The organism is Alteribacter salitolerans, assembly GCF_016901055.1.
Lineage (GTDB): Bacteria > Bacillota > Bacilli > Bacillales > Salisediminibacteriaceae > Alteribacter > Alteribacter keqinensis.
In genome coordinates this window covers 288,357-346,027 of the sequence record NZ_JAFEUX010000005.1, presented here as the reverse complement: position 1 = coordinate 346,027, position 57,671 = coordinate 288,357, and the positions used below count along the sequence as shown (strand labels likewise).

At 45.4% G+C, this 57,671-nt stretch carries 45 protein-coding genes, 2 tRNA genes and 1 riboswitch (2 of these 48 cut by a window edge); of the genes, 4 read left to right on the top strand and 43 right to left on the bottom strand.

The window, feature by feature from the left end; genetic code table 11:
- From JSY36_RS12435 to JSY36_RS12400, 8 genes are all read right to left on the bottom strand, one after another.
- Positions 1 to 2,332 carry the 5' portion of an MMPL family transporter gene (locus JSY36_RS12435; RefSeq protein WP_205166645.1) on the bottom strand. It extends 491 nt beyond the left edge of the window, so 2,332 of the gene's 2,823 nt are visible here — the first part of the coding sequence; the start codon lies at positions 2,330 to 2,332; its stop codon lies beyond the left edge, outside the window.
- Entirely contained in the window at positions 2,329 to 2,793 is a 465-nt protein-coding gene (locus JSY36_RS12430; RefSeq protein ID WP_205166644.1) for a MarR family winged helix-turn-helix transcriptional regulator, read from the bottom strand. The genes JSY36_RS12435 and JSY36_RS12430 overlap by 4 nt, the downstream gene beginning before the upstream one ends.
- Before the next feature lie 984 nt (positions 2,794 to 3,777).
- Complete coding sequence (yihA, locus tag JSY36_RS12425) at positions 3,778 to 4,365, bottom strand: ribosome biogenesis GTP-binding protein YihA/YsxC (protein WP_205166643.1); 588 nt, start codon at positions 4,363 to 4,365, stop codon at positions 3,778 to 3,780.
- Entirely contained in the window at positions 4,362 to 6,686 is a 2,325-nt protein-coding gene (gene lon, locus JSY36_RS12420; RefSeq protein WP_122897839.1) for an endopeptidase La, read from the bottom strand. The genes yihA and lon overlap by 4 nt, the downstream gene beginning before the upstream one ends.
- 207 nt (positions 6,687 to 6,893) lie before the next feature.
- Positions 6,894 to 8,567: an ATP-dependent protease LonB gene (gene lonB, locus JSY36_RS12415; RefSeq protein WP_205166642.1), complete on the bottom strand. Its 1,674-nt coding sequence runs from the start codon at positions 8,565 to 8,567 to the stop codon at positions 6,894 to 6,896.
- Positions 8,568 to 9,052: 485 nt separating this feature from the next.
- Positions 9,053 to 10,324, bottom strand: a complete 1,272-nt coding sequence (clpX, locus tag JSY36_RS12410) for an ATP-dependent protease ATP-binding subunit ClpX (protein WP_122897843.1) — start codon at positions 10,322 to 10,324, stop codon at positions 9,053 to 9,055.
- A 482-nt stretch (positions 10,325 to 10,806) separates the two neighbouring features.
- On the bottom strand, positions 10,807 to 12,105 hold the full coding sequence (gene tig / locus JSY36_RS12405; RefSeq protein ID WP_205166641.1) for a trigger factor: 1,299 nt from the start codon (positions 12,103 to 12,105) through the stop codon (positions 10,807 to 10,809).
- A 119-nt stretch (positions 12,106 to 12,224) separates the two neighbouring features.
- Positions 12,225 to 13,289, bottom strand: a complete 1,065-nt coding sequence (locus tag JSY36_RS12400) for a tetratricopeptide repeat protein (RefSeq protein ID WP_205166640.1) — start codon at positions 13,287 to 13,289, stop codon at positions 12,225 to 12,227.
- A 218-nt stretch (positions 13,290 to 13,507) separates the two neighbouring features.
- Between JSY36_RS12400 and JSY36_RS12395 the strand changes: the two genes are divergently transcribed.
- The gene (locus JSY36_RS12395; RefSeq protein ID WP_205166639.1) at positions 13,508 to 13,921 is read left to right on the top strand and encodes a hypothetical protein; all 414 of its coding nucleotides are present in this window, start codon (positions 13,508 to 13,510) and stop codon (positions 13,919 to 13,921) included.
- 104 nt (positions 13,922 to 14,025) lie between these two features.
- A complete protein-coding gene (locus JSY36_RS12390; RefSeq protein WP_183163804.1) occupies positions 14,026 to 14,172 on the top strand; it encodes a hypothetical protein in 147 nt (48 codons plus the stop codon).
- Between the two features lie 61 nt (positions 14,173 to 14,233).
- Here JSY36_RS12390 and JSY36_RS12385 read toward each other — a convergent pair.
- The 18 genes from JSY36_RS12385 to JSY36_RS12300 form a co-directional block, all read right to left on the bottom strand.
- Positions 14,234 to 14,310 (bottom strand) — tRNA-Arg (locus JSY36_RS12385).
- A gap of 2 nt (positions 14,311 to 14,312) precedes the next feature.
- Positions 14,313 to 14,386, bottom strand: a tRNA-Gly gene (locus tag JSY36_RS12380).
- Positions 14,387 to 14,477: 91 nt separating this feature from the next.
- The gene (locus JSY36_RS12375; protein ID WP_205166638.1) at positions 14,478 to 14,993 is read right to left on the bottom strand and encodes a metallophosphoesterase family protein; all 516 of its coding nucleotides are present in this window, start codon (positions 14,991 to 14,993) and stop codon (positions 14,478 to 14,480) included.
- Between the two features lie 212 nt (positions 14,994 to 15,205).
- Entirely contained in the window at positions 15,206 to 15,802 is a 597-nt protein-coding gene (locus JSY36_RS12370) for an XTP/dITP diphosphatase (protein WP_122898677.1), read from the bottom strand.
- 2 nt (positions 15,803 to 15,804) lie between these two features.
- Positions 15,805 to 16,572 (bottom strand): ribonuclease PH, encoded by a 768-nt coding sequence (gene rph, locus JSY36_RS12365; protein ID WP_205166637.1) that lies wholly within the window; start codon positions 16,570 to 16,572, stop codon positions 15,805 to 15,807.
- A 124-nt stretch (positions 16,573 to 16,696) separates the two neighbouring features.
- Positions 16,697 to 17,902 (bottom strand): GerMN domain-containing protein, encoded by a 1,206-nt coding sequence (locus JSY36_RS12360; protein WP_205166636.1) that lies wholly within the window; start codon positions 17,900 to 17,902, stop codon positions 16,697 to 16,699.
- Between the two features lie 534 nt (positions 17,903 to 18,436).
- Positions 18,437 to 19,249 (bottom strand): glutamate racemase, encoded by an 813-nt coding sequence (gene racE, locus JSY36_RS12355; RefSeq protein WP_122898679.1) that lies wholly within the window; start codon positions 19,247 to 19,249, stop codon positions 18,437 to 18,439.
- 515 nt (positions 19,250 to 19,764) lie between these two features.
- Positions 19,765 to 20,232, bottom strand: a complete 468-nt coding sequence (locus tag JSY36_RS12350; RefSeq protein WP_205166634.1) for a MarR family winged helix-turn-helix transcriptional regulator — start codon at positions 20,230 to 20,232, stop codon at positions 19,765 to 19,767.
- A gap of 225 nt (positions 20,233 to 20,457) precedes the next feature.
- Positions 20,458 to 22,188, bottom strand: coding sequence for a phosphoenolpyruvate--protein phosphotransferase (ptsP, locus tag JSY36_RS12345; protein ID WP_205166633.1), 1,731 nt, complete (start codon positions 22,186 to 22,188; stop codon positions 20,458 to 20,460).
- The gene (locus JSY36_RS12340; protein WP_026690576.1) at positions 22,188 to 22,451 is read right to left on the bottom strand and encodes a phosphocarrier protein HPr; all 264 of its coding nucleotides are present in this window, start codon (positions 22,449 to 22,451) and stop codon (positions 22,188 to 22,190) included. The genes ptsP and JSY36_RS12340 overlap by 1 nt, the downstream gene beginning before the upstream one ends.
- A gap of 29 nt (positions 22,452 to 22,480) precedes the next feature.
- The gene (gene ptsG, locus JSY36_RS12335; protein ID WP_205166632.1) at positions 22,481 to 24,451 is read right to left on the bottom strand and encodes a glucose-specific PTS transporter subunit IIBC; all 1,971 of its coding nucleotides are present in this window, start codon (positions 24,449 to 24,451) and stop codon (positions 22,481 to 22,483) included.
- Between the two features lie 234 nt (positions 24,452 to 24,685).
- Positions 24,686 to 25,525 carry a glucose PTS transporter transcription antiterminator GlcT gene (glcT, locus tag JSY36_RS12330; protein ID WP_205166631.1) on the bottom strand — a complete coding sequence of 280 codons (840 nt, stop codon included), beginning with the start codon at positions 25,523 to 25,525 and terminating at the stop codon, positions 24,686 to 24,688.
- A 497-nt stretch (positions 25,526 to 26,022) separates the two neighbouring features.
- Entirely contained in the window at positions 26,023 to 26,247 is a 225-nt protein-coding gene (locus JSY36_RS12325; RefSeq protein WP_110519602.1) for a helix-turn-helix domain-containing protein, read from the bottom strand.
- Positions 26,248 to 26,554: 307 nt separating this feature from the next.
- A complete protein-coding gene (locus JSY36_RS12320) occupies positions 26,555 to 27,013 on the bottom strand; it encodes an acyl-CoA thioesterase (RefSeq protein ID WP_336511483.1) in 459 nt (152 codons plus the stop codon).
- A 124-nt stretch (positions 27,014 to 27,137) separates the two neighbouring features.
- Positions 27,138 to 27,902, bottom strand: a complete 765-nt coding sequence (sdhB, locus tag JSY36_RS12315; protein WP_205166630.1) for a succinate dehydrogenase iron-sulfur subunit — start codon at positions 27,900 to 27,902, stop codon at positions 27,138 to 27,140.
- Complete coding sequence (gene sdhA / locus JSY36_RS12310) at positions 27,899 to 29,671, bottom strand: succinate dehydrogenase flavoprotein subunit (protein ID WP_205166629.1); 1,773 nt, start codon at positions 29,669 to 29,671, stop codon at positions 27,899 to 27,901. The genes sdhB and sdhA overlap by 4 nt, the downstream gene beginning before the upstream one ends.
- A 113-nt stretch (positions 29,672 to 29,784) precedes the next feature.
- Positions 29,785 to 30,393, bottom strand: coding sequence for a succinate dehydrogenase cytochrome b558 subunit (locus tag JSY36_RS12305; RefSeq protein ID WP_122897872.1), 609 nt, complete (start codon positions 30,391 to 30,393; stop codon positions 29,785 to 29,787).
- A gap of 379 nt (positions 30,394 to 30,772) precedes the next feature.
- A complete protein-coding gene (locus JSY36_RS12300; RefSeq protein ID WP_205166628.1) occupies positions 30,773 to 32,122 on the bottom strand; it encodes a TrkH family potassium uptake protein in 1,350 nt (449 codons plus the stop codon).
- Positions 32,123 to 32,322: 200 nt separating this feature from the next.
- On the opposite strand from JSY36_RS12300, the gene JSY36_RS12295 reads away from it, so the two are divergent.
- Entirely contained in the window at positions 32,323 to 32,787 is a 465-nt protein-coding gene (locus tag JSY36_RS12295) for a YslB family protein (RefSeq protein ID WP_205166627.1), read from the top strand.
- A gap of 440 nt (positions 32,788 to 33,227) precedes the next feature.
- Here JSY36_RS12295 and JSY36_RS12290 read toward each other — a convergent pair whose 3' ends face one another.
- From JSY36_RS12290 to zapA, 15 genes are all read right to left on the bottom strand, one after another.
- Positions 33,228 to 34,460, bottom strand: coding sequence for an aspartate kinase (locus JSY36_RS12290; protein WP_205166626.1), 1,233 nt, complete (start codon positions 34,458 to 34,460; stop codon positions 33,228 to 33,230).
- Between the two features lie 121 nt (positions 34,461 to 34,581).
- Positions 34,582 to 34,765, bottom strand: a riboswitch (Lysine riboswitch).
- A 65-nt stretch (positions 34,766 to 34,830) separates the two neighbouring features.
- The gene (gene uvrC, locus JSY36_RS12285; RefSeq protein WP_205166625.1) at positions 34,831 to 36,612 is read right to left on the bottom strand and encodes an excinuclease ABC subunit UvrC; all 1,782 of its coding nucleotides are present in this window, start codon (positions 36,610 to 36,612) and stop codon (positions 34,831 to 34,833) included.
- Positions 36,613 to 37,026: 414 nt separating this feature from the next.
- Positions 37,027 to 37,341, bottom strand: a complete 315-nt coding sequence (gene trxA, locus JSY36_RS12280; protein WP_122897882.1) for a thioredoxin — start codon at positions 37,339 to 37,341, stop codon at positions 37,027 to 37,029.
- Between the two features lie 173 nt (positions 37,342 to 37,514).
- Complete coding sequence (locus JSY36_RS12275; RefSeq protein WP_205166624.1) at positions 37,515 to 38,333, bottom strand: bacteriorhodopsin; 819 nt, start codon at positions 38,331 to 38,333, stop codon at positions 37,515 to 37,517.
- 296 nt (positions 38,334 to 38,629) lie between these two features.
- A complete protein-coding gene (locus JSY36_RS12270) occupies positions 38,630 to 39,607 on the bottom strand; it encodes an electron transfer flavoprotein subunit alpha/FixB family protein (protein ID WP_205166623.1) in 978 nt (325 codons plus the stop codon).
- A gap of 18 nt (positions 39,608 to 39,625) precedes the next feature.
- Positions 39,626 to 40,396: an electron transfer flavoprotein subunit beta/FixA family protein gene (locus JSY36_RS12265; protein ID WP_122897889.1), complete on the bottom strand. Its 771-nt coding sequence runs from the start codon at positions 40,394 to 40,396 to the stop codon at positions 39,626 to 39,628.
- A gap of 95 nt (positions 40,397 to 40,491) precedes the next feature.
- On the bottom strand, positions 40,492 to 41,271 hold the full coding sequence (locus JSY36_RS12260) for an enoyl-CoA hydratase (protein ID WP_122897891.1): 780 nt from the start codon (positions 41,269 to 41,271) through the stop codon (positions 40,492 to 40,494).
- A 119-nt stretch (positions 41,272 to 41,390) separates the two neighbouring features.
- Complete coding sequence (locus tag JSY36_RS12255) at positions 41,391 to 41,978, bottom strand: TetR/AcrR family transcriptional regulator (protein WP_205166622.1); 588 nt, start codon at positions 41,976 to 41,978, stop codon at positions 41,391 to 41,393.
- 249 nt (positions 41,979 to 42,227) lie between these two features.
- Positions 42,228 to 43,943: an AMP-binding protein gene (locus JSY36_RS12250; protein WP_205166621.1), complete on the bottom strand. Its 1,716-nt coding sequence runs from the start codon at positions 43,941 to 43,943 to the stop codon at positions 42,228 to 42,230.
- A 374-nt stretch (positions 43,944 to 44,317) separates the two neighbouring features.
- The gene (locus JSY36_RS12245; protein WP_205166620.1) at positions 44,318 to 46,015 is read right to left on the bottom strand and encodes a long-chain-fatty-acid--CoA ligase; all 1,698 of its coding nucleotides are present in this window, start codon (positions 46,013 to 46,015) and stop codon (positions 44,318 to 44,320) included.
- Between the two features lie 1,235 nt (positions 46,016 to 47,250).
- The gene (locus tag JSY36_RS12240) at positions 47,251 to 47,661 is read right to left on the bottom strand and encodes a DUF350 domain-containing protein (RefSeq protein WP_122897899.1); all 411 of its coding nucleotides are present in this window, start codon (positions 47,659 to 47,661) and stop codon (positions 47,251 to 47,253) included.
- Positions 47,662 to 47,674: 13 nt separating this feature from the next.
- Entirely contained in the window at positions 47,675 to 50,038 is a 2,364-nt protein-coding gene (locus JSY36_RS12235) for an endonuclease MutS2 (RefSeq protein WP_205166619.1), read from the bottom strand.
- Between the two features lie 23 nt (positions 50,039 to 50,061).
- Entirely contained in the window at positions 50,062 to 51,780 is a 1,719-nt protein-coding gene (gene polX / locus JSY36_RS12230; RefSeq protein ID WP_205166673.1) for a DNA polymerase/3'-5' exonuclease PolX, read from the bottom strand.
- Between the two features lie 444 nt (positions 51,781 to 52,224).
- On the bottom strand, positions 52,225 to 52,785 hold the full coding sequence (locus tag JSY36_RS12225; protein WP_205166618.1) for a CvpA family protein: 561 nt from the start codon (positions 52,783 to 52,785) through the stop codon (positions 52,225 to 52,227).
- A gap of 5 nt (positions 52,786 to 52,790) precedes the next feature.
- Positions 52,791 to 53,063 (bottom strand): cell division protein ZapA, encoded by a 273-nt coding sequence (gene zapA / locus JSY36_RS12220; protein ID WP_236784832.1) that lies wholly within the window; start codon positions 53,061 to 53,063, stop codon positions 52,791 to 52,793.
- 122 nt (positions 53,064 to 53,185) lie between these two features.
- On the opposite strand from zapA, the gene rnhC reads away from it, so the two are divergent.
- Entirely contained in the window at positions 53,186 to 54,142 is a 957-nt protein-coding gene (gene rnhC, locus JSY36_RS12215) for a ribonuclease HIII (protein WP_122897907.1), read from the top strand.
- Positions 54,143 to 54,344: 202 nt separating this feature from the next.
- On the opposite strand, the gene pheT is transcribed toward rnhC, so the two are convergent.
- Together pheT and pheS are read right to left on the bottom strand one after the other, a co-directional pair.
- On the bottom strand, positions 54,345 to 56,768 hold the full coding sequence (pheT, locus tag JSY36_RS12210) for a phenylalanine--tRNA ligase subunit beta (protein ID WP_205166617.1): 2,424 nt from the start codon (positions 56,766 to 56,768) through the stop codon (positions 54,345 to 54,347).
- A 15-nt stretch (positions 56,769 to 56,783) separates the two neighbouring features.
- A protein-coding gene (pheS, locus tag JSY36_RS12205) for a phenylalanine--tRNA ligase subunit alpha (RefSeq protein ID WP_205166616.1) crosses the window boundary here: on the bottom strand, positions 56,784 to 57,671 show its 3' portion. It continues 141 nt past the right edge of the window; the window shows 888 of its 1,029 coding nt (coding positions 142-1,029); the start codon falls outside the window, past its right edge; it ends in the stop codon at positions 56,784 to 56,786.

Sequence of the window (57,671 nt, the reverse complement as noted above, 5' to 3'; positions counted from 1 at the left end):
CGATAAAAATACCTATCAGCATAATCGTGGCCGTCCTGAAGAAATCATCATTGGAGATTGTCTGCAAGTCACGGTTAACGCTCGAGAGACCGGCTACAGCAACCGGGGTCCCTTCCAATTGCGTTCCTTTGAGTGCCATCCGGGTTCGCTCCTCAATCACATCAATCGTATCCATAGCTTCGTTACTATACGGATTCAATTCAAACACCACATCGATGGTGGTGACTAAACGATTCGGCGTCGTATAGTTATCCCACACATTGTTAAAGTCGTCACTTGCGAGTGCCTCTTCCGGAACAAAAAAGCCTTCCAAAGGGTTTTGAGGCTGGGATGCTATCTCAGAGAGTACATCTTCCATTTCTCTTAATCCCTCTTGAATTTCTCCAAGACCATCGTTAATTTCCTCCAAGGCGTCAGCAATTTCCCGAAACCCGTCTTCCACGTCTGAAAAAGCTTCTGCCACTTCTCTTTGTCCCGTTGCAATTTCATCAGCACCACCTGCCAGTTCACCGGCACCGGTGCTCAGTTCATTCTGGGCTGAGGCAAGTTCTGCGACCCCCGACGATAACTGTGAAAGGTTTTCTTCAATTTCTAAAAGTCCTCCTATGAGCGTCTCAAGCTCTGCTGCTATTTCGGGAGGAAGTGCGTTTGCCGCATCAGCGAGCCCGTTCTGGATATTCTGTACACCATCACCCAGTTCCCGGGCACCGTCTGCAGACGACCTTGTTGCACCTTCCATTTCATTAAGACCTGACTCCAGGTCCCGGGCACCTTCTGCCAGTCCCTCTGATCCTGTCTGCAATTCCTCCAGCCCTTCAGTGGAGCCTTCTTCTGACTCTCTTAATTCCCCGGCTAATTGTTCGAGCCCTTCCTGGATGTCTTCTATTCCATTATTCGTTTCATTTAATCCATCGGCTATTTCCTCTGCGATCACCGGAATTCGAAAAGCGTCTACAATCTCCCCATTCGGCTGTGTGGCGCTTCTTACTTCTTTTACACCGTCGATTTTTTCAAGTTCCCTTGTCAACGCTTCAATATATGGAAGCCAGGTCTGAGTATCCCACGGTTCATCATTAGCAAGTGTTACGGTCGCAGGGAACATATCCCCTTCCCCAAACTTTTCCTCCACAACCTGAAATGCTTCCACAGAATCGAACTCACTGCCAATTTCATCAAGTGAGTTAAACGAAGTGGCGTTGTCAAAGGAGAGAATGGCCGGAATAATGAGTAAACCTAACAGTACAAGTGTCCAGCCCGGACGGAAAACGGCAAACCGCCCCAGCGCGCCCCACGTCCGGCTCGGTTTCGGCTTCAAGCCTGCCCTGGATGGCCAGTAGAGCTTTTCACCGAGTAAAAGCATGGCTAACGGTACCCACACCCATATCGCCGCTACAAGGACAATAATTCCAATACTTACACCCATGGCGGAGCGGTATAGGTCAAAGCCTGCAAAGCCGATGGCAAAAAAGCCGATAAAGCCGGTTAAAGCACTGGAAAAAACGGTGGGCCCTACTGCTTTAAAGGTTCGTTTCATTGCTGAAAACCGGTTTCCCTTTTCTTCAATCAGCTCTGCTTTAAACCGGTTCAACAGCAGGATACAGTAGTCCGTCCCGATCCCAAACAGCACCGCTACAATAAAGATTTGTGTAAAGTTTGATACAGGAAAATTGAAACTGTCTATTAAATACGACACAATCCCTACACTGACCACGTAGGAGGCTCCCACAGTCACCAGCGGGACAAGAGGTGCTGCCAATGACCGGAACACCAGAAGCAGAATGATCAGTACAAAAATAACGGTAATCACTTCTGTTGTAGCGAGTCCTTCCTCAGAGCTTATAATCACATCATCTTCGATCACAGATGAACCCGAGATCAGCGTATCTACTCCGGGAGATTCCAGTTCAGCTGCCAAGTCATCACGTATCGCCGCCACATCACTAAAGTCCATATCCATCTGCACGAAAGCCAGTATTGTTGTTCCATCTTCGCTTAGTAAAAAATCTTCAGATTCCTCGGAATCAAACGGTGTGACAACCTCATGAACCTGGAAACCGCCAATGTCCGGTCCAACTTCAGTAAGGGTTTCTTCGATCCTTTCAAGCTCCCCTTCTGTCAGGGAAGTTTCACTCCGGTAAACCACCAGGACCGTTTCCCCGGTTGTCCCTTCATTTTCTTTCATGATCTGATCAGCTGTTTGTGAAGGGTACTCTTCAGGAATGGAAGCCTGCCCCCGCTCCCGGACAAGCTCATCCATATTCGGTGCCTGCAGAAATAAAAAAACTGCAGCCGCAATCCACATAAGCGGCAGGATATAGATCAGCTTTTTCATGGGGCTGGAGGCTCCTCTCTGTCCTGCATCATCCGATTGATTTTTTTATACACATTTAAAAACACTTCCACTTCTTCAGGATCGAGGTTTTCTAAATAGGATGAAATAAACTCTGTCATAGCTTCTTCAGACCGGGCATAGACTGACTCTCCTTCTTCAGTGAGTGATAAATACCATACCCTGCGATCTTCTTCATCCTGTTTTCGATGAACAAGTCCTTTACTGACAAGGCGGTCAGCTTTTAGAGTGACGGCACTTTTATGTACCCCCGTAATGGTTGCAACTTCCTTTGGCTGAAGAGGGCCCTTAACAGCCAGTTGCCGTAAAATACCGAATTGCTCTATGGACATTGGAACCATGATTTTTTCAGCCATCAGGGATTCGATGCGTTTGGTGGAAAACAAATAAACTTCTTCATACTGCTGCACAAGTGTTCTAAGCTTTTCTTTATCGATCTGCATGGATGGTATCCCTTCTTCTTTATGTATTCATACCTATATTGTTTATACCCTAAACTGTTGAGAATATAAACAGTTAGTTCTATACCACCGTGTGTTGTATAAATTGTATTTGTACGTAAATTGAAGTACCGTTGATTGTGCTTTTAAAGCTGAAGAAGTTAGGATGCATCCGGAATATCCTTCGCTTTCCGCGGGGGCGCCGGTGAGCCTCCTCGTGCTCCGCACTCCGGGGTCTCACCCTGCCACCCGCTCCCGCAGGAGTCTGCGGACATTCCGGCTTCATCCACTCTCATCCTCCTCTCTAAGCTTTAAAAAAACAGTGGCTTAGTGGTGCCAACAGAAACACTGTTGATTGAAGTAAAGGAAGGTATCGAGAGTGACGCGGCCGGAAGGAAGAGAAGGAATAAAGCGTCTACAGATTCAGAGCTGAAGAACTGAAAAAGTCAAAGTCCGGAACTTACATCACTCCTTAGGGCTCTGATTGCAGCATGAAAGGGGTTTTGATTTTTTGATGTCCTAAAGATCATTTTAATTATAAAAAAAGGGGTGATTGGAGCGAATGCATGACACTCCTGCAGGAAAAACGAGTTCCGGGGAGACCCGGTCAAGCACGAGCGTTGCTTCATGAATAAGCTTCGAGTTGCTTCGACGTATATCGTTCGGAGCCTGGCTGGCAGAGGAAGAAGCAGCATGCTGAGGAGGCTCCCGAACCGCCCGTGGAAAATGCAATGAGCGATATCAACACTAACTTTTCCTGTAAAGAAAATGGACTTTTTCAGTGGCCTCGGCAAAGCCCCGAGGAGGCTCGGCGCGAGTCCGCGGAAAGGGGAGCGTATTTCGTTCAACGAAGCTACTGTAATGAAAGGAAATGGTTTAGCAACTGTCCAAATCTTTTTAAGGTTAGCATTCAAAAGGATACAACTCGAGCTTAATGTCTGGCGAACATACAGAAAAAGCCCTCCGGTTAAGGAGAGCTTCTAATAACTACTTAAATAAAACTTCACTGATTTCGCGCCATGCTTTGTCTTTACCAAGACCTGTTTCTGCTGAAAACAGTACGAGAGGGTCTTCTGAATCCATATCCAGCTCCCGCTTGATCACGGCGAGCTGTTTTTGCTGTTTTCCTTTTGGAATTTTATCCGCTTTGGTTGCAACAACAATCACTTTTTTACCGAAATGCTTGAGAAAGTCATACATCATCTTGTCGTCTTCGGTAGGTTTGTGCCGGACATCTACAAGCTGAACGACACCCTTCAGCTGGTCGCGTTCTTCAAAATAACGTTCCATCAGGCGGCCCCATGCATCACGTTCTTTTTTCGAAACTTTTGCATAGCCGTAACCGGGTACGTCCACAAAGTGAAAACGTTCATTGATCCGGTAAAAGTTCAGCGTCTGGGTTTTCCCCGGACGCTGTGACGTCCGGGCCAGTGCCTTACGTCCGATAATTTTGTTTACAAAGGAAGACTTTCCTACGTTCGAGCGGCCTGAAAGGGCCACTTCCGGGAAAGGACCGGGTGGAAACTGGTCCGCTCTTCCTGCACTGATAATTAATTCTGCTTCTGTTACTTTCATTTCTTTTCCCCTGCCAATGCATGTTTCAACACTTCATCCAAGTGCGAAACAGGTATGAATGTTAAATCTTTTTTCACGCTCTCCGGAATATCTTCCAGATCCTTTTCGTTATCTTTCGGCATGATGACCACCGTTAATCCGGCACGGTGGGCACTCATGGATTTCTCTTTTAAGCCGCCGATCGGCAGCACACGGCCACGCAGCGTAATCTCACCGGTCATCCCTACTTCTTTACGGACAGGACGCTCTGTGAGAGCAGAGATTAAAGCTGTAGCCATCGTTATCCCTGCTGAAGGGCCGTCCTTTGGAATCGCTCCTTCAGGCACGTGAATATGAATGTCGTTTTTTTCGTGAAAGCCGGGATCGATGTTCAGTTCTTTGGACTTGGAACGGATGTAGCTGAACGCGGCCTGGGCCGATTCCTTCATTACATCGCCCAATTTGCCTGTAAGGGTGAGCTTTCCTTTTCCCGGTGACAAGCTTACTTCAATCGTAAGCGTATCTCCTCCGGCAGTCGTATAGGCAAGTCCTGTAGCAGCACCGATCTGGTCTTCAGCTTCAGCTTTTCCGTAACGGAACTTCGGCTTCCCAAGCATCTGCTCTACTGTATTTTCTGTTAATACCACACGCTTCTTTTCGCCTGAAACGATCATTTTCGCCGCTTTACGACAAAGAGTTGCCATCTGGCGCTCCAGGTTCCTGACACCAGCTTCCCTTGTATAGTAACGGATTGTTTTGAGAATCGCTTCTTCTTTTACCTGAAGGAGGCTCTTCGTAAGACCGTGGTCCCTCATTTGCTTTGGAAGAAGATACCCTTTTGCAATTTCCAGCTTCTCAACCTCAGTATAGCCTGGAATATGAATGACTTCCATCCGGTCCATAAGGGGACCCGGTATCTGGGAAATGTTGTTCGCTGTTGTAACAAACATGACCTTGGACAAATCATACGGCTCTTCAATGAAGTGATCACTAAAGGAGTTATTCTGCTCCGGATCGAGCACTTCAAGAAGGGCTGAAGATGGGTCTCCTCTGAAGTCATTGGCCATTTTGTCAATCTCATCAAGGAGAAAGACCGGATTCATAGAACCGGCTTTTTTCATACCCTGGATGATCCGTCCCGGCATCGCTCCAACATAGGTTCTGCGGTGACCGCGGATCTCCGCTTCATCACGGACACCGCCGAGGGACATGCGGACAAAATTCCGGTCCAGAGAACGTGCAATCGAACGGGCAAGGGAAGTCTTACCCACACCCGGAGGTCCTGCAAGACAAAGGATGGGCCCTTTTAGCTCATTGGTTAATTCCTGTACGGCAAGGTATTCCAGGACACGTTCTTTCACCTTTTCCAGACCGTAATGGTCTTCGTCAAGAATCTCTTCTGATCGGTGGATATCAAGGAGATCCTTTGTTTCTTTATGCCACGGAATGAGCGTGAGCCATTCCACATAGTTTCGAATAACGGAACTTTCTGCAGAGCTTGCCGGCATTTTTTCATAACGGGCAAGTTCTTTGTACGCTTTTTCCTCTACAGATTCAGGCATCTGAGCTTTTTCGATCTTCTCTTTAAGCTCAGCGATTTCCCCTTCTCTTCCTTCTTTGTCTCCAAGCTCTTTTTGAATAGCTTTCATCTGTTCCCGAAGGTAATATTCCTTCTGGGTTTTTTCCATTGACTTCTTCACACGCTGACCGATCTTTTTCTCAAGTCCGAGCACTTCTTTTTCGTTGCTCAAAATACGGAGAACTTTAGTCAGCCTTTCCCCAACCGAATAGGTTTCAAGCATGTCCTGCTTCTGCACAATTTTAAGAGGCAGGTGTGATGAAATAATATCTGCAAGCCGTCCCGGTTCAATGATATCAGCCACGGACGCAAATGTTTCCTGGGAGATTTTTTTTGAAAGCTTGATATACTGTTCAAACTGCTCAAGAACATTTCGCATAAGGGCCTGTTCTTCAACAGTAGCTTCAAGTCGTTCTTCTTTCAGCTCAATATCAGCTTCATAATACTCTTCCTGTTCATGAAATTCTTTTATTTCACCACGGCTGATTCCTTCAACAAGAACACGAATCGTACCGTTAGGCAACTTAAGCATCTGCTTAACCTTAGCAAGGGTCCCTACCTGATAAATATCATCCAGACCCGGTTCGTCGACTGATATTTCTTTTTGAGTGGCAAGGAAGATCTTTTCTTCTTCCACCATGGCACGCTCTAAAGCCTGCACTGATTTATTTCGCCCTACATCCAAGTGAAGTACCATCGTCGGGTAGACGAGTAATCCTCTTAAAGGTAGCAAAGGCAATGTCTTACGTTCGTTGTTACCCATATGTAGTCCACCTCCGCGCCAATCTCATCCTACTTTTATTACTACTCTCTTTTGTATAGGAATAAACGTTACAATATTGTTCAATTTTACTCTATTGCCAGATTAATGTCTAACAATCATTATTTCCTTGTCACCATAGTCAGATGAACACATTGGAACAGGGATGGCTTAAAAGGCTCTTTCTGTCTTTTAAGCCACCCCTTTTGTTTAAATTTGTGCCTGTCCCATGGTTACTGCGGCCGCCGGCAGTACGTTTTCATCTTCTTTCTTATTCTCTTCAAGAAGGGCGATTTCAAGTACTTCCGAGAAAGAATCCACTGCATGAATGGTAATTCCCTTTATTTCCATCAGAATGGCCTGCAGGTTTTCTTTAGGGATAATTACATCAGTAGCTCCCGCCTGTTTCGCTGCTTCGACTTTTGCAACAACCCCGCCAATCGGCTTCACATTGCCGTGAATACTCAACTCCCCGGTCATGGCCACCTTATGGGAAATCGGTATCTCATGGATAGCCGAGTAAATAGCCGTAGCGATCGAGATTCCTGCTGACGGGCCGTCTACCGGAGCTCCTCCCGGAAAATTCACATGAATAACATAGTCATAAGTGGCAATCCCCATGTGACGCAGCACGGTTACAACGTTTTCAACTGATCCTTTTGCCATACTTTTACGCTTAATGGTCCGTGTATGATCTCCCGTGCTTTCTTCTTCTGCAATACCTGTAATGTTAATCGACCCTTTTCCGGTGTTTTTCATCACCGTAACTTCAATTTCCAGAAGGGCACCGAGGTTGGGACCAAAAACGGCAAGCCCATTTACAAAACCAACCTTGTCCTGGCGGTGAATTTTTCTCTCGGGCCTTGGGGCACGCTGGCTTGAGTGAATAACCCATTCAATATCACTTTCACTGATTGTTGTACGGTTCTCGCTTGTAGCCATCCCCGCCGCAATCTGCATAATATTAACCGCTTCACGGCCATTGGTAGCGTATTTTGAAATGATTTCATAAACACCGCTGTCCACATCACATTGAATCCGAAGCGCTGCTTTTTTTGCAATCGTTTCGATCTCAGGCGGTGTAAGGGCTCTGAAGTACACTTCCATACACCTTGAGCGGATCGCAGGAGGAATATCCTGCGGGTTTCTCGTTGTCGCTCCGACTAAACGGAAGTCTGCAGGCAGCCCGTTTTGAAAAATATCATGGATGTGCTCCGGGATCTGCTGATTTTCCTCGCTGTAATACGCACTTTCCAGAAACACTCTTCTGTCTTCAAGTACTTTAAGGAGTTTGTTAATTTGAATCGAGTGAAGCTCGCCGATTTCATCGATAAACAAAACACCACCGTGAGCCTTGGTCACGGCTCCGTGCTTAGGCTGCGGAATACCAGCCTGTCCCATTGCACCAGCTCCCTGATAAATCGGATCGTGAACAGAACCAATAAGGGGATCGGCAATTCCCCGCTCATCAAAGCGGGCCGTTGCTCCATCAAGTTCAATAAAGACTGATTTTGGCCGGAACGGGGTGAGAGCACTCTTTTTAGCTTCTTCAAGTACAAGACGGGCTGCTGCTGTTTTCCCGACTCCCGGCGGCCCGTAGATAATCACGTGCTGGGGATTCGGACCGCACAGGGCAGCTCTCAGAGAGCGTATGCCGTCCTGTTGACCGACAATATCATCAAAGGACTGAGGTCTCACTTTTTCAGCAAGGGGTTCACTGAGAGTAACCATTCGCATTTTTCTAAGCTGATCAAGCTCTTTCCTTGATTCCTTGTCCACACTCACACGCTGGGACCGTTGGTTTTTAAGCAGGTTCCAAAAGTAAAGGCCAATAACGACTCCAAAAAACAACTGTATTACAAACGCTAATCCGGTAAAAGACATATCTGGTTCCTCCTACTGCATTATTCTGTAATGCTTAGTATTGCCTTTCGAGGTCGGTATAACCTGACTTCCGGCACTAGGCAATAATTAGCATAGAACCCAAAATTGTCGTTGGTGTATTTGAGCAGGGAGGATGGGCGTTGAGTACCGGTTGAAGCAGGGGGCATGTGTTGTTGATTGAGTTTGGCTGATTGTTCATCGACTTCACGAATTGTTCTAAGGTAGTGCTGTTCCATCACCTTAGACTGTTTATTCATCGACTTTCCCTGTTGTTCATGGACTTCATTTTTTCTTTCATCGACTTTACCCCAATCAAGTCACAAAAGCTGACTCTGAAAAGATTACCAACATAGCTCGTTTAACCATCGACTCCGGAGCCTTCAGGTTTTCTCAATAAATCGTCTTGTCCCTAACTTACGCCTCAAAGCGTTCATACACAACTAAGCCCCCTCCGGATTCACCGGAGGGGGCTTAAAGTCAATTATTTATGCACTTTCTCTTGGCTTTTCCTGTTCTTCAACGACCTTACCGTCTTTTGTTTCAAGACGGGGACGGGCATGATCTCGAACAGTTTCAGCTGTAACAACACATTTGGCAATGTCGTCACGGGAAGGCAGTTCGTACATCACATCAAGCATCATGCCTTCAATAATGGAACGTAGTCCACGGGCACCTGTTTTACGCTCGATTGCCTGTTTCGCCACTTCCACGAGAGCATCGTCTTCAAACTCAAGCTCAACATCGTCGAGTTCCAAAAGCTTCTGGTACTGTTTGACGAGAGCATTTTTAGGCTTGGTCAGGATTTCAATCAAGGCATCCTCATCTAATGGACGAAGGCTTGAGATAACCGGCAGACGACCGATGAACTCCGGAATTAATCCGTAGCGCAGTAAGTCTTCCGGAAGGATTTTAGCCAGGTATTGACCTTCTTTCAAGTCTTCCTGTGAAGCATCGGAACCAAATCCGATGACTTTTTTACCAAGACGGCGCTTGATGATCTGTTCGATACCGTCGAAGGCACCGCCACAGATGAACAGCACGTTGGTTGTATCGATTTGGATAAATTCCTGATGAGGGTGCTTACGCCCGCCTTGTGGTGGCACGCTTGCTGTTGTTCCTTCAAGAATTTTCAGTAATGCCTGCTGAACACCCTCACCTGATACGTCACGGGTGATGGATGGGTTCTCGGATTTACGGGCTACTTTATCGATCTCATCAATATAGATAATGCCGCGTTCCGCTTTTTCAACATCGTAATCGGCAGACTGGATCAGCTTGAGAAGGATGTTCTCAACGTCTTCACCAACGTAACCTGCTTCTGTTAACGATGTAGCATCGGCAATGGCGAATGGTACGTTAAGAATACGGGCCAGTGTCTGTGCAAGAAGGGTTTTACCGCTTCCTGTCGGTCCGATTAAACAGATGTTACTTTTTGCCAGCTCTACTTCATCATTTTTCTGCGTGGAGTTAACACGCTTGTAGTGATTGTAAACGGCTACAGAAAGTGATTTCTTTGCCTGGTCCTGTCCGATTACATAATCATTAAGGATTTCACGAATTTCCTGTGGTTTTGGAATATCTTCCATTTCCACTTCTTCCTCGCTGCCCAGTTCCTCTTCAACAATCTCGGTACATAATTCGATACATTCATCACATATATACACACCAGGACCGGCTACGAGTTTGCGGACTTGGTCTTGTGTTTTACCACAGAAAGAGCACTTAAGCTGACCTTTTTCTTCATTAAATTTAAACATTCCGCTTCACCCCTTGTCTTTTTTTCGAGGACGTACATGTTTTATTGAGACGGAGAAAATCCGGTTTAGACGTTACTAACAATTTTGTATGTTCTCATTGTACGTACACACACCTGTTTTTAATCACAGGAAAGCAAATCAATATAAAAATGGTTCGTAATACCAGCTGAATTTGTGCTCCTATTGTAACACATTCACTGTATATTTCAGAAACAGAACGCATTTTTGAGAGAATTCATTGCTTTATTGTGAATGTTTTTCAAGCATAAATCAGTGGATTTTTCCTGTCAAATATAATGAACCCTATGTACACTGCACTCATATGTATCCTTTTCCACATTCGGGCGGATTTAACCTCTTAATTGATATAAAAGAAATTCTACAAATCCCCACTATTCTCGCATGGGCTAACTGTTTTATGTATGTATAGAGCAAGGTACGAATCCTTTCGTACCTTGCTCTTTATGGTCAGGCTATATAATTTACGCCTCTTTTGTTTTGCTTTCTTCTACCAGAAGATCGATCGCTTTACGGATTTTAAGGTCGGCTTTAAGTGTGTCAAGACCGCCTTGCATCTGAAGGATCTGCTTAAGCTCATCTTTTGAGCGCTGGTATGTTTCAGCCATTTTATCAAGCTCAGCTTCTACGTCTTCATCAGAAGCTTCAACGTTTTCTGCTTCAGCAATAGCTTCCAGCGTCAGGTTCATGCGTACGCGCTTTTCAGCGTCGTCCATAAACTGAGCTTTCATGCCTTCTTCGTCTGTACCAGAGAACTGGTAGTACATGTCAAGAGTCATACCCTGACCCTGCAGACGCTGTCCGAATTCTTGAAGCATACGGTCTGTTTCAGTTTCGACCATCGCTTTAGGAACATCGATCTCAGCATTTTCAGTTGCCCGCTCTACAAGGGAGTCTTTTTTCTTCAGGTCCGCTTCCTGTTCACGGCTCTTCTGAAGGTTTTCCTTCAGCTTGCCTTTTAGATCGTCAAGAGAGTCAACCTCTTCATCAACATCTTTAGCGAACTCATCGTCCAGCTCTGGAAGCTCTTTACGCTTGATATCGTGAAGTGTCACTTTGAATACAGCAGGTTTACCTGCAAGCTCTTCAGAGTGGTAGTCTTCAGGGAATTCTACGTTAACTTCTTTTTCTTCGCCTGTTTTTGTACCTGTAAGCTGGTCTTCGAATCCTGGGATAAACTGACCGGAACCAATTTCAAGTGAATAGTTCTCAGCTTTTCCGCCTTCGAAAGCTTCACCGTCAACGAATCCTTCGAAGTCCATGACAACTGTGTCGCCTTCTTGAACTTCACCGTCTTCGATGGCAACAAGATCAGCATTTTTCTCTTGAAGCTGCTTAATTTCGCTGTCAACATCTTCGTCAGTAACTTCAGCAGACTCTTCTTCTACTTCAAGTCCTTTGTAGTCGCCAAGTTTAACTTCTGGCTTCACTGTAACAGTTGCTTTGAAAACAAGGTTTTCGCCTTTTTCCATGTTTTCGATGTCAATTTCAGGACGGTCAACCGGCTCGATTCCTGTTTCTTCCACAGCTTCACCGTAAGCTTGCGGTAGAAGGATATCAAGAGCATCCTGGTAAAGTGCTTCAACGCCGAAACGCTGTTCAAACATAGAACGAGGTACCTTTCCTTTACGGAATCCAGGTACGTTTACTTTCTTTACTACTTTTTTGAACGCTTCATCTAAGGCAGTGTTTACACGTTCTTTATCAACTTCAATTGTAAGAACGCCGGAATTGCCTTCTAATTTTTCGAATTTTGCAGTCATATATGTTCCCTCCAACATCTTTGAAAATACTAATTTCTACTGTTCTCGCGATTTGCAACCATTTTATTATAACACACGTGTTTCTCATTTCAATCATAATCACTCTTAAAAGTAAACCATTATGTAATCGGATCTGTTGACTGAAACAAGTGGGTTTCTATGGACCTGATATGCTTGATGGCGGCCTTTACCGGTCTTTCAGATGTTTTATAAAGAACGATGATGTCGTCAATTTCCATATTTTTATCATCGTCCTCCATCAGCAGAGAAAGGCCGAGGTAGTGAAGAGCGGCTGCCCAGACTTTTGTCTCATACGGATCGGGTGACTTTGGATAAATGGCAAACAGATAGTGCCACCACACCTGCATAACCATTTCGACGACAGTCGGGTTGTCCTGTCCGAGGTGATCTTCCAGCACCCTCACCACTTCATTTCCGAATCGCTCGTGAAACACATCTTCCAATTCATTCATTTGTACGGTGTATGTATCGCCAAACTTATGTACAACAAACTTACCTTCTATGTTCATATCCTTCATCATCTGCATGACATAGCTTTTTAAAACAGGGTCGTTTTCTTTATCTTCCAAAAACGCCCGGTACGCCTCAACTACTTTTGCCGTGTTGACCTGGCTCAGCTTTTTTAATGCCCCCCACTGCTGGTTCGGATCCCCTCTTTCAAGTGTCTTAATCCATTCATCCGGGGAACTGAACTGATCCACAGGTTCTTCATCTTCAAGAATGCCTGTTTGATGATGGTTCGTCATCTGCCTGGAGAATTCGAGCAACTGATAAAATGACTCTGCCATTTTCGGCGGCAGTTTGTCCTCAGCCATAACAGACTCAAGCATTGTGACGACTTCTTCGTATTTTCCCAGCTGAACAAGAAGGGATACGTATACCTGCAGCACTTCATAGTACTGTCCGATACCTTCTTTTAACATGGATTCACAATAGGTTTTCGCTTCGTCAAGCCGGTTGAGCTCGATATTTGTTATCACCAGACCGTATCGGGCCTGGCTGTGTGTAGGTTCAAGCTCAGCTGACTGCTGAAAGTAGCGGAGAGCATCGTAATGCTTCTTCTCTTTCAGTGCCTCCATCCCCTTATCCACAAGGCGCGCTACCAAGCCGGGGAACATTATGACATTATCTTCTTGTCCCTGCCCCTTTTTCTGTTTTCCCATTCTCCGTGCCACCTTTACCATCTGCAAAGTTATTACCTTTCAGTTTATCAATTTAAATTGTGAAAAACAAATATTAATAAGAAAACCTTTTCCTTCCTCATACAGAATAGAGAGTTACTTCATTTTTTTCAGTAATGAACGAAAATAAAGGTTTCCACTTCGAATTTTCTGTAAATACATATTTATAACAATCTCTTTTTGAAAGGGTGATCGCGTTGATGGAATTCTTTCTGTTGTTTTTGGTTGCTTTGATCACTTTATACGTAACGTCCCATAGTAAATCCGAACACCGTCCAAGGTTAACAACAGTCAAATCAGAGCGTTTCCGTCTGCAGTCCCCGTTGGAACAGCAGCTTTATGACGCTCTTACACTAAAAGGTTTTTATGTCAGTTGTCATATACAGTGTGGAAGCACGAAGGTTCCTCTGGCACTGGAGCCATACCGTATTGCCGTCCTCCCTCCCTGCCTCTCCCGGATCAAACAAGCGTTCCTGACCCAGTACATTAGAAGCTTCGGCTGGAAAGTGGTTGCCCTTCGCACAGAAAATATTGAGGAAGCCATTGAGCACGTCATTTCCGGTGTGAGCGGCAAAAAACAGGAATCAACTGCCGTGGAACAGAAGCCGTCTTAATCAGCCCATTACAAGTCTCGTTCAACCGGCTTTTAAGCCTGAGTATAAGGTCTCTACCTGTAGCAGAAGATAACCATGACATCTGCAGTAAAGGAGTGAACACCATGACCCAATCACAACACGAACCATTTGAAGAGTACAACCCGGCACCATTAACAGAAGAGATGCTTGAAGAGATCCGCAGCCTGGAAAGTAAACTCCGGGAGCAGGCTTCTGATGACGTTATCCTGATCGCCTATACGCACAAGTAACTCAAAAACCCACGGGAAAATCCCGTGGGTTTTTGTCTATGTATCATTTTGATTGCTCTAATGGCGTCCCAGGAGAGATTCGAACTCCCGACCGACGGCTTAGAAGGCCGTTGCTCTATCCAGCTGAGCTACTGGGACAATGGAGCGGGTGATGAGAATCGAACTCACATCATCAGCTTGGAAGGCTGAGGTTTTACCACTAAACTACACCCGCATCGCTACATTAAGTTTATCGCTTTTTTTCTTGCGACAAGTATTAATATAGCTGAAATGTGAAAGAAAGTCAACAAACTTTTTTCACTTCATTATGATCTTTTAAGAGTTCTGCTTAATTCTTCAACTTCCCGACCTTCAAAAGTGAAAAAGGTAACTTTCGCTTCCTTCTCATCGATTTCAAGAATTACATAGGTTCCTGCGTTTACTTCCCCCCGCGGAAGACGGATACTCCCAGGGTTAACAAACAGCATCCCGTCTTCAACAAAGGCTTCGGGGACGTGTGAGTGTCCGAAACAGACAACATCGGCTTCTGTTTCCTGCCCTTTGTATTTCAACTGAAGAGAAGACATCTTCACATTAAGGAGATGACCGTGTGCTGAAAACACACGAATACCCTTCGCCTCGTCTACTCGTTCTTCGGGGAATTTTCCTGTAAAGTCACAATTCCCCCTGACTGTATGAACACCTTCAAGTTCCGGTGCTTCTGTTTCCAATTCCGAGTCTCCACAGTGAATGACCATATCCACCTCACTCCGGTGACGGTCAATAACCTCTTTAAGTTCGCTGCGCCAGCCGTGGCTGTCGCTGATAATCATCGCTTTCATCACTGGCCTCCTATTCTTTCTGTGAAGGCACTGAAAAAGTTCGGTCTTTAACTTTTCCCGGTGCCTTTTAAGCAATGAGCGTAACGGTTGCATTTTTTAAAAGCCTGTTATAAGTGGGTTTCTCGTGCGCGCAACCGAATGGAGCCATTGCAACTCAAATAAGAGGCACTGAAAAAGTTGTTATGTACTTTTTCAGTGGCCTCTTTCTGTCTCTAGTTGAACAGTGTGTCCCAGTCAGCTTCGAGCTTTTTCATGGCATTTGCTCTGTGGCTGATCTGATTCTTTTCTTCACGGCTGAGTTCGGCCATCATTTTCCCCAGTTCCGGTACATAAAACAAAGGGTCATAACCGAAGCCGTGTTCTCCTCTTTTTTCAAAAGCGATGCGCCCTTCACATGTTCCCCTTACAACGTGACACCGGTTTCCAGGCAGGTAAACAGCGAGAGCACACACGAAGCGTGCCGTCCTGTTTTCTTCTTGCACCCCTTCAAGCTCTCTCAAAAGCTTCTCGTTATTTGCTTCATCGCTCTTTTCACTTCCCGCATACCGGGCAGAGTAAACACCGGGAGCTCCGTTAAGAGCATCTACCTCAAGACCACTGTCATCAGCAATGACGGGAATTCCATTGGCTTTTCCGATCGCTTCTGCTTTTTTGACGGCATTGTCTTCAAATGTTTCGCCATCTTCAATCACATCATCAGGTTCTTCCATATCAAGAAGGGACTTAACTTGAATATTCTTTTCAGCAAAAAAGGCTTCAAACTCCCTGACCTTACCTTGATTTTTAGTGGCAATAAGAACTGTTTTCACGCTCATTCACTCTTTTCTTCCTGCAGCTCGGGAGTTTGGAGTTTTTCCGCTGTTTCACCTAACGTTTCTTTTTGAATCTGGAATAACTCTGTGATTCCTTTTTCTGCAAGGTCCAGCATTTCATTTAACTGACTGCGGGAAAATGTTGCTTCCTCCCCGGTGCCCTGAAGCTCAACAAACTCTCCGCTTCCGGTCATAATCACATTCATATCAACATCGGCTTTTGAATCTTCAGCATAGTTAAGATCGAGAATGGCTCCTTCTTCCGTATCAACACCAACAGAAATAGCCGCCAGGTAGTCCGTAACGGGGAATGTTTTAAACATTTTTTCGTCCATCCCTTTTTGAAAAGCAAGGCACATAGCCACAAAGGCACCTGTTACAGAAGCCGTTCTGGTACCACCATCAGCCTGAATCACATCACAATCGATCCATACTGTACGCTCCCCCATCGCTTCAAGGTCTACCGTGGATCTTAAAGCCCGTCCGATCAGACGCTGAATTTCCATCGTTCTTCCTGTCAGCTTTCCTTTTGCTGCCTCACGGATGTTTCTTGATTCGGTGGCACGTGGAAGCATGGAATACTCAGCTGTCACCCAGCCCTTCCCCTGATTTCTCATAAAAGGAGGCACACGGTCTTCTATCGTTGCTGAGCAAATGACTTTCGTATCACCAAATGAAATCAACACAGACCCTTCCGGATGCTTGATGTAACCTGCTTCTAGCTGTACATTACGTAACTGGTCATTTTCCCTGCCGTCTATACGCATACAATCACTCCTAAAATCTATATTGTCTTTATGTATTATTCTCTAATCAAGTAAAAGAGGTGGCTGCATTCAGCCACCCCCTTATGATAATCGTTTCTTATACCAAATTCAAATGACAGTCTATTTAATATTTACCTGTATTTACAGTCCCTGGACGTGTTACAGGCTCTGTCAGTGCAGCACCCGAGCTGACCATGAGTTCATCATTGTCATTAACTTCAATGGAGACCTGTTCCACTTCCTCCTGTTCAGTCAGGGAGAGTACCAGCATATTCACAACATGCTCTGAAACAGCCGTGCCTTCAAGCTGTGTGAGTACTCCTTCATTAAAGTTCAATGTTACCGTTCCATTTCTGAATTTTGGTTCCTCCACAAGGGCAACTTCATTTCTGAAATCAGTCAAAAGGGACGTAAGCATATCGGGTCCTTTTAACAGCTCGTCGACTACAGCAGTGTACGTATCTGCATTTGCCGGAACCCGTCGTGTGACCGGTACATAGTACGTCTGATCTTCATGCTGTGACAGGAAGTAAACCGTAACAGCCTTCGTGTTTGAAAGGTCACTTACAGCACCTGTTTCAAGGTTGATTCCGTGAATACGGCTGTAGCCTTCTGCAATCGGGGTGCCATTCTGAGGCATCACCTGCTGCTCTTCGCCGGCAATTTTAATTTGAACCCGGTCCACATTTTCAAATTGTGTAACGGTCCATGTGACTGCCTGTAAAATTCTTAATTCATCTTCGGGACGGTAATCCGTAAAGTCCGGTGAAAAATCAATGACAGCAGTTCCATCCCCCGTAACTTCAGCTTCCAGTACTTCTGTTCCTGCAGGGAGTACTGCCTGAAAACCGTTTGGCAGAAGTTCAGTGACCGGTCCGTCTTTTACCAGGTAGGAAAGGGATTGTTCAAGGTCTTGGTTTGAATCAGGGAGGGCAAACGTCTGCGGCGTTACCATACCATTTCTGTCCATTAAGTACAGCTCGCGCATTGCAGTTTCTTCCATCATACCGCCGCCTTTTTCCTCCATTTCCTCATCTTCTTCATGCATACCATCTTCATGCATATCATCATCTTCCATCATACCGCCTTTTTCATCGTACTCGTCTTCTTCCATTCCTTCTTCCATATCCATTTCTTCATTTACTTCTACGGTATTCTCTTCTAATGCTTCAAGCATTCCTTCTAATCCCAATTCATCTTCATCGTCCACATATTGTGGCGGATCCACTTCTTCAAACGTTTCTTGAGCCTCATCCTCAGCACCACATGCAGTTACAACGGCTGCAGCCAGTATCAGCATCCACCAAGGTTTCTTTATTAGACGAAGCATACTTTCCCCTCCTCAGGCAGTTTGTACTACCATATATACGAGCCTCGCACCTTTTTATACCAACTTGTTTAACCGTAAACCCCCGGGGTCTGTCCAATCAGTCATTAAGTTAAAAGATAGTGCTATTGCTGAAGGTGTAGGTGCAGCCTGAATGCCCTTCGCTTTCCGCGGAGGTGCCGGTAAGCCTCCTCGGGCTTCGCCCTGCGGGGTCTCACCCTGGCCCCCACTACCGCAGGAGTCTTCGGACATTCAGGCTGCATACACTCTCAAATCCAAAGTCATATTGTTATTAACAGGAAGTGACTTACAGGTAAAGGTAATTTCAGACGGTTTGCCTTTACAACAATTTAGTGTGATATTGCGGGGGGATGGAAGAATCTTCAAACGACACTATGAAAGAAATGAATTGATTTGTTGGTTCCATTCTCTTCAAATTTCCTGGAGGTGCCAGTGATTCCTCAAACATTTATAATTGAAATGAAAAAATCCCCGGCCCGTAAAATACGGTCCTGGGATTTTCTGTCTGACATTTTATTATATGCTTCTAGTCGGGCTCAGTGTAATGTGGTGAACGTCATCCACAGTGATACTCAGCCACTGGTTTGCAATAGCTTTAAATGTTTCTCCCGATCCTGTGGAATAAAACTGGTGAGCAGGCAGCCTGTCACCGGTATAGAGCAGATCTTTGTGATAAAGAAGTGCGCTTACTTCACGGGCGGTTTCATCGCCTGAACAGATAACCTGGATGTCCTCCCCAACCACCTTTGCAATAACCTCCTCCAAAAGAGGGTAGTGCGTGCACCCGAGAATCAGACTGTCAATGCCTGTCTCGATAATCGGTTCGAGAGTTTCAGTAACAACACGCTCCGCTTCCTCACCGCTGATCACACCCTTTTCCACGAGAGGGACAAAGCGGGGACATGGCAGGCTTTCCACCTTCACTTTATTGTTAATGCTCATCAGGGCTTTTTCATAAGCTCCGCTCAAGATGGTGCCAACGGTTCCCACGACACCAACGTGATCGTTTTCAGTTACCTTCAGAGCCGCAATAGCACCAGGGTGAATGACACCGATCACAGGAATGGAAAGCCTTTTCTTTGCTTCCTCCAATACAACAGCTGTAGCGGTGTTGCAGCCGATCACAAGAAGCTTCACATCGTTTTGAAGCAGGTAGTCAATCATTTCCCAAGTATACTGACGCACTTCTTCAACCGGACGCGGCCCATACGGACAGCGGGCGGTGTCTCCGATATATATAATCTCTTCCTTTGGAAGCTGACGGAGCATCTCTGACACCACCGTCAAACCGCCTACTCCGGAATCAATTACTCCAATTGGTTTATTCAACGTACTTTGTCCTTCTTTCTCTGTCCAAATTAATTCGAAGGCTCTGTTAAACTCACTTGTTGATTTACGCTCATTGCGCTCCCTTTCCGCGGGCGGTTCGGGAGCCTCCTCAGCGCTTTGCGCTTCCGAGGTCTCCCCGGAACCCGCTTTTCCCGCAGGAGTGTCGCGCATTCGCTCCAATCAACATTTTTATAAACAACAAAAATGGTCTCTAACAAAGCTAATCCGAAAAGAAATCTTATTAAACCTGTTTCCGTAAATACATTTTACTGTTAATGAGGAAGCTGGGATAGAAGTGTTTAAGTCAAAGAGAATCCGAACGAATCATATGCGGCGCAAATAAACCGCTCCTGAATTATACTTCGCTTTCCGCGGGAAGCTGGTAAGCCTCCTCGTGCTCCGCCCTGCGATCTCTCCTTTGCTTTTCATCCCGCAGGAGTCTGCGTATATTTCATCCTCTATGTCCTCGCATTGTTCGGATCTTCAGCTAAAAACTTTTTTATGTCCCAGCCTCGTCAAAATGATTTCCACGTTTTCGCATCTTTTTTCATTTCATCCAAAAGGTAGTTTAGGCTCCGGTCCAGGAAATCTACATTTTCCGGTGAAAAATCATCTAATATTCCTTGCAGGTAACCCTGCCTGCGGTTGATTACTTCCTTAATGATTGTTGCCCCTTTATCCAGAAGGTGAATCCTTACAACGCGCCGATCGTTTGTATCCTTCACCCGTTCAACAAGCTCATTTTTTTCCATTCGGTCAACAAGGTCCGTCGTTGTGCTGCACGCCAGGTACATCTTAGATGATAGCTCTCCGATAGTCATATCACCATATTCATGCAGCCACTGAAGTGCAACAAATTGCGGAGGGGTTATTGGAAATTCATTAAGAATCTCCCTCCCTTTTTGTTTCACAATGTCTGCGATCATTCGTAGTGATTTTTCAATATCAGCAACCTGCTGTTTTTTAATTGTTTGTTCCGGCATTACTTTCCCCTCCCATTGACCTATTCGAAGGCCATCCCTGTATTATGTACACTTTCTGTTCAAACTCATACACTTGTATTACTCCTATTTTCTTAGTTTTTCTCCCTCTTTTCAAGTGTTTCTCTTGAAAAGTAAAGGAAAGTTTTATTCATCAAGTAAAATGCTGACATCCTATAAATAGTAAAAAGCCTCTGCAACAAGGGTTGCAGAGGCTTTCTTTATTGTTTAAATAGCTTTGTCCTGAAGAAAAGTTTCTTCTACGAACGCTTTTACATCTTCCGCAGTTTCCATTGCAAGTGCTTTCTCAGCAACTTCTTCTGCTTCTTTTTTCGTCAGTTTAGAAATCTGGCTTCGCGCCGGAAGAACGGACGTGGCACTCATGCTGAACTCATCAAGTCCGAGTCCGAGAAGAAGTGGAATAGCAACTTCATCCCCTGCCATTTCTCCGCACATACCAGCCCATTTTCCTTCTTTATGAGCAGCATCAATAACCATTTTCACAAGACGGAGGATCGCCGGGTTGTATGGCTGATACAAGTAGGATACTTGTTCGTTCATACGGTCAGCGGCCATTGTGTACTGAATCAGGTCATTTGTCCCAATGCTGAAGAAGTCTACTTCTTTAGCAAATGTATCAGCCATAACAGCTGTAGATGGGATCTCAACCATAATTCCTACTTCAATGTCATCGCTCACGTCAGTTCCCGTTTCCTGGAGCTTTTCTTTCTCTTCAGTCAGAATCGCTTTAGCCTGACGGAACTCGTCAAGAGTAGCAATCATCGGGAACATGATTTTCAGGTTGCCGAATGCACTTGCACGAAGAAGTGCACGAAGCTGCGTGCGGAACATATCGTCTTTTTCAAGACAGAGACGGATCGCACGGAACCCGAGGAACGGATTCATTTCTTTTGGCAGGTCAAGGTATGGAAGCTCCTTGTCCCCGCCGATGTCGAGAGTACGGATAACAACAGGTTTGCCGTCCATATCTTCAACGACTTTCTTGTAGGCTTCGTACTGCTCTTCTTCTGTAGGCAGTTCGTCACGGCCCATGTACAGGAATTCAGTACGGTAAAGACCAATGCCTTCAGCGCCGTTGTTGATAACACCTTCAAGGTCATTCGGTGTTCCAATATTGGCAGCAAGCTCAACGTGATGACCATCTTTTGATTCCGTCGGGTCATTCACAAGCTTGGCCCATTCTTTTTTCTTTTCAGCGAAATCTTCCTGCTTTTTATTGTACTCAGCCACTTCATCATCTGACGGATCAACAATAACTGTACCATCGATTCCGTCCACAATAACCATTGTGTCAAAGTCTGCAGAAGAAGTAATTTCTTTTGTACCGACAACTGCAGGAATTTCCATGGAGCGTGCCATGATGGCAGAGTGGGACGTACGACCGCCGATATCTGTTGCGAAACCTTTTACAAACTCACCGTTAAGCTGTGCTGTATCAGAAGGAGTCAGGTCGTCAGCAATAACAACGACTTCTTCATCAATTTCAGCAAGAGAAACGAGCTTTTTACCGAGGACATGGGCAAGCACACGCTTGGACACGTCACGGATGTCGGCAGCACGTTCTTTCATATACTCATTGTCCATGTTTTCAAACATGGAAACAAACATGTCGGATACTTCTTTCACTGCGTAACCTGCATTAATCTTTTCATCTTTAACCTTGCCGCGAATGGCATCAACAAATTCCGGGTCTGATAAAACGAGAAGATGAGCGGAGAAAATCTCCGCATGCTCTTCCCCAAGTTCGTTTAACGTTTTTTCTTTAATCTTTTCAAGTTCTCCCTTGGCTTTAGCCAGAGCGTTGTCGAACTTTTCTTCTTCTGCTGAAACATCATCAACCGTTGTTTTTTCAACGGACAGGTCCGGTGTTTCAAGAAGGAAAGCCTTGGCGATGGCGATGCCGGAAGAAGCTCCGATTCCTGTTAATGTTTTAGACATTATTCAGCGAGTCCTTCTTTCATAACACCTTCAAGACCAGCAAGTGCTTCATCTGCGTCCGGACCTTCTGCTTTGATTGTTACTTCAGCACCCTGGCCAACACCAAGACTCATAACACCCATGATGGACTTAAGGTTAACGGATTTTCCGTTGTGCTCAAGAGTAACTTCAGACTCATACTGACCTGCTTTGTTTACGAGCTGAGTTGCCGGACGTGCGTGGATACCTGTTTCTGCTGTGATTTTGAAATTCTTTTCTGCCATGAGAAAAACACTCCTTTAAATTTTAAATATTATTTTGTGATTTTTATAATATCTGTATCCCCAAAGGAAACAGAGCCTTGCTTTTGAAGCTTGACTGCTTCACCTTCTTGAAGGTTTGTGAGTACGATCGGCGTAATCAAAGACGGTACTTTCTCTTTAATTTTGTCCAAATCGACCTTTAATAACTCCTGGCCTTGCTTTACCCGGTCACCTTCCTGAACAAATGCTTCAAATCCGTCCCCTTTCAGGTTAACCGTATCAATTCCAAAGTGTATCAGAATTTCATGTCCGCTGTCAGCTTCAATGCCTATCGCATGTTTCGTAGGGAAGACATTCACTACTTTACCATTAACGGGAGATTTGACAAGACCATTTTTCGGATTAATTGCAAAACCGTCACCCATCATACGACCCGCGAAAACCTGATCAGGTACTTCAGTGATTTCAAGGATCTCACCTTCAATAGGCGTTGTTATGGAAAGAGGTTGATGTCCGGCTTCTTTTTTCTGCGAGTTCCCGGGAACGACTTTTGTTTCATCTGTTTCCTGTTCACCTGGGTCTTCCTGTACTTCTTTTCCATCGATAATATCTTTAATCTGACCTTTCAGCGTATCGGACTTTGTACCGAAGATCGCTTGTATATTATTACCCACTTCCATAACACCTGAAGCTCCTAATTTCTTAAGCTCTCCCTTATTCACATCACCTTTATTTTTAACCGTGACACGAAGTCTGGTAATACAGGCATCAAGTGCGGAAATGTTCTGTTTACCGCCGAGAGCGGAAAGAACATCTTTCGCCAATCCCTGTGATGGTTTTGACTTGCCTCCGCCTTCTTTTTCATCTTCACTGTCATCTTCACGACCTGGTGTCTGAAGGTTAAATTTGCGGATTGCAAAGCGGAAACCGAAGTAGTAAAGTACCGCGAATACTAATCCGACCGGAATAATCATCCACGCATTTGTTGAGAGATTCCAGTAAAGCACATAATCGATAAACCCGCCGGAGAACGTAAACCCGGCTTTAACATTAAGCAGGTCCATTGCAACGAAGGACAACCCTGCAAAGATACAGTGAATCAAAAACAATACCGGTGCTACGAAAAGGAATGCAAATTCAATCGGTTCAGTAATACCGGTAAGAAAGCTTGTAAGAGCGGCAGATCCCATGATACCGGCAACGGCTTTCTTTTTAGCCGGGCTCGCCTCATGGTAAATTGCCAGTGCTGCAGCCGGAAGTCCGAAAAGCATGAATGGGAACAAACCTGCCATAAATGTACCGGCAGTCTCATCTCCTGCAAAGTAACGGGTCATGTCCCCACGAACCGTTTCTCCTGCTGCGTTCGTGTACGTACCAAACTCAAACCAGAATGGCTGGTAAAAAATATGGTGAAGACCAAATGGAATGAGCGCACGCTGACCAAAACCAAAGATAAATGCAGCTACGGTTGAGCCTGTTTCAGTTGCAAGTACACTTAAGAAGTCAATTCCCTGCTGAATCGGCGGCCATATAAATACGAATGCCACACCGAGCACAACACTCACTGCTGCCGTGATAATCGGTACAAATCGCTTTCCTGCAAAGAATCCAAGAAACTGCGGAAGCTGTATATTATAGAATTTCTTATACAAATACGAGGCCACAAGACCAATAATAATACCGCCAAATACTCCCATCCCAAGGGTTTCAATACCAAGAACAGCCTCTGTTTCGACCCCCTGGTATTCTGCCATGATTCCAAGTGTCTGGTTCATGATCAAGTAACCGATAACAGCTGCGAGACCTGCTACTCCGTCACCATCAGAAAGTCCAATGGCAACACCAATAGCAAAGATTAATGCCAGGTTTGCAAAAATGATGCCCCCTGCTTCAGTCATAATAGGAATATTAAATACATTTTCGTGACCAAGACCCAGTAATAAACCGGCCGCCGGCAGGACTGAAACCGGTAACATTAATGACCGGCCGATACGTTGAAGCAATCCAAACAAATTACTCACTGTCGTACTCCTCCTTTTTGTAATGGTTTCCAAAACAGCCGGTAAACGCTGTCATTCAGCAGAAAAAAAGTTTTTCACAAAACAAAAAAAGACATGAGCAAAAGCTATATACGAATCCCCTTAAAACAGAGCAGGTAAACCTACCATTATAAAGATAGACTGACCCTCAAAAGGACTCATATACACCTGTTTACTCATGCCTGATCGTATCAGTAACACGTAACGTGTGTATGGTTATTGTTTTGTAAGCCGCTGCAGATGAATCGTAATGTAAACGATTTCCGCTTCGGGTATAGGTTTTCGAATGGTCTGCTGAATGATTTTTACCAACTTCCATGAAAGATTGTAGCATACCGGATATTCTTTTTTCAAGACCTCTGCCAATTTTTCATGAACTTCTACTGAATCATTGTCAATCACCCGGTCGATAACACGCCTGAGATGGCTGACAAGTCTCGCATAATCAATGCTTTCCTTATCAACGGTTACTTCAAGCTGACTCTCAATCACTTCAACGATCTTTGTGATCAGCTGTGAATGATGATTAATTTCCTGTAAGCTGCGGTTTGATACAGCACTGTGGATGTGCAGAGTGACAAAACCGACTTCACTTTTCGGCAGATTTACCCCTAGTTTTTTATTTAAATCATCCACCACTTCTTCTGCGATCTTAAACTCCTGGGGGTAAAGAAGCGCAGTATCGTGAAGAAACGGATTTTTAATATCAAAACCCTGCTCTACTCTTTTTATGGCAAAAGCGATGTGGTCAGTCAGTGCAATGTGGATATGTTCATGAACTGGCAGATCGAGCTTTTCCTGAATATGACGGATCGCATCGTTTATAGCCTGGACCACCTGGCTGTCAACATTGTGCAGAAGTTGTTTATATAGCTCCTGCTCCTTCTCATCAACGAGTTTGAATACCTTTTCATATTGCTCGTCAGAAAGAGGATCACCTTTCTTTTTAGAAAAGCCAATGCCATTTCCGATCATAATCAGCTCATGGTTATTCTCATCGCTTACAATAACCACATTGTTGTTCAGAGTTTTTTTGATTGTGTATGTAGGCTTCATAATTACATTACCTTTCTATGATTCACTGTCTTTCATCATAATGTCACAATCCGTCTCAGTCAATGAAAAAGCTTTCATTTCTAAACCATCCGCTGATCTGCTTCTGTTTTATTTTAAAGCTCCCCTGAAAGAAATTCAAATTCAGTTTCATTGAAAGGAATACACTCCCTTTCCGCGGACGCGCGCTGAGCCTCCTCATGGGGTTGCCGAGGCCACTGAAAAAGTACATTTACTTGAAAATAGGATCAGAAAAGTCAGGTGTTGATCTACGCTCATTGCACTTTCCGCGGGCGGTTCGGGAGCCTCCTCAGCGCTGTGCGAAAGCAGCCTATTTTAAACAAGGAACATGCTGATTAACCTGCATGCCCTTCATCAACTATCTTTAACCTAATCCTGAAATCAGTATACTATTTTCCCGGACAAGTGTTTGTGTTCTGGTAATGCTAAGAGGGTGCCTCATAAGGCAGTAACCGGCCTTACGAAACACCCTCTCAGTACTATATTTTCAGTTCCCCTAGACGGATCAGTTCTATGACTGCTTGCGAGCGCCCCTTTACCCCAAGCTTCTGCATTGTGTTGGATATATGATTTCGTACGGTCTTTTCACTGATGAACAATTCTGATGCGATTTCTTTAGTTGTCTTATCTTGGACCAGTAGCTCGAATACTTCTCTCTCACGTTTGGTTAATAGCGGTTTTGGCCGGAAATCGTGCTCTTTCAATCATTTCACCCTTTCTTGCGTGGGCTGCTTTTTCGTCGGCTGGTGGAATAGTATTTAGTCATGTTATCTTATGTCAATCGCAGGTTGCTTGTGACTTCTGATTAACATGAGTTATACACAATTTCCTCGTGTAATGTATCAGTTTCATTTCAAGGAATTTCATTATACAGAGGCTGATAGTGCAACATTTCAAAATACAGTGCCCGATACGCTTAAATTTCCATTAACCGGATCTAAAAGATTAAGGTAACCTATAGTATGCAAAACGCCATGCTCCCGTCACGGAAGCATAGCGCTTTTCCTGTGTTTATTTTTTCCGGCTCGCTTCAAGAAGAGAGCGTGCTGAATCGGTCCATGGCAGTGCCTTCCCTGTCTTTCGTGAAACCTGCACCATCCGGCCGCGGCCGGTCATGCAGATGTCATTTTGCTCATTGGTTACTTTGTAATGAAGATCTACAGAAGAGTTACCAATCTCCGCTGCTTTCACGCTTACAGTCAGTTTTTCATCAAAGAATACTTGCCGTACGTAATCACAGTGAAGGTCCGCTGTCACGGGAATACCTTCTCCACCTTTTGAGAACCACTCTTCCCCAAGTCCGATGTCCTTAAAAAAGCTGATTCTCCCTTGCTCAAAATAGACAAAAGCGACGGTATTATTCAAATGTCCAAATGCATCCGTTTCGGAAAATCGAACCGTCACAGGATATCCATATTCAAAACTCTCCGACCATTGCTCCATCTCTTCAATATAATCCGGTTTCGCCACACCAGCCACCTCTTCCTGCAAATTGTGCGGGGACAGACCCCAAAACTTTTATGAGTGAATGTTCATTCGCTCCCCTGTTAAACAGAAAGGGCCAGCTTTTGGGTGGCCCTTTCTCTATTTTCTTTTAGAAGTTATTGTCGCTTCCGAAGAAGTTCTTAAATGATTGCAATGTTGTATCGCGGTTAAGAGCCGCGATGGAAGTTGTAAGAGGGATTCCTTTCGGACATGACTGCACACAGTTTTGCGAGTTACCACAGTTGGTCAGTCCGCCTTCTCCGTCCATCAATGTGTTCAGACGCTCGGCTTTATGCATAGCACCAGTCGGGTGAGCGTTGAACAGGCGAACCTGGGACAATGCTGCCGGCCCGATAAACTCAGACTTGTCATTCACATTTGGACACGCTTCAAGACAAACACCGCATGTCATACATTTTGACAGCTCGTACGCCCACTGGCGCTTTGCTTCCGGCATACGGGGTCCGGGACCTAAATCGTATGTTCCATCAATTGGAACCCAAGCTTTTACCCGCTTAAGGGAGTCAAACATGCGGCTGCGGTCAACGACAAGGTCGCGAACAACAGGGAATGTCTTCATCGGCTCCAGGCGAATCGGCTGCTCGAGCTGATCCACAAGTGCGGTACAGGACTGTCTTGGCTTTCCGTTGATAACCATGGAACATGCACCGCACACTTCTTCAAGACAGCTTGCTTCCCAGGAAACCGCTGTTGTCTCTTCCCCGTTTGCATTGACAGGGTTACGGCGGATTTCCATAAGAGCTGAAATCACGTTCATATTTTCACGGTAAGGAAGCTTGAACTCTTCTTTATAAGAACCGCTTTCACCATCTTTTTGACGCGTGATAATCAAATGGATCATTTTTTCACTCATGACTTCACACTCCCTTGCTTTTTAGACGTGTAATCACGTTTACGTGGCTTAATCAGGGACACGTCTACTTCTTCATATTCAAACTCAGGGGCACCAGCAGCCGCGTTAAACTTCGCTTTTGTTGTTTTCAACCACTCATCATCGTTACGGTCAGGGAACTCAGGCTTGTAATGAGCCCCACGGCTCTCGTTACGGTTATAAGCTCCTTGTGTAATCACACGGGAGAGATTCAGCATGCCGTCAAGCTGACGGACAAAGGCTGCACTCTGGTTGCTCCATTTTGCTGTATCGTCGATGTTGATTTTCTTATAACGTTCCATAAGCTCCTGAATCTTCTCATCCGTTTCCAGAAGACGCTTGTTTTCACGAACAACCGTTACGTTATCCGTCATCCACTGACCGAGCTCCTGGTGAAGCTTAAATGCGTTTTCAGTTCCATTCATGCCAAGGATGTTTTCAAACTCTTCCTGATCTTTTTTCAGCTGACCGTCAAATACGCTGGAGCTGATATCATCGGAAGACTGCTCAAGACCGCTGATATACTCAGCTGCTTTTGGTCCCGCAACCATCCCGCCGTAAATAGCAGACAGAAGTGAGTTTGCTCCAAGTCGGTTCGCACCGTGCTGGGAATAGTCACATTCACCGGCTGCAAACAGACCAGGAATGTTTGTCATTTGATCGTAATCGATCCAAAGACCACCCATGGAATAGTGAACCGCAGGGAAGATCTTCATTGGAACTTTACGTGGATCATCACCCATGAACTTCTCGTAAATTTCCATGATTCCGCCAAGCTTAATATCAAGCTCTTTCGGATCTTTGTGGGAAAGGTCAAGATAAACCATGTTCTCACCGTTAACGCCAAGCTTTTGGTCTACACATACAGAGAAAATCTCACGTGTAGCAATGTCACGTGGCACGAGGTTTCCGTATGCAGGATATTTCTCCTCCAGGAAGTACCAAGGCTCACCGTCTTTGTACGTCCAAACACGTCCGCCTTCACCACGGGCAGATTCACTCATAAGACGCAGCTTGTCGTCTCCAGGAATCGCTGTCGGGTGAATTTGAATGAACTCACCGTTTGCGTAGTAAGCACCCTGCTTGTAAACCGCAGCGGCTGCGTAACCAGTGTTGATCATCGAGTTTGTTGATTTCCCGAAAATAATACCAGGTCCGCCTGTTGCTAAAATGACAGCATCGGCTTTAAAGGACTGCATTTCGGAAGTTGCAAGATTCTGAGCGGTTACCCCGCGGCAGCGTCCGTCACTTTCATCTACGATGGCGCTCAGGAATTCCCATCCTTCGTATTTTGTGACAAGACCTGCTACTTCATGGCGGCGTACCTGCTCATCCAATGCATATAACAGCTGCTGACCGGTTGTAGCACCGGCGAAAGCAGTACGGTGGTGCTGTGTTCCACCAAAGCGTCGAAGAGCAAGAAGCCCTTCCGGAGTACGGTTAAACATAACGCCCATTCGGTCCATCAGGTGGATGACGCCTGGTGCAGCATCACACATCGCTTTTACAGGCGGCTGGTTCGCAAGGAAGTCCCCGCCGTATACAGAGTCATCAAAGTGCTCCCACGTGGAGTCCCCTTCACCCATTGTATTTAATGCCCCGTTAATGCCCCCCTGTGCACAAACAGAGTGAGAACGTTTAACAGGTACTACTGAAAATAAATCTACTTTCATGCCGGCTTCAGCAGCTTTGATTGTAGCCATCAGGCCCGCCAAGCCACCACCGACAACGATGATTTTACCTTTGCTCATACAAAACACTCCTTCTCATAGTGCGTGTCCAAAATGGAGTCGTCTGAGCCTGCGGAGATCGGAGATCCGATAACATCCACACGCCGTAACCTGTCACTTTGAACAAGTATTTGCTATACGAATGCCAGGATGGATCGAATGCCAACGTATGTTAATAGTACGAATACGCCAAGAGTAACGTATGTGGAAATCTGCTGTGAACGAGGTGAAACGGTAATTCCCCACGTAATTGCAAACGACCATAGTCCGTTAGCAAAGTGGAACGTTGTTGCTGTAATACCAATGATGTAGGCAATCAATGCTACCGGGTTGGCTACAATATCTGCCATCATGTCAAAGTTAACTTCCTGCCCGAGTGCAGCAGCAATTCGAGTCTCCCAAACGTGCCAGGCTACGAAGATCAAAGTAATGACCCCTGTCGTACGCTGAAGACGGAACATCCAGTTACGGAAGTAGCTGTATGTACCGGTATTGTGTCTTGCCTGAAAGGCAATGTAAAGTCCGTAAATGGCATGGAATAAAATTGGAAGAAAAATAACAAAGATCTCCATTGCATAGCGCATTGGAAGCCCTTCCATAAAAGCTACTGCCTGGTTGTACGACTCTTCTCCCCGAACGGAGAAATAGTTTACCCCCAGGTGGACCAGTAAAAATATTCCAACAGGAATAACTCCTAATAAAGAATGCAGTTTGCGTAAGAAAAACTCTCGATTTTGTGACATCAGTTCTTTCCCCCTGTAAGTTTAATTGTTCAAAACAGGATCTACTACCCCAAAGCTGACCAACTAACGCCTCCTTCTTCCGTCTATACTTCCGACATTTTCTGCTAAAATGCAATGAAAATGCCATAACTATGAACATCTTGTGACAAAGTTATTGTACTCCCTTTTTTGACTCAACGTCAAGAAAGCGGATACAGACCTCATTTTAACAGAAAAGCGTTCAGAGGAACACAATCTTACTAATTTTCTGATATAAAAATTTATGGAATTCCCGCCAACGTTTGATTTCAATAGCAAAAAAGCACGTTCTCAAAAAGAGAACATGCTTGATTACAATTTCGTGACACAAGATTAGTACTTTTCTGATATAGCTTTTAAATTATCCGATAATGATTCGCTCTGTCGGATACTTGAAATGTGTCTTTTGTTCCTGTCGACGGATGGAGAACAGGAAGGCAACTAATCCGACACGTCCGATAAACATGAGAATCATCAGCGTATTCTGGCTTGCCTGGGATAATTCCGATGTGATTCCCATGGACAAGCCGCACGTTCCGAAGGCTGAACTCACCTCAAAGATAATCGCCATGAGCTGCACTTCCTGCATGTCTTCAAAATGGGCGAGAAGAACAATGGACGAAAACAGTCCGACAACAAAAACAGAAAGGACGATGAATGCTTTCTGCCGGTCTTCGGGGTGGATTTCACGGCCGAATGCCTTAACATCCCTGCGCCCCATGGCAAAACTCCGGATCGTCAAAAACATAACCGCAAGTGTTGTCGTCCTGATTCCCCCGCCCACACTGGACGGACTGGCGCCGATGATCATCAGACCGGACAGGAGAAGAAGGCTGGCTAACCCCAACTCGGATATATCCATAGTTGCCAGCCCCCCGCTTCTTGCCGTTGTTGAATTAAACAGGGAGAAAAAGAACTGCTGATGCCAGGCAAGGCCATCATAAAACTCATTTCTCTCCAGAATCCAAAGCCCGAGAAATCCGATAACCAGTACAATGAAGTACGTAGACACAGAAATCTTCGTAAAGAGACTGAACCGGAAGTTATTGTCTTTACTCGTCAAGTATTCCTTCATTTCCATGAGTACAGGGAAACCGATCGCACCGAGAATGATAAGGAGAATATTAACGAGCTGGACAAAATAGTCATCCGCAAAAGGAATCAGGGACTGTCCCGTCACATCAAAACCGGCATTCGTAAATGCCGTTAAAGCACCGAATGCCCCCTGATAATAGGCTTCCAGAGCTGTATCAAAATAGTTAAGATAATATGTACCTAATATAAGAGCGCCGATTACTTCAATTGCAAGGGCTACACCAAGAATACCCCTCATTAATTTCACAAGGCCGCTGAAGGCAATCTGATTGTGATCAACCATAATCAGCATCCGCTGTGAAAGCTGTATCTTACGGCCAAAAATCATCCATACGAACGTTCCGATTGTCATGATCCCGATACCGCCAAGCTGAATGGCAAGGGCAAGGAAAAAGATTCCCCATCCACTGTATGTTTCAGATACACTTACAACTGTAAGCCCTGTTACACTTACAGCACTTACGGATGTGAAAAGTGCTTCAGAGTAGCTGATTGAAACACCCGGCTGTGATGAGATGGGTAAAAACAACAGGATGCTGAATACAAACATCGCTACAACGTATGAGGTTAATATTATTCTAAATGGTGTTAATAATTTTGATAAACCGAGCTTCATCCCAATGAACCTCCACTTTTAGTCGGGACTTAGTATACCACTATCTGGATGATCTTGCTATGTTATTTCATAATCCTGCGAGGTAAAAAAATCCGAGAAAACCCTTCGAAATTCTTATCCTGTTTTACCGGGACTATGATAAGATAAAAAGACAACATGCCTGTAACGAGTCGCAATGGTACTGGAGGAAGTCTACAACTATGGCTAGTAACGAAACAAAAGAAGACATTCAGCTAGAAGAAAAAGAGCAGAGCCCGTTAACCACCGATCCGCAGTTCAGCTATGACCTTTTGCGTCATGTATTACTGCCTGAGCTGCTTGGCAAAGAAGAGGAAGCTATCCTTTACTGGGCAGGCAAATCGCTTGCAAGGAAAGAGGCCCTCTCTTCCTTTGTGGAGATTCAGCGTTTCTTTTACAAAGCACAGTGGGGTGTCATTAAACGGACCAAGGAAAAGAAGCACGAAGCCTTATTCGAGCTTTCCGCTACGACCCTTACCCGTGAACACGCACCTGTATCCTTAGAATGCGGCTTTCTTGCCGAACAAATACAGCTTCAAAAAGGATTTATCACTGAGGCTGCCTATGAAGTGAAAAAGAAAAAGCCCCTCGTTTTTGAAATCACTGTCCGATGGGACCATAAAGATCCGGAACGAAATGATTCATAAACTGAAATAATAAGGCACTTTTTTTCATATAAGTTGTTGCTACTCGTACTCCCTTAACAGAAAATGAAGATGAAGTTTGCGTGTTCTTCGCTTTCCGTGTCAGTGCCCGCAAGCCTCCTCAAGCTAAAGGAAGCTGCTGAAAAAGTCCATATTCTTATAAATAAGCTCAGAAAAGTTAGGTGTTGATCTGCGCTCATTGCATGCGGGAGTATTGCACATTCGCTCCAATCAACACTTCTCTCAAACAACAATGACCATTAGCACAACAGAAAATCAAAACCCACTTTATGTTGCAATCAGAGCTCTAAAGTGATGATATTATTATCGGACTTTGACTTTTTCAGTAAAAGCAACAATTAATACGAAAACAGCCAATGTAAAAGAGGTGCCGGCAGACTTTCTTTCTGCCGGACACCTCTTATTTTTGTCTTCCAGCCCTGTTACGCTCTTACTTCCACCCGTTCATCAAGCTCAAAGAACGTATGAAGAGATTCTACGGCTTTAACCATATACTTCTCTTCTATTACTGTAGATACTTTTATTTCGGAGGTAGACACCATTTCAACCGGTACTTCCTCTTTGGCAAGAACACGGAACATATCTGCTGCGACACCGGGATTTGAAATCATGCCTGAGCCCACAATGGATACTTTGGACAGCTGATCCACGTGGCGCACCTTTTGATATTGAAGTTTTGATTGAATAGTCTCCAGAACTTCGAGGGTTTCTTTTAATGCCTGTGTATGAATGGAGAAGGACACATTTACTTTCTGGTCCTCCGTAACCTGCTGAATAATAACATCTACATTAATACCTGACTCTGCAAGAGAGGTAAACAGGCTTGAAAGTGTATCCACCCTGTTTGGCATTCTTTCTACGGTGACCTTCGTCACAGCACTTTCAAATGCAAGGCCGCGTACGACTAAATTTTGTTCCATTGATGCTTCCTCCTCTACAACGGTTCCTTCCTGATCGATCATACTTGATCTTACAATCAGGGGAATTGAATAGTTTTTTGCAAACTCCACAGCTCTTGGGTGAAGAACACCGGCCCCAAGGTTGGCCAGTTCGAGCATTTCATCGTATGAAATGCTTTGCAGCTGCCGGGCTTTCTTTACTACCCGGGGATCGGATGTGTATACGCCGGGAACATCTGTAAAGATTGAACAGCTCTCAGCTTTAAGAGCAGCCGCCAGGGCAACTGCCGTTGTATCTGAACCACCGCGGCCGAGTGTTGTAATTTCCCCTTCAGGTGTCATTCCCTGAAAACCGGCAACGATAACGACTTTTCCTTCTTTTAAATGACGCTCTAAATTCTCTGTTTTAATATCCGTAATCCGGGCGTTCTGGTGAACATCCTCTGTCCGGATTCCTGCCTGCCACCCTGTCAGGGATACAGCATCAATTCCCATTTCCTTAAGGGCCATAACCATTAGGGAAATCGTGACTTGTTCCCCCGTACTCATGAGCATGTCAAGTTCCCTTTTGTCAGGCTCTTCACTAAGCTGGTAGGCTAAATCAACCAGGGCGTCTGTAGATTTCCCCATGGCTGACACAACAGTTACAACTTCGTGTCCTTCATCTTTCGCCCGTTTAACTTTTTCTGCAGCCCGCTTAATCTTAGCTGCATCTCCTACTGAAGTGCCTCCGAATTTCTGAACCAGTGTGGCCAATCAAAACGCCTCCTCCAATGAATTACCAGTGCATGGCTAGGTCGATACAAAAAGGTATAAAAAAGCAGCAGGAGGATCACAATCCCACTGCCGCATCGACTAAAATAAAACACGTGTCGTCCGGTGAGATAGTTCTCCACACAACCTTCGTTGCATGACAGCTCTGTACTTATTCAGCACAGCTCCAGTGAAAAAGCATTTGAGTTGCTTTTTGCACTTCGGCGACCGTTCCTTTCCAGCTGTTTCACAGGGGCTCAACCCCCCTCGGCAACTGTACTCTTCACGTCCGCTCCTCTACCAATCACTCTTTTGTTTGTATTTTGATGTTAACGAGTGTAACAGACATTTTCGTATTTGACAATGTAAAAATCTATTTTTCTTTTTCCGCCTCTAACTTTTCCTTCAGCTTTTCTGCCACAGCAGCGGGCACCCCTGCTCCACGGATTTCATCAACAGAGGCTTCTTTCAGACGCTTTACTGAACCAAAGTGCTTCAGCAGCGCCTTTTTTCTTTTTTCTCCAATGCCTTCTATGTCGTCAAGAATGGAGGTGAACATCGTCTTCTTTCTTACATTCCGGTGAAATGAAATCGCAAACCGGTGCACTTCATCCTGAATTCGCTGAAGAAGGTAAAATTCCTGACTCGTCTTTTTTAACGGCACCACCCGGGGCGGGTCACCAATCATAAGCTGGGAGGTCCGGTGTTTTTCATCTTTTACCAGTCCGCAGACAGGGATTGCCAGTCCCAGTTCATCCTCCAGTACCCCCTGGGCTGCAGAAATCTGTCCTTTTCCCCCGTCAATAACAATGAGATCAGGAAGGGGCTGCTCGTCTTTTAACAGACGGAAATACCTTCGCCTTACAACTTCACGCATGGAATCATAATCGTCCGGACCTTCCACTGATCTGATTTTATATTTACGGTAGCTTTTTTTATCCGGCTTTCCATCCAGAAACGAGACCATGGCCGAGACGGGATCAACCCCTTGAATATTTGAGTTGTCAAAGGCTTCGATCCGGTGGGGCGTATCAATGTGAAGGGCTTTTCCCAGTTCCTCAACCGCCACGATCGTCTTCTTTTCATCTCGGTCGATGAGATCAAACTTCTCTTTCAGTGCGATGGACGCATTTTTCACAGCCAGCTTTACAAGCTCTTTTTTCTGCCCTTTTTTCGGCTTTAGCGCATTCACGTCAAGAAACTCGCTTACCAGGGCTTCGTCTGCTTCTTCGGGCAGAAAAATCTCTTTGGGCTTTTTGTGCTGATCATCATCGTAGAACTGTCCAATAAATGTGTAAAAATCATCTTCCGGGTCCTGATACATGGGAAACATGGAAACATCGCGTTCAATCAGTTTCCCCTGACGCACAAAGAAGACCTGGATACACATCCAGCCTTTATCGTAAGCAAAGCCAAAGACATCACGGTCGACAAGATCCGTAAGTGCCATCTTCTGTTTTTCCATCACAGCCTCAATGTGCTGCACCTGATCACGAAGCTCTTTTGCACGTTCAAAATTCAGCTCTTCCGATGCTTCGTGCATTTTTTTGAAGAGCTCGTCTTTGATTTCTTTATGGCCGCCATTCAGGAAACGGACAACCTGACTGACGATCTCTTTATTTTTCTCCTGACTAACCTCAAACTCACACGGGGCCATGCACTGTCCAATGTGATAATACAAGCACACACGGTCAGGGAGAGTTCGGCACTTTCTGAGAGGATAAATGCGGTCGAGAAGTTTTTTTGTCTCGTTTGCAGCAAAAGCATTGGGGTAAGGACCGAAATACTTTGCCCCGTCTTTTTTCACCTTCCGTGTCGTTATCAGACGCGGGTGCTCCTCGTTTGTGACTTTCAAATACGGGTAGTGCTTGTCATCTTTTAAAAGAACGTTGTATCTTGGTTCGTACTTTTTTATTAAGTTCTGCTCCAGAACAAGGGCTTCCACGTTTGAAGAGGTAACAATGTATTCAAAGTCCCTGATCTCACTCACAAGCCTCTGTGTTTTCTTGTCGTGGGAACCTGAAAAGTAGGAGCGGACACGGTTTCTCAGTACTTTTGCTTTTCCGACATATATGATCGTTCCGTGTTTGTTTTTCATCAAATAACATCCGGGCTGGGCTGGAACGAGGGATATTTTTTCTTTTAACGATTCCACGGCCGTGATCACACCCTTCAAATGTATGTTCGTATCTTTTACTATAGCACAGGGTTGAAACAGGAAAAAGGAAGAGATGTCGCAGTCTCAGGCACCCGTATTCAACCACAGATTATTAAAACCGCGTTTATAGAACAAAAGCGCAAGCGTCTTAGTGACGAGCGATAAAGAAAACTTGGCTTTCGCCATGATGACGAAAGCCTTAGTTGCCCTTATGCTTTATTACAATCATTTGAGGGAAGCTATCAGATTTAAGCCGCTCTTTGGCTTAAGCTGATGGAATGAAATGACCTCGAACTCGCAGGCGCTGGAGCTGGAAGTGGAGAAGATTCATCATAAAGTAATCCACATATAGAAAGTTTAAACAATAAAAAAAAGCCGCCCGGTAACGGACAGCTTTTCCTTTACTGTTGCTTATGCGTGTTTGTTAAGAAGTTCAACAAGGGCTTCTTTCGGCTGGAAACCGACTACCTGGTCCACTACTTCACCGTCTTTGAATACGAGTAAAGTCGGGATGCTCATAACGCCGTATTTGCTTGCTGTTTCCTGGTTTTCGTCAACATCAAGCTTTACGATTTGTGCTTTGTCGCTCATTTCAGCGTCAAGTTCTTCAAGAACCGGAGCGATCATCTTACAAGGCCCGCACCACGGTGCCCAGAAGTCTGCTAATACTAAGCCTTGACTTGTTTCCTGACCAAAATTGCTATCTGTTACGTTTTTAATTGCCATTTTAAAAAACTCCTCCTCAACAGGACTATGATTTCTCCTGTTTAGTATATCATTTTTTCAATAAATGTTGCGAATGAACTGCTTTCTTCCATAAAACCATAGGAATTGTGACCATTCAGCTTTACGGATAATAGTATTTTAACGAATTCAGCAGACCGTTACAATGAATATGCTCAATCCAGTGCGGTAAGCTTCTCCACTGCCGGCTGGTACCCTTTTTCAGCACTGATTTTCAGTGCGATATAGGACAGCCACACACCATAAATAAACTTCGAAGAAATGTCGGCGATTGTATAAAGCAGATGCCTTGTCACTACGCCGTTGGGTGTAAACGAAAGTGCCGGCATCAGGTACGCAAATAAGTAAATGGTCCACGCTGCGACCTGGAAGTAAAACAGTCCTTTGACGAGCTTTTCAATGTGGACCGGCACCTTTTGGCGATCCACAAAGTACACCCGGTAGAGAACGACCAAAAGAGGAACATAGGCAATGGAACCGAGTATGAACCACAGCCAGTATAAAAACGGGTTCGTCACCTCATACATCTGACCGATATAGCCTGTCAGCACCATCACTGCACTTGCTGTGACAAAAATCAGGGTATTTCTCATAAACGATTTTCCTTTGATCCCGAATACAAACATAGGCTGCGTCAAAAGGAGAGGAAGGGTGATAAACCAGTTAAAATAGCGAAAGCCATTTGAAAATGTCTGCTCCATTACATAAGCAGATCCCTGCCATGTGAAGGCATCATTCCATGATGAAAACTGCCTGAAAAGGTTCAGTGCTGCGGCTGCCATAATAAAGCATGACATAATCGTCGCCGTCCTGAGGCGGGGATGGATATCTTTTTGGGCGAAGGCAAAATAAACGATGCCCGCCGCATGGGCTACGAACCCGAGAGTAAGAACGTGGGCAACAATATCATGCTGCATCGTCGAATAATTAAAAAGGTTTTCATAATTAATTCCGGGGTGGTTTTGCAACGACATCGGCTGAATCTCCTTCAGTACGGTATTTTCCATAGTTTGCTAAATAAGGAGATGGTTTATGTAAAAGGACCGGGATTTCTTTTATTTTTTACAAGGGGAAGTTGGATTTGTGCTAAGGATGGAGGGGCGAATATTAATTATTGGTGGATTTGTGTTAAGAATTCCCCCCTGAATATTAAGAATTCCAGTCTCCCTCCAAATTTATATGGAAAAAACACATCCTCACCTTCAACTACGTCCTCCTCATAAAAAAAAGAACCCTGCCTGAGCGGCAAGGTCCTTCTCACATAAATCACTTACGATTTAACCAAAACGTTCTTAAACTCTTCCGTCAGCTTTGGAACGACGTCAAACAGGTCTCCGACAATTCCATAATCGGCAATGTTGAAGATCTCTGCTTCGGGATCTTTGTTGATTGCAACGATGACTTTAGAGTTGGACATACCCGCTACGTGCTGGATCGCACCGGAAATACCCACTGCAATGTAAAGATCCGGTGTTACGACCTTACCAGTCTGGCCGATTTGAAGGGCATAATCACAGTATTCAGCGTCACATGCACCACGGGAAGCACCGACTGCTGCACCGAGTACATTTGCCAGTTCATCAAGGAGCGCAAAGTTTTCAGAACCTTTCATACCGCGTCCGCCGGCTACGATCACGCTTGCTTCAGAGAGATCCACACCGGAAGCTGTATTTTTAACCACATCTTTAATGATCGTACGCAAGTCTTTAATATCTACGTCAAGGGATGCAACATCACCAGAACGGGACTCGTCTTTTTCAAGAGCCGGGATGTTGTTCGGACGTACCGTTGCAAACACAATCCCTTCAGCCACTACTTTCTTCTCAAAAGCTTTACCTGAATAGATCGGGCGTGTGAAGATGACTTCTTCACCAGCTGTTTCTACACCTGTTGCATCAGATACCAGACCTGAGTTCAGGCGTGCTGCAAGTTTCGGTGCAAGGTCCCGGCCGATTGCTGTATGTCCCAGCACAATCCCTTCAGGACTTTCCTGATCAATAACTGCCTGAAGTGCCTGACTGTATCCGTCCGGCGTGTATCCGGCCAATTTGTCGCTATCAACGACAACAACACGGTCAGCACCGTATGCGATCAGTTCATTCCCTAAACTGCTTACATTCTCGCCTAAAAGAACACCTACTACTTCACCGCCTGCTGAAATTTCCTTTGCAGCGGCAACTGCTTCAAACGATACGTTACGAAATTCTCCGTCGCGGATTTCTCCTACTGCCAATACTTTTTTCGTCATCGTATAATCCTCCTCTGTTTATATCACTTTAGCTTCGTTTTTAAGTAATGAAACCAGCTCTTTTACCTGATCGTCCACTTCACCTTCAAGAACTTTTCCTGCTTGTTTCTCAGGCGGAAGGTAGCGGTCTACTGTTTTTGTTTTGCCGGCTACATCGTCCTCATCAAGGTCGAAATCATCAGCTTCAAGTGTTTCAAGAGGCTTCTTTTTCGCTTTCATAATGCCTGGCAGGGATGGATAGCGGGGCTCGTTTAACCCTTGCTGCGCAGTAACCAGTACAGGAAGGCTTACTTCCACAATTTCCTGGTCACCCTCTACATCACGCTCTATCGTTGCTTTACCGTCAGCAATGTCGATCTTTACGATGGATGTTACGTGAACGATTCCGAGCTTTTCAGCCAGGCGCGGTCCTACCTGCCCGGAGCCACCGTCAACTGCGATGTTTCCGCCTAAAATGATGTCCACATCTTTGTCTTCGAAGTAAGCAGCAAGAAGAGCCTGCGTAGTGTAAGGATCTTGGTTTTCCACTTCTTCGTTATCAATCAGTACCGCTTTATCAGCACCCATGGCAAGTCCGGTACGAAGCTGTTTCTCTGCTTCTTCCTCACCGACTGTAACAAGTGTTACTTCCCCGCCGTGCTCGTCACGGAGTTGAATCGCCTCTTCAATTGCATACTCATCGTATGGGTTAATGATAAACTCGGCACCGTCTTCTACGATCTCTCCGTTTGAGATCTGGATTTTTTCCTCAGTGTCAAACGTACGCTTTAAAATGACATAAATATTCATTCTGTTCCCTCCCAGATTATCAGTTCTGTTTATTGGCTTTGAACGGTTTCATAAATTGCTGCTATTCTTTTTAAGATAAAGCTCTGTGCCCGCTGTTAACGGTCGTTAAATACTGGTTTCCGCTTATTTAAAAATGCATCGATTCCTTCTTTGGCGTCTTCGGTTTGAGAAACATCACCAAAGCGCTTCGCTTCCTGACTTGCACCATCTGCTTCTGAATGACCAGCCAGTCGGATCAGTTCCAGCGCATAACGGACAGCAACAGCACCTTTTGAAGCGATTTTGGCAGCCAGTGCTTTCGTTTCTTCAAGGACGGATTCGTCGTCAAATGAAGCATCGGCAAGCCCGAGAGCTACTGCTTCTTTACCCGTTACAGGATCGGAAGTAAGAAGCATCTGTGTAGCTTTTGATTTCCCCACAAGTTTTGGCAGACGCTGCGTACCCGCAAATCCAGGAACCAGTCCGAGCTGAAGCTCCGGAAGTCCAAGCTTGGCATTGTCCCCGACAAAACGGATGTGGCAGGCCATGGCCAGTTCAAGACCTCCGCCCAGTGCTGCTCCATGAATAGAAGCAATGATCGGCTTTGGATAGGCTTCCATTTTGTCAAAGACCCGCTGACCACGTTCAGCCATTTCCTGAAACGCTCCCCCGCTGTCAACTGTTGTAAACTCCTTAATATCAGCTCCGGCTGCAAAAAAGCGGCCTTCACCATGAACGACGATGACCTTCACTTCTTCATCGTGTTCAAGCTTATCAAGCACGTCATCCAGCTCCAGAAAGATCGGCTGAGAAAGTGCGTTGGCCGGTGGATGCTGGAGAGTGATGTACCCGATTTTATTTTCCTTGGATACTGCAAGATATTGATAGTCGCTCAAATCGATCCACTCCTTTCGATCTCAACTAACCTTATTCGACATTAAAACGCTTTCACCTTTGTTTATTAAGAAAACCTGCATAAAAAAATCAATCTTTTTTACGAGGTTTTCTACGAGTCTTACACTTTCCGAAGTCCGGTCAGCAGCATTTGGTTAAGGGAATCCGCCAATGGTACAAGTTTATACTTGTGGTCTTTCATAACCCAGTTGGTCACAACTTCATCAATGGCTCCGAAAATAACCTGGCGCGCCATGCGACGATCGAGGTCAGGAGAGAAAAAGCCTTTCTCCATTCCTTCTGCCAGAATGGAATCGATCAATCCCAAGTACCCTTTAAGCACTTCGTTAATACGGGATCTGAGAGCAAGATTTGACTGCCTCAATTCCAGCTGGGTTACAATGGCCAGGTCGTAATCGGCCTCCAGTTGTTTCAGGTGCATCTCAATGAGAAGCTTCAGCTTCTGTTCAACAGATGTTTCACTGGCAAGACGCTCCTTACTCCTTATGACAAAGCTTCCCATCTTCTCTTCAAAAAGAGAAATCAGGATATCTTCTTTGTTTTTAAAATAAAGATAAATCGTTCCATCGGCGACCCCTGCTTCACGGGCGATTTTTGACACTTGTGAATGGTGATAACCGTTTTCTGCAATGACCTTTACTGCAGCGTCAATAATCTGTTCAAACTTCTGTCCTTTTTTCTTCGCCATTTCTTCACTTCCTCAGCCAATCCTCTAAAAATGAATGACCATTCATTCACTTTACGTTTATTCTAGATCAATCCCATCCGTGTGTCAAATGGAAAGTTCAGATTTTTCTTTATGCAAATAGAAACGCATTCCCCTATACTATTCCTAATCAGCCGGGGAATCAACTTTACTTTCAGGAATCTGGCTGCAGTTAAAATACTCGGGAGTAGAAAAACAAAAAGGGACCGTGAAGGCCCCTCTTTTTAGTGCCTATTTCCCATGAACCTGGGGTTCTTTTTCCTGTTCACGTTTTCTCTTTTCCTCATCCACGAGTGCCCGTCTCAGCACTTTTCCAACCATTGTCTTCGGCAGTTCGTTTCTGAATTCAAACTGCTTCGGTGATTTATAGGCTGACAGGTTCTTACGGCAGTATTCATTCAGCTCTTTTTCCGAAAGCTCCATGCCTTCTTTTAAGACCACAAATGCCTTTACCGTCTCTCCCCGATATGGATCAGGAACGCCAATGACTACCGCTTCTTTGATGGCTTCGTGTTCGTACAACACTTCTTCCACCTCTCTCGGATAAATGTTAAATCCGCCTGCGATAATCATATCTTTTTTCCGGTCAACGATATAGAAGTAGCCTTCTTCATCCATATATCCCATGTCTCCGGTTAACAGCCAGCCATCCTGGAAAACAGCTTTCGTTTCTTCAGGGCGGTTCCAGTATCCTTTCATCACTTGAGGACCCCGGACAATCAATTCACCAATTTCCCCGGCTTCGGCCTGTTCGCCCGTTTCTCCGTTAATGACTGCGGCATCTGTATCAGGCCAGGGCAGACCAATGCTTCCGCTCGGCCGTTTTCCCCACATCAGGTTAAAGTGTGTCACAGGTGAAGCTTCCGTCAGACCAAAGCCTTCACTGAGCTTGCCTCCTGTAAGCTTCTCAAACCGCTGCTGGACTTCCACCGGCAGTGGAGCAGATCCACTGATACACACTTCCACTGAAGACAGATCATACTTGTTTACGTCAGGGTCGTTAATCAGACCGATATACATCGTCGGCGCACCCGGGAAGATTGAGACACGCTGCTTTTGAATGGCCTTAAGGATCTGCGTTGTATCAAAACGCGGCATAATCACCATTTTCGAGCGGTCCATAATGGAAAAGTTCATTCCGACTGTCATACCGTACACGTGGAAAAACGGCAGGGCACAAAGGATAACTTCATTTCCATGATCAATCTTGTGCATCCATCTTAAAGCCTGGGTTGTATTTGCAACCAGGTTATGATGGGTCAGCATTACACCTTTGGCTACTCCGGTAGTTCCACCTGTATATTGCAACAGTGCCAGATCTTCTTTTGGATTAACTGAAACCTCTGTTTCCACAGGTTCATTCTCTTTAAGAACCCGGGTGAATGGATGTGTTTTTTCATTGTACGTTATATCAACCTTAATTCCTGTGTTCTTCTTCTGTATAAACGGATAAATCAGGTTTTTAGGAAACGGGAGATAGTCTTTAATTCCCGTAACAATCACGTGTTCAAGCTTCGTTTTTTTCAGCACATTGGCTACCCGGGGGTACACCAGATCAAGACAGATCATGACTTTGGCACCTGAGTCGATCATCTGATGCTCGAGCTCCCGTTCAACATAAAGCGGATTGGTCTGTACCACAACAGCCCCGGTTAAAAGGGTTCCGTAATAGGAGATGACAGACTGCGGTGTGTTGGCAAGCATGATGGCCACGCGGTCTCCCTTTTTAACACCAAGTCCCCGAAGTCCGCTGGCAAAACGCAGTGCGCTGTCATATACCTCAGCAAACGTCATTTCTGTCCCCATAAAATGAAGTGCGCTTTTATCCGGTGTTTCTCTTGCAGCATCTGCGAGGTAAGATTGGAGCGGCTTTTCTTCGTATTCAATCTTTACTGGAATTTCATCAGGATAATGAGTTAACCATGGTCTTGCAAGTCTTTCATCCATGAAAAGGCCTCCTTTAACTCTCACCTTCTAAAGAAAACACGTGCTGCACCATGGATGGATGATGCACAGCGTTCCTGTATTTCAAGCCTCACTGACGTTCCCCTTAGCCAGCTTAATATCAGAAGTACAGGATATGACAAATTTCCTCTCTACTCCCATTCTAATGAAACCGATTACAAAAGCAAAGTATTTTGTGAAAAATTTTCAAATTTTTATTCTTGTATAACAGTTTTGTATTTTCAGTTTTTGCGGTGTACGGGAATATCTGACTAAATCATTTTTATCCTGCACAATGCATTTATCCTGAAAAAAACCTCGGTTCAAAATCACCAATCTATAACAAAACCCGCTCACCGAGAGGTGAGCGGGAATCTTTATTTGTCCGATGCTGCCTGTTTTGCTCTTTCTTCTTCCACAAGCACCCGGCGCAGAATTTTTCCGATCATCGTTTTCGGCAGTTCATCCCTGAACTCCACGAGTCGCGGAACTTTATATGCTGCCAAATGTTTGCGGCAGTACTCTTCAAGTTCTTCTTCTGTCAAAGATTTGCCGCTTTTCAGGACGATAAAGACCTTCACCGTTTCCCCCCGGTAAGGGTCCGGAACCCCGATCGCACAGGCTTCCTGAATGGCAGGGTGTTCGTAAAGCACTTCTTCGATTTCGCGGGGGTAAATATTGAACCCTCCTGCGATAATCATGTCTTTTTTCCGGTCAACAATATAGAAGTAACCTTCTTCATCCATATAACCCATATCTCCGCTCAGGAACCAGTCATCCTTGAACGTCGCCTGGGTGGCTTCAGGGTTATTCCAGTAACCCCGCATAACCTGTGGTCCGCGAATGATGATTTCCCCAATCTCATTCGCTTCAGCCAGCTCTCCTGTCTCAGCGGAAAGAACCGCCACATCTGTATCCGGCCATGGTATGCCGATGCTGCCGGTTTTCCGATTTCCCCAAATCAGATTCGCAACAGCAACGGGTGATGTCTCAGTAAGACCATACCCTTCTACCAGACTTCCTTTTGTTACTTTTTCAAAGTTGTTCTGAACCTCAATCGGCAGTGGTGCCGATCCGCTCATACAGGCTTTGATGGAGCTCAGGTCATGTTTTTCAATATCGGGATGATTTAATAATCCGATATACATGGTCGGCGCACCGGGGTAAATGGTCGCTTTGTGTTTTTCGATCGCTTTAAGAATGTCCTTCGGTTCGAACTTTGGCATAATCACCATTTTAAAGCCCATACGAATAGCCAGATTCATCACCGTTGTCATACCGTAAACATGGAAGAACGGCAGTGCTGCAATAACAACTTCCTCACCCGGTTTCATTTTGTACATCCAGTGCTTACACTGAAGGGTGTTTACAACAAGGTTGTAGTGTGTGAGCATAACCCCTTTGGCAGGGCCTGTGGTGCCTCCTGTATACTGGAGAAGAGCCAGGTCCTCTTTTGCATCCACAGTCAGCTCAATTTCTTTTGCCTCACCGTTTTTGATTACCTTTTCAAAAGAGTGGAGATGGTCATTGTACTGGAGGTCTACCTTGATTCCAGTTCGTTTCTTCTGGATAAACGGATAGATAAGGTTCTTAGGAAATGGCAGGTAATCCTTAATTCCTGTAACAATAATGTGCTCAAGACTCGTCTTATCCTTGACATTTGCCACCTTCGGATAAACGAGGTCGAGACAAATCATCACTTTCGAGCCTGAGTCATTCATCTGATGCTCAATTTCCCGTTCCACATAAAGAGGATTGGTCTGGACAACAATCGCCCCTGCGAACAGTGCACCATAATAGGAAATCACAGACTGCGGTGTGTTGGCTAGCATGATAGCCACGCGGTCACCCTGCTTTACCCCCATACCCCTGAGCTGGTTTGCGAGCTTAAGAGCCGCATCGTACACCTGGGCATACGTCATTTCTGTCCCCATAAAATCCAGAGCAGTCTTCTCAGGAAACGTCTGTGCGGATTCTTTCAAATAGCTTTGCAATGTCCGGACTTCGTAGTCTATCGACTTCGGAATTTCGTCGGGATAATGCTGGAACCAAGGTTTTTGCGTTAATGTTTCCATTCTCTTTCCTCCCTTTTACTTATTAGAACTCAATTAAAAAGCTGCGCTTTTTAACCGGTGACTAATAGTGACCTCTCCTTTCTAAAGGATTCCGATTACGGATGCGGGATGGAAACGGAGTGGCGATCACACTCCTCTTCTCACCTGGACATTCTCCTCTCTTAGTCTCATTTTAATGAAAACGCATTCAATTTAAAAGGGATTTGTTTGAATTTTTTAAATTTTTCTTCTCATTTTGTCCTAGTTCTTTTCTCCCTCATACGGAATTGGCCGTTATTGTATGTATATGTGCAAAAAATACAAAAAGACGATCAGATTATGACACTGATCGTCTTCTTTGACAGTTATGGTGATGCTATTTGCATTTTCTCTTTAGTGAGCATAAATATAAAAGAAGCCCGCGCCCAAAACTTTCAACAGGGGAGCCGACTCCTAGAGTTGATGGGAGCAATTGAAAAAAATCCATTTTCTAGAAATAGCTCTATTATAAATAGATGGAGATTTGCGCTCATTGCACCTTCTGCGGGCGGCTCGAGCCTCAGCGCTGTGCGCTTCCGGGGTCTCCCCGGAACTCGCTTTCCCCGCACGAGTGTCGCGCATTAGCTCCAATCAACGCTTTTTAAAAAACATTGTCCTTTAACACAACATAAGTATTTTTTAGAAGCGGTTGTGGAAGTGTGTTACCTATTTTATGCGGCAACAGAGCCCTAAAGTAGTAACGTTATGGTGATTGATTTTCAGTACCCTCTTGACGCTCTATCGCAAGATTCTATTGTATTTCCGCTTCATCAGTTTTTTCATAATATGCAACAACCTTTGCCAAAACAGACGCCATGCTAATCTTTTCACACCATGATTCATGAAAAAGGCATGTATTTGTTGGGAAGGTTATCTTTTTCCACTGATTCTTCAACGCATTGTGTGGAGTTGACCGGAATACGCGAGACTCCTGCGGAAGTGCGAGACAGACGAGACTCCACAAGGGCAAAGCCCCTAGGAGGCTCGGCACGAGTCCGCGGAAAGGGAGCATATTACGCTCAACGAAGCTGCTGTAATATAAGAAAGGGTTTTAGCACCTGTGTACTAATTCTTTTTCAAAGTATCCTTAATTCTGAATCCAACCCTATTTTCCTATATAAATAGATATACAATTCCGGCAATAATAAACCCGGCGCATAAAACCGCCAGAATTTTCCATAATGTTTCCATTTCTTTCGTTCACCTGCTTTTTGAAATTACGAGCGAATACTGGCTCCTATGACGTACGATAATGCAATGGATAAAATCAATGAGATAAGACCGACTGCACGATTTCCGTTTTTCAGTTCTGCATCAACCTTAAACTTTGGGGTGAGAAACTCAAAAATGAAGTAAACAAACAATAAGAGAACAAAACCGTAAACCCCCCAGGCCAGCATCGTAAAGACCGTATCGTTGGCTTCGACTGAGTAGCGGAACACATTAGCCACACCGAAAATCTTACCTCCTGTTGCCATCGCAACAGCGACGTTTCCATTTTGAATCTCATCCCATGTTTTATAACGGGTTACCATTTCAAACACAGCCAGAAAAACGACAATTGCCATTACAACCACACTGTAGATACCTGCTGTGTAAAGAAAATCATGTTCAAATAACGTTTCCATATCAGCCTTCTCCTTACTTAAACTGAACGACCGTTACACCGGAGCCGCCCTCATTCATGCCGCCCATCCGTGTTTGTGAAACATTTCTGTGCCGCTTCAGTTTTTCCTGAACTCCTTTTCTGAGAGCGCCTGTTCCTTTACCGTGAATAATGGATACTTGGTTATAACCTGCAAGCATGGCATCATCGAGGTATTTATCTACCATGAGCATGGCATCTTCATAGCGCTCACCACGTAAATCCAGTTCCGTTTTCACGTGGGCATCTTTTCCCCTGACAGCTGCAAGCGGGGATTTCGTTTCCTGCTTCGGTCGTGACATATACTGAAGGTCGCCCGTTTTCACCTTCATTTTCATCATGCCAAGCTGAACGTAAAACTCCTTGTCACTTACTTTTTCCACAATATGACCTTTCTGATCGAAGCTGATCACTTTAACTTCATCACCCGGCATAAGCTTGTCTGCATTGGCAGCCTGCTTGTTCTGTTTAGGCTGCTTTTTGGTTTTTGACTTCAGCTCAGGAGAAGCTTCGTCCAGCATCTTTTTCGCTTCAATGAGTTCATGGTCTTTAATTGCAGGGTTGGATTTCTGCACTTCCCGGAGATATTCGATAATATCATTTGCTTCCTGCTTCGCTTTTCGAACCGCTTCCTTCGCCTTTTCCTCTGCTTCTTCCATTGCACGCTCTTTGTCACGCTCAAAGCGTTCATACTCCTGCTCCAGTTCCCGGTGGAGCTTCTCGGCATCTTTACGGTACTGATCTGCACGCTCAAGCTCGCTCTCGGCCTCTTTGCGGCTTTCATCAAGTGAGGCGATCATCTTTTCAATCTTATTTGTGTCCGCCCCGATCTGGCTTTGGGCTTCTTCGATAATATCATCCCGGAGGCCGAGACGGCGGCTGATGGCAAAAGCGTTACTCCGACCGGGCACACCGATCATCAGTCTGTAGGTGGGACGAAGAGTCTCCACATCAAACTCAACACTCGCATTCATAACACCGTTCCGGTTGTAGGCATAGCCTTTCAGTTCACTGTAGTGGGTGGTCGCTGCCACCTTGGCACCAACCTTGTACACATAATCAAGGATCGAAATGGCAAGGGCTGCACCTTCTGTCGGATCAGTCCCTGCCCCAAGCTCATCAAAGAGGACGAGACTTTCATGATCAAGTTTATCAAGAATGTCTACGATATTTACCATGTGGGAGGAGAACGTACTCAGACTTTGTTCGATAGACTGCTCATCACCGATGTCTGCAAATATCTGCTGAAACACCGCAGCTTCAGAACCCTCTTCACAAGGGACATGAAGACCTGACTGGGCCATCAGTGTCAATAGACCGATCGTTTTTAAGGTCACGGTTTTACCACCTGTATTCGGGCCGGTTATGACAAGCGATTGAAACGAATTGCCGAGTTCAACATCAATAGGGACGATCTCTTCTTCCGGAATTAACGGGTGACGGGCTTTTTTAAAATCCAGCCTTCCGTCACCATTCAGTTCCGGCTGGCTCGCCTTGATCTCACGGCTGTAATAGGATTTTGCAAAAAGAAAATCCACTTCTTCCATTGTATCAACGACTGTCTGGAGGTTTTCTCCCTCTTCACTCACCTCCGCTGTGAGCTCGTGGAGAATCCGTTCAATTTCCTGACGTTCTTTTACCCTTGCTTCACGGAGCTGGTTATTAATTGCAACAACGGCATCCGGTTCAATAAACAGCGTAGCACCCGAAGAGGACTGGTCATGAACAAGACCGCCAAACTGCCCCCGGTATTCCTGCTTTACAGGAATCACATAACGGTCATTCCTGATCGTAATGATGGCATCTGAGAGCATTTTCCGCTTTGAAGATGACCGTGTCATTGACTCAAGCTTGGACCGGACGCTCGATTCATGGCTTCTGATCTGCTGGCGGATCGAACGAAGCTGTGGACTCGCTGAATCGAGCACTTCTCCATTATCATCAATCGACTGTTTAATCGAACGCTCCAAACCTGTCAGAGGAACAATGTCTCCGGCCAGTGCAGGGAGAATGGAAAGTTCAATTTCATCCTCGAGACACTGTTCAATAAAGCTTTTAAAGCGTCGGCTCCCGTAAATCGTAGAAGCAATGTCTAAAAGCTCCTGTTCATTTAACATGCCGCTGATGGCTGCCCGCTTAATAGAAGCACGGATATCCCTGATCCCCCCAAGGGGGGCCTGTCCTTTCAGACGGAGAACCTTTGCTCCTTCAAATGTGGCATTCTGGGCGTATTGCACTTTCTCAAGGTCTGTGTCGGGCATAAGTCTTTCAATGCGCTTTTTTCCAAGACTCGAGCTTGCGTGCTGCATAAGCTGTTTTTTCATTTTGTCATATTCTAAAACGCGGCAAACCCTTTCCATAAAAGGGAACACCTCCTGTATATCTATCTGTTTTTATTTACATAGGCGATGAGAGTTTCAGCATCCCACGTATTTACAACGTTCTCTTTTTTCAGCCATCCGCGGCGGGCTGCTTTTACCCCTACGGGCATATGGTCAAGCATGTCGATTCTGTGCGCATCCGTATTAATCGCCACTTTGACTCCGGCTTCCTGTGCTTTTTTCAAATGCTCAGAGGCAAGATCAAGGCGGTTTGGATTCGCGTTAAGCTCAAGAATTGTTTCTGTTTCTTTTGCCAGGTCAATCAGTCTGTCAATATCCACAGGATATCCGTCCCGGCGGCCGATCAGTCGTCCTGTCGGATGGGCAATCATTGCCACATGCGGATTTCTGAGCGCTGTTTCCAGCCTCTTCATAATCGTATCTTCTTTCTGGTTAAACCCAGAGTGGATCGATGCAATGACAAAATCAATATCCTTTAAGATGTCATCGTCATAATCAAGAGTCCCATCAGGCAGGATATCCATCTCGATCCCCGTAAAAATTGTAAAGTCACTGAATTCCTCATTGAGTTTACGAACTTCTTCATGCTGACGTTTCAAACGCTCAACTGAAAGGCCGTTCGCCACCCGGAGAAACTTCGAGTGATCCGTAATGGCCATATGGGTGTATCCCCGCTCCCGGTTCGCTTCCACCATTTCGCGAATGGACTGGGCACCGTCACTCCACGTGGTGTGCATATGAAGATCAGAACGGATATCACCCTGCTCTACAAGGGTCAGGTCAGCTTCCTTTGTTTCAAGCTCGTCATATCCCTCCCGGACCTCAGGGGGAATATAAGGCAGTCCGAAATGGGCAAAAAAGGCAGGCTCATCTGTAAAAGTAGTAACCTCTCCCGACTCCGCCGACTCGACGCCGTACTCGCTGATCTTCTCTTTGTTCTCTTTTGCCCGCTGGCGCATGAGAACGTTGTGATCCTTCGATCCGGTAAAATGATGAAGAGTGGTAGCAAATGCTTCATCTCTTACCATTCTGAAGTCGACAGGAACGATGAGGTTTTCTTCAAATTCAAGTTCAAGGCTTATTTTCGTTTCACCCTGGCCGACAATCTGTTTAATGTTATCCATAAGGCCGATCTGCTCTGACACCTGGTCCGGTTTGTCAGTAGAAATAATAAAATCAAGATCCTTTACTGTCTCACGGCCCCGGCGGAAACTTCCGGCCAGTTCAAACCGGTTAATATCCGAAAACTCATTCAGCCGTCTTGTCACTTCCTCTGCCACCGGCATCACAAGAGACAATGGGAGCCTGTCCGGCCGTTTTCCGAAGTCGTCGAGTGCCGCAAGGATTTTCTCTTCGGTCTTGGCGCCGAAGCCGGCAAGTGCTTGTACTTTCTTTTCCTCACACGCTTTTCTGAGCGTTGCAGCATCCTCCACCCCGAGCTCCTGGTACAGTTTGCCGATCTTTTTTCCGCCCATGCTTGGTAAAGCAAGGAGGGTAATTAATCCGGACGGAATCTCTTCTTTCAGTTCATTTAAAAAGGAGGATTCTCCTTTTTCCATCAGCTCTTCAATAATTGAAGCCGTCCCTTTCCCGATTCCTTTCAGTTTGGACGGGTCACCAATTTCCTCAATCGTACCTTCATCACGCTCCAGTGCCTGGGCTGCTTTACGGTAGGCAGACACACGGAAGGCATTTTCGCCTTTTATTTCTAAATAAACCGCTATTTGTTCAAGGGTTTTGATAATATCTTTTTTATTCATCTCAGACATGAACATTCACCTCTATCTAATAGGTAACTAACCTCTTTCATCATATCCAACTTGCGGCCCTGACCGCAACAGGCGTGTTTGCGTTAATTATGGAGGCTTCTAAAACAGGATCTAAAAACCGGACAATTAATAGGGCGGTTCGTCCATGTTTTTTCTATACCTCTAATCGGGGTTCTAAGCTACGTTGAACGATATACGCTCCCTTTCCGCGAACTCGCGCCGAGCCTCCCCGGTGAGGTGCCGGGTCTCGCCTGTCTCGTGCTTCCGCAGGAGTGTCGCGTATTCCGTTCACCTCCGCACAATTCATTGTAAAAACCAAAACCAGCCGAAACGACCATATGTCCGATTTTATACGCTTTTATGGTGATACGCTTCTAACCTAGCTGGTATAGAATTGCTCTTTCAGGCTATCCCAAACAAAAAGAAAGACTCCCTTTATGAGAATAAGGAAGTCTCTCCAAAAGCAACATCCAGCCATAGCTCCTTCAGCTGATTTGAAATGATCGGTGTATACTCAAAAATCAGCTGCGCCAGCGAGGAATTGGCAATTAACTGTTGAATGAACTCTACTTGGATTAACGCACCGAGATGAACAAGGATGACGGCGATCAGGAGCCCTTCCAAAAAGCCCAGAATCCCCCCGAGCCAGCCGTTAATCGTATGCAGGATTGGAAGGTGCGCAAGAAAATCAAACATAGATCCGAGAATCTGCATAAGGATCTTTGTTACAAAGAACAAAATAGCAAAGGCAATTCCGTTGTAATAGACTTCCTCGATAGAGAAAAAATCAATAAGCAGAGACGATCCGCTTTCTGACCCGAGCGTCGGGAACGGAATCCATAAACGTATGTATGACGCTAATTCCTGATAGTACAAATAGGCAACGATAAAAGCAACAACAAATCCAACTAAATGGACGAGTTGAAGAATAAGGCCTCTCCGGAAACCTACAAGAAAGCTCCCAATGAGAATAATAAATAAAAATAAAGTGAGCATGTTTTCTATTCCCCATCTTTCTCCTGATTGTTGTGTTTCTCCTTGAGCTTTACAAGCTCATCTCCTATGTTTAATGCTGCCAGTACGGCAAGCTTACCCGTATCCAAATAAGGGTTTTTCCCTTTTATTTCTTTCATTTTATCATTCACAAGGCCTGCAACTTCCTTTACGTGATCGGGACTTTCCTGTCCGACAATGGTGTACTGCTGGCCATATATTGTAACGATTGTGCGACTTTTGCCCGTCCCTTCTCCCACCGATAAGCCTCCATTCGTCATAATTATCCTAAACTCTATCATAACATGTTGAATCCTGATTGAAAATATTTCATATTAATATGGTGACGTTTACGGCTGATTTGACTATACTCGTACATAGCCGATGAATTGAGGAGGACACTATGAGCCACGAAGTACTGAAAGTATCAACCAGTCAGCTGGGGAAAATGAAAGAGCATTACAAATCCTTACTTAAACCAAACACTCCGCAAAATGCAGCCTTTGCTGCAAAGGTAGGAAGCTGTACAATCACCGCCTACAATTCAGGGAAAGTACTGTTTCAGGGAGGTGCTGCGTCAGCAGAGGCATCCCGTTGGAAAAGTTCAGGAAGCACAGCTTCAAAGCCAGCCAAAGCCGCAACCGGGAAAAAATCAGTAGACGAACACGACTACTCACCCCCTTCACAACTTGTTACCCGTTCGCTTCTTGGAAGTGACGAGGCGGGAACTGGTGATTATTTCGGACCGATCACAGTCGCCTGTACCTATCTGACACCTGATCAGATGAAAGAAGTAGAGCATATGGGAATCCGTGATTCAAAGACAATCAAGGACCCGGTCATTCGGGAGCTTGCACCTGAAATTATTAAACATTCGACATACAGCCTCCTTACCCTTTCGAACGCCAAATATAACGAGCTTCAGGCAAAAGGATACAACCAAGGACGCATGAAAGCGATGATGCACCATAAGGCAATAGAAAATGTATTGAGGAAATGCCGTGAGCAGGGGCTCGACCCAGAAGGCGTTTTTGTCGATCAGTTCTGCCAGCCAGGTGTTTATTTCAACTATCTTCGCCAGAGCAAGATGAGCTGGACGTCGGATAAACCGATTTATTTTGCCACTAAAGCCGAAAGTCTTCACGTAAGTGTAGCTGCGGCTTCGGTAATCGCACGCTATGCTTTTATCCGGGAAATGGACAACCTCGAATCAGAGCTCGGGCTTCCCGTTCCAAAGGGAGCAAGCGGAAAAGTGGATGCAGCAGCTGCTGCCGTAGTAAGGAAGTATGGACGGGAAAAGCTCCGTATGTGTACAAAACTGCATTTCGCCAATACGGGAAAAGCAGAGCGTCTGGTGTAAAAACCACAGAGCCACAGGATGTCGTTTTTTGACGAATTCTCTTTAAATCGTCCCGAACTCTGCATAAATGTTCAAGAGTTCTCCATAAAAGGCCCGAAGTATTGCATATATACATCAAAGCTCTCCATAAACGCCCGAAAGTTCTCCATAAAAACTTTCCACAAAGAAACCCGGCCTCAAATGAGACCGGGTTTTCATATGTTTAGCTTCTTAAAGTTGCTCCTAGTTCAGCTTCGAGCTTCTCAATCACACGATTATGAACTTTACTCACATCTTCATCTGTAAGGGTGCGATCCGGGTCAAGGTACTTAAGAGAGAAGGCGAGAGATTTCTTGCCCGCCTCAAGATTGTCCCCTTCATACAAATCAAAGAGATTCACCTCTTTTAACAGTCTTCCTCCTTCTGAACGGATGACTGCTTCAAGCTTACCTGCAGAGATTTTATCATCTACTACAAGTGCGATGTCACGAGTGATCGAAGGATAGCGCGGGATCGGTTCGTAACGGATGTCTCCTTTTGTCTTGTCGCAAAGACGGTCCATGTTCAGTTCAAATACATACACGTTTTTCAATGACCATTCTTTTGCTGTGGAAGGGTGAACCTGTGCGATAAAGCCGACATCTGTGCTGCCTGCACTGATACGGGCACCGCGGCCGGGATGCATACCGCTGATTTCAGTCTGTTCAAACGTCACGTCACCTTCTACGTCAAACTCCTCCATCAGACCTTCAACAAGACCTTTCACGACGAAAAAGTCGACGGGCTTTCTTTCCTGCTGCCACGGGTGTTCATGCCATGTTCCCATAAGCGCACCGGAGAGATAAAGCTTCTCATCAGGCTGCGTTGTCACTTCTGCTTCCACCGTGTGGAAAACAGATGACAGCTCATAAAGAGCCACATCGAGAATGTTGCGGTTTTTGTTATGACTCAATGCCTCAAGCAGGTGAGGAATCAATGTTGTGCGGAGGGTGCTTCGTTCCTCACTCATAGGAAGAGCCAGGCTCACATCGTGCTTGATCCAGTCTGGACGAAGAGCCGATTCTTTTTTCTCTGTTGTAAGAGCGTAAGTGATCGCTTCGCTTAGTCCCGCACTTTCCAGGTAGCGGCGGCTTTTCCGTTTCAATACCTGCTTCTCTGTCAGACCGCCCGGTGTTGTAACAGAGTCCGGCAGGGTTGTCGGGATGTTATCATATCCGTATAGACGGGCAATTTCTTCAAGAATGTCAACGTCGACCGTAATGTCCTGACGGCGGCTTGGGATCTGAACGTTGAATCCTTTTGCTGTTTTTGTAAATGAGAAACCGAGTCGGTGGAAGATTCCCTCTACTGTTTCGCCGGACAGATCCGTTCCGAGTTTACGGTTGATTCTGTCCAGTGAAATTTCTACTTTTGTCTCTGTATGATCCCGTCCGTCTACTTCTACCGGTCCTTCCAGAACGTCTCCCTCAGCGAGTTCTGCAATCAGTTGGGCTGCGCGGGCTCCTGCTTTTTTAACACGGGCAGGATCAACGCCTTTCTCATAGCGTGTGCTCGCATCACTGCGAAGTCCTGTATGCTTGGACGCCTGGCGGATGACAGATCCGCTAAAGACAGCTGCTTCCAGGAGGATATTAACGGTCCCCTTGTGGACTTCTGAATCGGCACCACCCATAACCCCTGCAAGAGCAACGGGCTTTTCACCATTTGTGATAACAAGGTGGTCACTTGTGAGTGTGCGTTCCTGGTCGTCAAGTGTTACCATCTGCTCTTCGTCACGGGCGCGGCGTACACGGATTTCCTTTGAGCCGATCAGGTCGTAGTCAAAGGCGTGAAGCGGCTGTCCGTATTCGATAAGCACGTAGTTGGTCACATCTACCACGTTGTTAATCGGGCGGATGCCTGCTGACATCAGGCGTGTCTGCAGCCATAATGGGGATTCTTTGATTTTGACGTTTTTGATGATAGTTGCACCGTAGTATGGCGTATCTTCTTTATCGTCCACTTCCACGCTCACATAATCAGAGGCATCTTCACCGGCAGCGTGTACGTGAGGTGCTGGAAGCTTTGGTTCACGACCAAGAATGGCGCCTACTTCATACGCAACCCCGATCATACTCAGGCAGTCAGCACGGTTCGGTGTGAGGTCAAGTTCAAGTACAGTGTCGTTCAGGTTAAGTTGCTCGAGAGCGTCTGCTCCTGGTGTCACTTCGTTTGGGAAAACGAAGATTCCGGTTGAGTATGCTTTTGATACGAGCTTTGCTTCAATACCGAGTTCCTGGAGAGAACAGATCATCCCCTGGGAAACCTGACCCCGAAGCTTGGCTTTCTTTATTTTGAAATCACCCGGCAGACGTGCGCCTACTTTAGCTGCAGCAACGTACTGACCTTTGCCTACGTTTTTAGCTCCGCATACAATTTGCACCGTCTCTTCTTCTCCAATATCAACCTGACAGACGTTCAGTTTGTCGGCGTCCGGGTGTTTTTCACATTCGAGGACGTGTCCGACAACAACGCCCTGGATGCCTTCACCCAGTTCGTGTAAAATATCAACTTCCACTCCGCTGCGGGTTAATTTCTCCGCGATATCAGCAGGTGTGTAATCATCTATGTGTAAATATTCTTTTAACCAATTGTATGAAACTAGCACAGAATCGTCCTCCTCTTATTTAAACTGTGATAAAAAGCGCATGTCGTTTGTGTAGAAATGACGGATGTCGTCAATGCCGTAGCGGAGCATGGCAAGACGCTCAACACCCATTCCGAATGCAAAGCCGGAGTATACTTCAGGATCAAAGCCGCCCATTCTCAGTACGTTCGGGTGAACCATTCCGGAACCGAGAACTTCAATCCATCCTGTTTGTTTGCATGTACGACATCCTTTGCCTTCACAAATGGCACATGAAATGTCCACTTCAGCAGACGGCTCTGTAAACGGGAAAAAGCTTGGGCGCAGACGTATTTTGCGGTCTTCACCGAAGTAATTTTTCGCAAACGTTTCAAGAACACCTTTTAAGTCACTCATGCGGATGTTTTTGTCTACCATCAAACCTTCAATCTGCATGAACTGGTGGGAGTGTGTCGCATCATCTTCGTCGCGGCGGTATACTTTACCCGGGCAGATGATTTTAACAGGTCCCTGACCTTCGTGCTTTTCCATTGTCCGTGTTTGAACGGGTGATGTCTGTGTACGGAGAAGCAGGTCAGATGTGATAAAGAAAGTATCCTGCATATCACGTGCCGGGTGATCTTTCGGCAGGTTCAATGATTCAAAGTTGTAGTAATCTGTTTCCACTTCCGGACCTTCTGCAACGGAAAAACCCATGCCGATAAATACGTCCTCCACTGTTTCTACAACGGAAGTAAGAGGGTGACGGGTTCCGCGGCGGACAGGGCGTCCCGGGAGTGTCACGTCAATCGATTCCTCTTTCAGCTTTTTGTCCAGTGCCTCTTTTTCCATACGGGCTTCTTTCTCTTCAATAGCTGAACTGATCGCATCCCGGACTTCGTTCGCTTTTGATCCGACTTTCGGGCGTTCCTCGGCTGAGAGCTT

Excerpts from the sequence above, each read along its gene's own strand:
- JSY36_RS12430 (WP_205166644.1), bottom strand. The coding sequence starts at position 2,793 with ATGCAGATCGATAAAGAAAAGCTTAGAACACTTGTGCAGCAGTATGAA.
- yihA (WP_205166643.1), bottom strand. The coding sequence starts at position 4,365 with ATGAAAGTAACAGAAGCAGAATTAATTATCAGTGCAGGAAGAGCGGAC.
- lon (WP_122897839.1), bottom strand. The coding sequence starts at position 6,686 with ATGGGTAACAACGAACGTAAGACATTGCCTTTGCTACCTTTAAGAGGA.
- lonB (WP_205166642.1), bottom strand. The coding sequence starts at position 8,567 with ATGTCTTTTACCGGATTAGCGTTTGTAATACAGTTGTTTTTTGGAGTC.
- clpX (WP_122897843.1), bottom strand. The coding sequence starts at position 10,324 with ATGTTTAAATTTAATGAAGAAAAAGGTCAGCTTAAGTGCTCTTTCTGT.
- tig (WP_205166641.1), bottom strand. The coding sequence starts at position 12,105 with ATGACTGCAAAATTCGAAAAATTAGAAGGCAATTCCGGCGTTCTTACA.
- JSY36_RS12400 (WP_205166640.1), bottom strand. The coding sequence starts at position 13,289 with ATGGGAAAACAGAAAAAGGGGCAGGGACAAGAAGATAATGTCATAATG.
- JSY36_RS12395 (WP_205166639.1), top strand. The coding sequence starts at position 13,508 with ATGGAATTCTTTCTGTTGTTTTTGGTTGCTTTGATCACTTTATACGTA.
- JSY36_RS12390 (WP_183163804.1), top strand. The coding sequence starts at position 14,026 with ATGACCCAATCACAACACGAACCATTTGAAGAGTACAACCCGGCACCA.
- JSY36_RS12375 (WP_205166638.1), bottom strand. The coding sequence starts at position 14,993 with ATGAAAGCGATGATTATCAGCGACAGCCACGGCTGGCGCAGCGAACTT.
- rph (WP_205166637.1), bottom strand. The coding sequence starts at position 16,572 with ATGCGTATAGACGGCAGGGAAAATGACCAGTTACGTAATGTACAGCTA.
- JSY36_RS12360 (WP_205166636.1), bottom strand. The coding sequence starts at position 17,902 with ATGCTTCGTCTAATAAAGAAACCTTGGTGGATGCTGATACTGGCTGCA.
- JSY36_RS12350 (WP_205166634.1), bottom strand. The coding sequence starts at position 20,232 with ATGCCGGAACAAACAATTAAAAAACAGCAGGTTGCTGATATTGAAAAA.
- ptsP (WP_205166633.1), bottom strand. The coding sequence starts at position 22,188 with ATGTCTAAAACATTAACAGGAATCGGAGCTTCTTCCGGCATCGCCATC.
- JSY36_RS12340 (WP_026690576.1), bottom strand. The coding sequence starts at position 22,451 with ATGGCAGAAAAGAATTTCAAAATCACAGCAGAAACAGGTATCCACGCA.
- glcT (WP_205166631.1), bottom strand. The coding sequence starts at position 25,525 with ATGAAGCCTACATACACAATCAAAAAAACTCTGAACAACAATGTGGTT.
- sdhB (WP_205166630.1), bottom strand. The coding sequence starts at position 27,902 with ATGAGTGAAAAAATGATCCATTTGATTATCACGCGTCAAAAAGATGGT.
- sdhA (WP_205166629.1), bottom strand. The coding sequence starts at position 29,671 with ATGAGCAAAGGTAAAATCATCGTTGTCGGTGGTGGCTTGGCGGGCCTG.
- JSY36_RS12305 (WP_122897872.1), bottom strand. The coding sequence starts at position 30,393 with ATGTCACAAAATCGAGAGTTTTTCTTACGCAAACTGCATTCTTTATTA.
- JSY36_RS12300 (WP_205166628.1), bottom strand. The coding sequence starts at position 32,122 with ATGAAGCTCGGTTTATCAAAATTATTAACACCATTTAGAATAATATTA.
- JSY36_RS12295 (WP_205166627.1), top strand. The coding sequence starts at position 32,323 with ATGGCTAGTAACGAAACAAAAGAAGACATTCAGCTAGAAGAAAAAGAG.
- trxA (WP_122897882.1), bottom strand. The coding sequence starts at position 37,341 with ATGGCAATTAAAAACGTAACAGATAGCAATTTTGGTCAGGAAACAAGT.
- JSY36_RS12275 (WP_205166624.1), bottom strand. The coding sequence starts at position 38,333 with ATGTCGTTGCAAAACCACCCCGGAATTAATTATGAAAACCTTTTTAAT.
- JSY36_RS12270 (WP_205166623.1), bottom strand. The coding sequence starts at position 39,607 with ATGACGAAAAAAGTATTGGCAGTAGGAGAAATCCGCGACGGAGAATTT.
- JSY36_RS12265 (WP_122897889.1), bottom strand. The coding sequence starts at position 40,396 with ATGAATATTTATGTCATTTTAAAGCGTACGTTTGACACTGAGGAAAAA.
- JSY36_RS12255 (WP_205166622.1), bottom strand. The coding sequence starts at position 41,978 with ATGGCGAAGAAAAAAGGACAGAAGTTTGAACAGATTATTGACGCTGCA.
- JSY36_RS12250 (WP_205166621.1), bottom strand. The coding sequence starts at position 43,943 with ATGGATGAAAGACTTGCAAGACCATGGTTAACTCATTATCCTGATGAA.
- JSY36_RS12245 (WP_205166620.1), bottom strand. The coding sequence starts at position 46,015 with ATGGAAACATTAACGCAAAAACCTTGGTTCCAGCATTATCCCGACGAA.
- JSY36_RS12240 (WP_122897899.1), bottom strand. The coding sequence starts at position 47,661 with ATGGAAACGTTATTTGAACATGATTTTCTTTACACAGCAGGTATCTAC.
- JSY36_RS12235 (WP_205166619.1), bottom strand. The coding sequence starts at position 50,038 with ATGGAAAGGGTTTGCCGCGTTTTAGAATATGACAAAATGAAAAAACAG.
- polX (WP_205166673.1), bottom strand. The coding sequence starts at position 51,780 with ATGAATAAAAAAGATATTATCAAAACCCTTGAACAAATAGCGGTTTAT.
- JSY36_RS12225 (WP_205166618.1), bottom strand. The coding sequence starts at position 52,785 with ATGCTCACTTTATTTTTATTTATTATTCTCATTGGGAGCTTTCTTGTA.
- zapA (WP_236784832.1), bottom strand. The coding sequence starts at position 53,063 with ATGACGAATGGAGGCTTATCGGTGGGAGAAGGGACGGGCAAAAGTCGC.
- rnhC (WP_122897907.1), top strand. The coding sequence starts at position 53,186 with ATGAGCCACGAAGTACTGAAAGTATCAACCAGTCAGCTGGGGAAAATG.